This window comes from Bacillus thermozeamaize (genome assembly GCA_002159075.1).
In the GTDB taxonomy this organism is placed as follows: Bacteria; Bacillota; Bacilli; order ZCTH02-B2; family ZCTH02-B2; genus Bacillus_BB; species Bacillus_BB thermozeamaize.
Genome location: LZRT01000087.1, coordinates 1 through 57,671, shown reverse-complemented (window position 1 = coordinate 57,671; position 57,671 = coordinate 1). Strand labels below are relative to the sequence as shown.

Annotated in this window: 71 protein-coding genes and 1 pseudogene (1 of these 72 running past the window's edge); 68 read left to right on the top strand and 4 right to left on the bottom strand. The window is 54.6% G+C overall.

Annotated elements, in window-relative coordinates:
* From BAA01_11770 to BAA01_11570, 41 genes are all read left to right on the top strand, one after another.
* A protein-coding gene (locus tag BAA01_11770; GenBank protein OUM86675.1) for a hypothetical protein crosses the window boundary here: on the top strand, positions 1–123 show its 3' portion. Its footprint begins 93 nt before the window's first position; the window shows 123 of its 216 coding nt (coding positions 94–216); its start codon lies beyond the left edge, outside the window; its stop codon occupies positions 121–123.
* Positions 120–299, top strand: coding sequence for a hypothetical protein (locus BAA01_11765; GenBank protein OUM86674.1), 180 nt, complete (start codon positions 120–122; stop codon positions 297–299). The genes BAA01_11770 and BAA01_11765 overlap by 4 nt, the downstream gene beginning before the upstream one ends.
* 11 nt (positions 300–310) lie before the next feature.
* The gene (locus BAA01_11760; GenBank protein ID OUM86673.1) at positions 311–502 is read left to right on the top strand and encodes a hypothetical protein; all 192 of its coding nucleotides are present in this window, start codon (positions 311–313) and stop codon (positions 500–502) included.
* Positions 503–813: 311 nt separating this feature from the next.
* Entirely contained in the window at positions 814–1,296 is a 483-nt protein-coding gene (locus BAA01_11755) for a hypothetical protein (protein OUM86672.1), read from the top strand.
* A gap of 60 nt (positions 1,297–1,356) precedes the next feature.
* Positions 1,357–1,911: a hypothetical protein gene (locus tag BAA01_11750; GenBank protein OUM86671.1), complete on the top strand. Its 555-nt coding sequence runs from the start codon at positions 1,357–1,359 to the stop codon at positions 1,909–1,911.
* Complete coding sequence (locus tag BAA01_11745; GenBank protein ID OUM86670.1) at positions 1,908–3,089, top strand: hypothetical protein; 1,182 nt, start codon at positions 1,908–1,910, stop codon at positions 3,087–3,089. The genes BAA01_11750 and BAA01_11745 overlap by 4 nt, the downstream gene beginning before the upstream one ends.
* Positions 3,090–3,112: 23 nt before the next feature.
* A complete protein-coding gene (locus BAA01_11740) occupies positions 3,113–3,841 on the top strand; it encodes a hypothetical protein (GenBank protein ID OUM86669.1) in 729 nt (242 codons plus the stop codon).
* Complete coding sequence (locus BAA01_11735; protein ID OUM86668.1) at positions 3,838–5,805, top strand: XRE family transcriptional regulator; 1,968 nt, start codon at positions 3,838–3,840, stop codon at positions 5,803–5,805. Before BAA01_11740 ends, BAA01_11735 begins: the two co-directional genes overlap by 4 nt.
* Before the next feature lie 10 nt (positions 5,806–5,815).
* Positions 5,816–6,595 (top strand): hypothetical protein, encoded by a 780-nt coding sequence (locus tag BAA01_11730; GenBank protein OUM86667.1) that lies wholly within the window; start codon positions 5,816–5,818, stop codon positions 6,593–6,595.
* Positions 6,592–6,939 carry a hypothetical protein gene (locus BAA01_11725; GenBank protein ID OUM86666.1) on the top strand — a complete coding sequence of 116 codons (348 nt, stop codon included), beginning with the start codon at positions 6,592–6,594 and terminating at the stop codon, positions 6,937–6,939. The genes BAA01_11730 and BAA01_11725 overlap by 4 nt, the downstream gene beginning before the upstream one ends.
* A gap of 6 nt (positions 6,940–6,945) precedes the next feature.
* Complete coding sequence (locus BAA01_11720) at positions 6,946–7,575, top strand: hypothetical protein (GenBank protein ID OUM86665.1); 630 nt, start codon at positions 6,946–6,948, stop codon at positions 7,573–7,575.
* An 11-nt stretch (positions 7,576–7,586) separates the two neighbouring features.
* Complete coding sequence (locus BAA01_11715; GenBank protein OUM86664.1) at positions 7,587–10,007, top strand: virulence-associated protein E; 2,421 nt, start codon at positions 7,587–7,589, stop codon at positions 10,005–10,007.
* A gap of 314 nt (positions 10,008–10,321) precedes the next feature.
* Entirely contained in the window at positions 10,322–10,603 is a 282-nt protein-coding gene (locus BAA01_11710; protein OUM86663.1) for a nuclease, read from the top strand.
* A 5-nt stretch (positions 10,604–10,608) separates the two neighbouring features.
* A complete protein-coding gene (locus tag BAA01_11705) occupies positions 10,609–11,076 on the top strand; it encodes an HNH endonuclease (GenBank protein ID OUM86662.1) in 468 nt (155 codons plus the stop codon).
* A 141-nt stretch (positions 11,077–11,217) separates the two neighbouring features.
* Positions 11,218–12,462, top strand: coding sequence for a DEAD/DEAH box helicase (locus BAA01_11700; GenBank protein ID OUM86692.1), 1,245 nt, complete (start codon positions 11,218–11,220; stop codon positions 12,460–12,462).
* Positions 12,459–12,767, top strand: a complete 309-nt coding sequence (locus BAA01_11695; protein ID OUM86661.1) for a hypothetical protein — start codon at positions 12,459–12,461, stop codon at positions 12,765–12,767. The genes BAA01_11700 and BAA01_11695 overlap by 4 nt, the downstream gene beginning before the upstream one ends.
* A gap of 145 nt (positions 12,768–12,912) precedes the next feature.
* A complete protein-coding gene (locus BAA01_11690) occupies positions 12,913–13,338 on the top strand; it encodes a transcriptional regulator (GenBank protein ID OUM86660.1) in 426 nt (141 codons plus the stop codon).
* 236 nt (positions 13,339–13,574) lie between these two features.
* A complete protein-coding gene (locus BAA01_11685) occupies positions 13,575–13,766 on the top strand; it encodes a hypothetical protein (protein OUM86659.1) in 192 nt (63 codons plus the stop codon).
* Between the two features lie 44 nt (positions 13,767–13,810).
* Complete coding sequence (locus tag BAA01_11680) at positions 13,811–14,326, top strand: terminase (GenBank protein ID OUM86691.1); 516 nt, start codon at positions 13,811–13,813, stop codon at positions 14,324–14,326.
* A gap of 172 nt (positions 14,327–14,498) precedes the next feature.
* Positions 14,499–15,761: a terminase gene (locus BAA01_11675; protein OUM86658.1), complete on the top strand. Its 1,263-nt coding sequence runs from the start codon at positions 14,499–14,501 to the stop codon at positions 15,759–15,761.
* Positions 15,761–17,146: a phage portal protein gene (locus BAA01_11670; protein OUM86657.1), complete on the top strand. Its 1,386-nt coding sequence runs from the start codon at positions 15,761–15,763 to the stop codon at positions 17,144–17,146. Before BAA01_11675 ends, BAA01_11670 begins: the two co-directional genes overlap by 1 nt.
* Positions 17,133–18,179, top strand: coding sequence for a hypothetical protein (locus BAA01_11665; protein ID OUM86690.1), 1,047 nt, complete (start codon positions 17,133–17,135; stop codon positions 18,177–18,179). The genes BAA01_11670 and BAA01_11665 overlap by 14 nt, the downstream gene beginning before the upstream one ends.
* Positions 18,180–18,277: 98 nt before the next feature.
* The gene (locus tag BAA01_11660; protein ID OUM86656.1) at positions 18,278–18,913 is read left to right on the top strand and encodes a hypothetical protein; all 636 of its coding nucleotides are present in this window, start codon (positions 18,278–18,280) and stop codon (positions 18,911–18,913) included.
* Positions 18,914–18,921: 8 nt separating this feature from the next.
* Positions 18,922–19,839 carry a hypothetical protein gene (locus BAA01_11655; GenBank protein OUM86655.1) on the top strand — a complete coding sequence of 306 codons (918 nt, stop codon included), beginning with the start codon at positions 18,922–18,924 and terminating at the stop codon, positions 19,837–19,839.
* A gap of 224 nt (positions 19,840–20,063) precedes the next feature.
* Entirely contained in the window at positions 20,064–20,354 is a 291-nt protein-coding gene (locus BAA01_11650) for a hypothetical protein (GenBank protein OUM86689.1), read from the top strand.
* On the top strand, positions 20,335–20,667 hold the full coding sequence (locus BAA01_11645) for a hypothetical protein (protein OUM86654.1): 333 nt from the start codon (positions 20,335–20,337) through the stop codon (positions 20,665–20,667). Before BAA01_11650 ends, BAA01_11645 begins: the two co-directional genes overlap by 20 nt.
* The gene (locus BAA01_11640; protein OUM86653.1) at positions 20,664–21,107 is read left to right on the top strand and encodes a hypothetical protein; all 444 of its coding nucleotides are present in this window, start codon (positions 20,664–20,666) and stop codon (positions 21,105–21,107) included. Before BAA01_11645 ends, BAA01_11640 begins: the two co-directional genes overlap by 4 nt.
* Entirely contained in the window at positions 21,107–21,460 is a 354-nt protein-coding gene (locus BAA01_11635; protein OUM86652.1) for a hypothetical protein, read from the top strand. The genes BAA01_11640 and BAA01_11635 overlap by 1 nt, the downstream gene beginning before the upstream one ends.
* 20 nt (positions 21,461–21,480) lie before the next feature.
* Positions 21,481–21,894 carry a phage tail protein gene (locus BAA01_11630; protein ID OUM86688.1) on the top strand — a complete coding sequence of 138 codons (414 nt, stop codon included), beginning with the start codon at positions 21,481–21,483 and terminating at the stop codon, positions 21,892–21,894.
* Between the two features lie 87 nt (positions 21,895–21,981).
* The gene (locus tag BAA01_11625) at positions 21,982–22,173 is read left to right on the top strand and encodes a hypothetical protein (protein ID OUM86651.1); all 192 of its coding nucleotides are present in this window, start codon (positions 21,982–21,984) and stop codon (positions 22,171–22,173) included.
* A gap of 73 nt (positions 22,174–22,246) precedes the next feature.
* Positions 22,247–22,597: a hypothetical protein gene (locus BAA01_11620; protein ID OUM86650.1), complete on the top strand. Its 351-nt coding sequence runs from the start codon at positions 22,247–22,249 to the stop codon at positions 22,595–22,597.
* A 5-nt stretch (positions 22,598–22,602) separates the two neighbouring features.
* Positions 22,603–22,986 (top strand): hypothetical protein, encoded by a 384-nt coding sequence (locus BAA01_11615; protein OUM86649.1) that lies wholly within the window; start codon positions 22,603–22,605, stop codon positions 22,984–22,986.
* On the top strand, positions 22,943–25,654 hold the full coding sequence (locus BAA01_11610; GenBank protein ID OUM86648.1) for a hypothetical protein: 2,712 nt from the start codon (positions 22,943–22,945) through the stop codon (positions 25,652–25,654). The genes BAA01_11615 and BAA01_11610 overlap by 44 nt, the downstream gene beginning before the upstream one ends.
* A 16-nt stretch (positions 25,655–25,670) precedes the next feature.
* Complete coding sequence (locus BAA01_11605) at positions 25,671–26,015, top strand: hypothetical protein (GenBank protein ID OUM86647.1); 345 nt, start codon at positions 25,671–25,673, stop codon at positions 26,013–26,015.
* Positions 26,016–26,026: 11 nt separating this feature from the next.
* Entirely contained in the window at positions 26,027–27,661 is a 1,635-nt protein-coding gene (locus BAA01_11600) for a hypothetical protein (protein OUM86646.1), read from the top strand.
* A gap of 1 nt (position 27,662) precedes the next feature.
* Positions 27,663–28,046 (top strand): hypothetical protein, encoded by a 384-nt coding sequence (locus tag BAA01_11595; protein ID OUM86645.1) that lies wholly within the window; start codon positions 27,663–27,665, stop codon positions 28,044–28,046.
* Positions 28,047–29,528, top strand: a complete 1,482-nt coding sequence (locus tag BAA01_11590) for a hypothetical protein (protein OUM86644.1) — start codon at positions 28,047–28,049, stop codon at positions 29,526–29,528.
* 12 nt (positions 29,529–29,540) lie between these two features.
* Positions 29,541–29,909: a hypothetical protein gene (locus BAA01_11585; protein OUM86643.1), complete on the top strand. Its 369-nt coding sequence runs from the start codon at positions 29,541–29,543 to the stop codon at positions 29,907–29,909.
* A gap of 169 nt (positions 29,910–30,078) precedes the next feature.
* The gene (locus BAA01_11580) at positions 30,079–30,357 is read left to right on the top strand and encodes a hypothetical protein (protein OUM86687.1); all 279 of its coding nucleotides are present in this window, start codon (positions 30,079–30,081) and stop codon (positions 30,355–30,357) included.
* Between the two features lie 4 nt (positions 30,358–30,361).
* The gene (locus tag BAA01_11575; GenBank protein ID OUM86642.1) at positions 30,362–30,679 is read left to right on the top strand and encodes a hypothetical protein; all 318 of its coding nucleotides are present in this window, start codon (positions 30,362–30,364) and stop codon (positions 30,677–30,679) included.
* Complete coding sequence (locus tag BAA01_11570) at positions 30,676–31,392, top strand: hypothetical protein (GenBank protein OUM86641.1); 717 nt, start codon at positions 30,676–30,678, stop codon at positions 31,390–31,392. The genes BAA01_11575 and BAA01_11570 overlap by 4 nt, the downstream gene beginning before the upstream one ends.
* A gap of 92 nt (positions 31,393–31,484) precedes the next feature.
* Here the strand turns inward: BAA01_11570 and BAA01_11565 are convergent, their stop codons facing one another.
* The 3 genes from BAA01_11565 to BAA01_11555 are packed head-to-tail and all read right to left on the bottom strand — an operon-like array spanning position 31,485 to position 32,373.
* On the bottom strand, positions 31,485–31,736 hold the full coding sequence (locus BAA01_11565) for a hypothetical protein (protein ID OUM86640.1): 252 nt from the start codon (positions 31,734–31,736) through the stop codon (positions 31,485–31,487).
* Positions 31,718–32,044, bottom strand: a complete 327-nt coding sequence (locus BAA01_11560; protein ID OUM86639.1) for a hypothetical protein — start codon at positions 32,042–32,044, stop codon at positions 31,718–31,720. The genes BAA01_11565 and BAA01_11560 overlap by 19 nt, the downstream gene beginning before the upstream one ends.
* 38 nt (positions 32,045–32,082) lie before the next feature.
* Positions 32,083–32,373, bottom strand: coding sequence for a hypothetical protein (locus BAA01_11555; protein ID OUM86638.1), 291 nt, complete (start codon positions 32,371–32,373; stop codon positions 32,083–32,085).
* A gap of 152 nt (positions 32,374–32,525) precedes the next feature.
* On the opposite strand from BAA01_11555, the gene BAA01_11550 reads away from it, so the two are divergent.
* The 27 genes from BAA01_11550 to BAA01_11420 all read left to right on the top strand — a co-directional run bounded on the left by BAA01_11550 (position 32,526) and on the right by BAA01_11420 (position 56,719).
* Positions 32,526–32,786 (top strand): hypothetical protein, encoded by a 261-nt coding sequence (locus BAA01_11550; GenBank protein ID OUM86637.1) that lies wholly within the window; start codon positions 32,526–32,528, stop codon positions 32,784–32,786.
* Positions 32,787–33,137: 351 nt separating this feature from the next.
* Positions 33,138–33,587, top strand: coding sequence for a hypothetical protein (locus BAA01_11545; GenBank protein ID OUM86636.1), 450 nt, complete (start codon positions 33,138–33,140; stop codon positions 33,585–33,587).
* Positions 33,575–34,222 carry a hypothetical protein gene (locus BAA01_11540; protein ID OUM86635.1) on the top strand — a complete coding sequence of 216 codons (648 nt, stop codon included), beginning with the start codon at positions 33,575–33,577 and terminating at the stop codon, positions 34,220–34,222. Before BAA01_11545 ends, BAA01_11540 begins: the two co-directional genes overlap by 13 nt.
* A gap of 210 nt (positions 34,223–34,432) precedes the next feature.
* Positions 34,433–34,855, top strand: a complete 423-nt coding sequence (locus tag BAA01_11535; GenBank protein OUM86634.1) for a hypothetical protein — start codon at positions 34,433–34,435, stop codon at positions 34,853–34,855.
* Between the two features lie 333 nt (positions 34,856–35,188).
* Positions 35,189–35,473: a stage V sporulation protein S gene (locus tag BAA01_11530; GenBank protein OUM86633.1), complete on the top strand. Its 285-nt coding sequence runs from the start codon at positions 35,189–35,191 to the stop codon at positions 35,471–35,473.
* Positions 35,474–35,547: 74 nt separating this feature from the next.
* The gene (locus tag BAA01_11525; GenBank protein OUM86632.1) at positions 35,548–35,778 is read left to right on the top strand and encodes a hypothetical protein; all 231 of its coding nucleotides are present in this window, start codon (positions 35,548–35,550) and stop codon (positions 35,776–35,778) included.
* A 9-nt stretch (positions 35,779–35,787) separates the two neighbouring features.
* A complete protein-coding gene (locus BAA01_11520) occupies positions 35,788–36,042 on the top strand; it encodes a hypothetical protein (protein OUM86631.1) in 255 nt (84 codons plus the stop codon).
* A gap of 23 nt (positions 36,043–36,065) precedes the next feature.
* Positions 36,066–36,932, top strand: coding sequence for a hypothetical protein (locus BAA01_11515; protein OUM86630.1), 867 nt, complete (start codon positions 36,066–36,068; stop codon positions 36,930–36,932).
* A complete protein-coding gene (locus BAA01_11510) occupies positions 36,904–37,449 on the top strand; it encodes a hypothetical protein (GenBank protein ID OUM86629.1) in 546 nt (181 codons plus the stop codon). Before BAA01_11515 ends, BAA01_11510 begins: the two co-directional genes overlap by 29 nt.
* Positions 37,446–37,901, top strand: coding sequence for a hypothetical protein (locus tag BAA01_11505; GenBank protein OUM86628.1), 456 nt, complete (start codon positions 37,446–37,448; stop codon positions 37,899–37,901). The genes BAA01_11510 and BAA01_11505 overlap by 4 nt, the downstream gene beginning before the upstream one ends.
* A gap of 12 nt (positions 37,902–37,913) precedes the next feature.
* Complete coding sequence (locus tag BAA01_11500) at positions 37,914–38,300, top strand: hypothetical protein (protein OUM86627.1); 387 nt, start codon at positions 37,914–37,916, stop codon at positions 38,298–38,300.
* 9 nt (positions 38,301–38,309) lie between these two features.
* Entirely contained in the window at positions 38,310–38,645 is a 336-nt protein-coding gene (locus BAA01_11495) for a hypothetical protein (protein ID OUM86626.1), read from the top strand.
* 3 nt (positions 38,646–38,648) lie between these two features.
* Positions 38,649–39,428 carry a hypothetical protein gene (locus BAA01_11490; protein ID OUM86625.1) on the top strand — a complete coding sequence of 260 codons (780 nt, stop codon included), beginning with the start codon at positions 38,649–38,651 and terminating at the stop codon, positions 39,426–39,428.
* 164 nt (positions 39,429–39,592) lie between these two features.
* Positions 39,593–41,539, top strand: coding sequence for a hypothetical protein (locus BAA01_11485; protein ID OUM86624.1), 1,947 nt, complete (start codon positions 39,593–39,595; stop codon positions 41,537–41,539).
* Position 41,540: 1 nt separating this feature from the next.
* Positions 41,541–43,292, top strand: coding sequence for a hypothetical protein (locus BAA01_11480; protein OUM86623.1), 1,752 nt, complete (start codon positions 41,541–41,543; stop codon positions 43,290–43,292).
* Positions 43,293–43,307: 15 nt separating this feature from the next.
* Positions 43,308–44,570 carry a hypothetical protein gene (locus BAA01_11475; protein OUM86622.1) on the top strand — a complete coding sequence of 421 codons (1,263 nt, stop codon included), beginning with the start codon at positions 43,308–43,310 and terminating at the stop codon, positions 44,568–44,570.
* The gene (locus tag BAA01_11470; protein OUM86621.1) at positions 44,567–44,998 is read left to right on the top strand and encodes a hypothetical protein; all 432 of its coding nucleotides are present in this window, start codon (positions 44,567–44,569) and stop codon (positions 44,996–44,998) included. The genes BAA01_11475 and BAA01_11470 overlap by 4 nt, the downstream gene beginning before the upstream one ends.
* Positions 44,976–46,190, top strand: a complete 1,215-nt coding sequence (locus tag BAA01_11465) for a hypothetical protein (GenBank protein OUM86620.1) — start codon at positions 44,976–44,978, stop codon at positions 46,188–46,190. Before BAA01_11470 ends, BAA01_11465 begins: the two co-directional genes overlap by 23 nt.
* An 18-nt stretch (positions 46,191–46,208) precedes the next feature.
* The gene (locus BAA01_11460) at positions 46,209–46,898 is read left to right on the top strand and encodes a hypothetical protein (protein ID OUM86619.1); all 690 of its coding nucleotides are present in this window, start codon (positions 46,209–46,211) and stop codon (positions 46,896–46,898) included.
* Positions 46,882–48,225 (top strand): hypothetical protein, encoded by a 1,344-nt coding sequence (locus tag BAA01_11455; protein OUM86618.1) that lies wholly within the window; start codon positions 46,882–46,884, stop codon positions 48,223–48,225. The genes BAA01_11460 and BAA01_11455 overlap by 17 nt, the downstream gene beginning before the upstream one ends.
* Before the next feature lie 3 nt (positions 48,226–48,228).
* Positions 48,229–49,101, top strand: a complete 873-nt coding sequence (locus BAA01_11450) for a hypothetical protein (protein OUM86617.1) — start codon at positions 48,229–48,231, stop codon at positions 49,099–49,101.
* A gap of 15 nt (positions 49,102–49,116) precedes the next feature.
* Entirely contained in the window at positions 49,117–50,004 is an 888-nt protein-coding gene (locus BAA01_11445) for a hypothetical protein (GenBank protein ID OUM86616.1), read from the top strand.
* 20 nt (positions 50,005–50,024) lie between these two features.
* The gene (locus BAA01_11440; GenBank protein OUM86615.1) at positions 50,025–50,258 is read left to right on the top strand and encodes a hypothetical protein; all 234 of its coding nucleotides are present in this window, start codon (positions 50,025–50,027) and stop codon (positions 50,256–50,258) included.
* Positions 50,255–50,674 carry a hypothetical protein gene (locus BAA01_11435; GenBank protein OUM86614.1) on the top strand — a complete coding sequence of 140 codons (420 nt, stop codon included), beginning with the start codon at positions 50,255–50,257 and terminating at the stop codon, positions 50,672–50,674. Before BAA01_11440 ends, BAA01_11435 begins: the two co-directional genes overlap by 4 nt.
* 36 nt (positions 50,675–50,710) lie before the next feature.
* Positions 50,711–51,112 (top strand): hypothetical protein, encoded by a 402-nt coding sequence (locus BAA01_11430; protein ID OUM86613.1) that lies wholly within the window; start codon positions 50,711–50,713, stop codon positions 51,110–51,112.
* Between the two features lie 11 nt (positions 51,113–51,123).
* A complete protein-coding gene (locus BAA01_11425) occupies positions 51,124–51,840 on the top strand; it encodes a hypothetical protein (GenBank protein ID OUM86612.1) in 717 nt (238 codons plus the stop codon).
* 2,071 nt (positions 51,841–53,911) lie between these two features.
* The gene (locus BAA01_11420; protein OUM86611.1) at positions 53,912–56,719 is read left to right on the top strand and encodes a hypothetical protein; all 2,808 of its coding nucleotides are present in this window, start codon (positions 53,912–53,914) and stop codon (positions 56,717–56,719) included.
* Between the two features lie 216 nt (positions 56,720–56,935).
* On the opposite strand, the pseudogene BAA01_11415 reads toward BAA01_11420, so the two are convergent.
* A pseudogene (locus BAA01_11415) lies at positions 56,936–57,671 on the bottom strand (integrase).

The window sequence follows — 57,671 nt, the reverse complement described above, 5'->3', positions numbered from 1 at the left end:
GCCCGCCGCATGTATGAGCGGTATCGCGCCAGGTTGGAACGGGTGAAGGCCGGAGAGCCGGACGTGGCAGCCCGGTCGTACCGGCCGGCGCGGGGGATGGAGCCGCCGGGGGTGGCGCCGTGAACACGATTCTAATGGTGATAGCCGCCATAAATTTCGCCTGTGCAGCAGGTTGGCTCTATCTCCTGATCACCTACGCGCTGAAAAAGCGCGAACTTGACCGTTTCACGATTTACGTCTCGTTATTCCTCACGTTCTTGTTGTTCGTCGGTTACGGGCTCAGATTCATTGGACTGTAGGAGGTGATCCCATGACCAAACACATCCGCCGCATTCAGTTCTACACCCGGAAGGCCGCCGCATACGCGACGGACCGGCGGCCGCGGAATCAACGCAACAAATATCGGTTCGACCGGCTGATGCGCTACAAGGCGGCCATGCACCGCCGGATCGAGGCCGACGGGTACCGGTGGAGGCCGGCGATTGCGCTGGATGGGAGGTGACCAACACCATGCCCGACACCCTGCTCTGGATCACGGAGGCCTGTGACGGTGACCGCTACGATCCATGGCTCCGGGAGAATTGGACGCTTGAGGACGCCATCCACGGATACGCGGTCTTGCAGGTTGCAGTTGAGTCGTACGGGAAAGGACGGTCTTAAATGGACGACGATCGACTGGAGAAATTGGGCAACTACTTCGTCCACTTCCGCATCCGCGAGCGGTACGGCATCACGTTCGAGGAATTCGTCCGCCGCGTGGAGGCGGGGACGTGGGTGGCGTATCTGGCATCTTGAAAGGAGGTGAAAAACGGCATGCAAGTGATCGAATGCGGCCGCTGCGGACGCGCGCTGAAAAACCCGAAGGCTCGGGAGCTCGGATACGGTCTCATCTGCTGGCGGAAGATCCAAGGCGAGACGGCCCGGGACCAGCGTAACGCCGACGACTCGATCGTCATCACCCCGACCATCGCCGACGGCTATGCCGGCGCACGCGGACCGGACGGCACGGTGAAGGTCGTGCGGATCCGGAACGGGGTGCAAGAGCCGCTGCGGCATCTCGTCCATCACAGCCCGGACGGCTTCAATTGGGGCTACGGCGGCAGCGGCCCGGCGGATCTGGCACGCAGCATCATCGGCGACGTTCTCGGCACGACCGATCCGGAACCTGAAATTTACCAGGAGTTTAAACGCGATTTCATTGCCGGACTGTACCAGAACCAATGGGAAATTCCTTTGGTGAACATCGAGCTATGGTTGAAGTTTTTCCGGGTTGAAAGAGAAAAAGCCGCCCTGTGAGGACGGCCAAAAAGAAAACCACCTTATCGGCATTATACCACACTTTGAAGGAGGAGTTATATGCCGATCACTATCACTATTTCCGCCAACAATGCCATGGAGGCAAAGCAGCTGGTGCATGACCTCGCCTATGCGATTTTCCGGCTGCCTGCCGAGGAGATCACGGACACGGAAGTTTCGACAGTGGAGGCGTCTGGCGCTCCGGTAGCATCGGCGGAGCAGCCGGCTGCCCAGGTCGCCCCGGAGCCGGCTCAAACGGCTCCCACGGCGGCGCCGGTGGCCGCTCCGGCCAGCGTGCCGCAGATTTCTGCGCCGCAATCCGCTGCTCCGACTGCCCCCACAGCGGCACCGGCTGCTCAGCCGTCCAACTCGGCGGCTCCAACTGCTCCGGCCTCCGCACCGACGGCCGCGCCGACAACTCCGCCAACCGCACCCACGTCGGTGCCGCAATACGATTTCAACCAGCTGGCGGTCGCAACCATGCAGCTGCAGCAGGCTGGACATAACATCTTCGAAATCTTCCAGCAGTTCGGCATCACGGCGCTGAACCAGCTGCCGAAAGAGCGCTACGGTGAGTACGCGGCCGTGCTGCGGCAGAGGGGCGCGAAGATATGACGGTCGATTCCCACGCGGATCGGGAGCACGCGCTCCTCTCCGCCAGCTCCGCACACCGCTGGCTGCGCTGTACGCCGAGCGCACGGCTGGAAGAGACGCTGCCGGAGCGGCCTTCATCCTACGCCGACTCCGGCCGCCTGGCGCATGAGATGGCGGAGGCAAAGCTCAGGAAACATTTCATCGAGCCAATCGGACCGCAGAAGTTCGCCGGCATTATGCGAAAGTTCCGGCAGAACGAACTCTACACGCCCGAGCTGGAAAAGATCGTCGACACCTTCGTTGACTACTGCAAATCGGTTGAAATGCTGTTCAGCTCGCGGCCATACGTGATGATCGAAACGCGGGTCGACTACTCGCACGTGGCGCCGGGTGGTTTTGGGACCGCCGATTTCATTGCGGTGGGTGACGATCTGCTGGTCGTCGCCGACCTCAAAACCGGTCAGGGTAAGCCAGTGACCGCCCAGGGTAACGAGCAGATGCGCCTCTACGCCTTAGGTGCCCTGAAAGCCGTCGCCGGGATCTTCCCGGTCCGACGCATCCGCATGGCGATCATCCAGCCGCGAGTATACAACGAGCCGCAGGAAGAGGAAATCACGGTCGAAGAGCTGGAAGCCTGGGCAGCAGAGATCGCACCGATCGCTCAGAAGGCCTTTGCCGGCGAGGGCGCATTTGTCGTCGGCCCGCACTGTGAGTTCTGCCGAGCGAAAGAGCGCTGCCGGGCGCGGATCGAACAGTATTTCGCCGCGGCGGAGCTTATGCCGTTCAAACCGCCGATCATTAGCTGGGAAGAGGTGGGAGAGATCCTCCGGAAAGCGGAGGGAATCGTTAGCTGGTACAACGACCTGAAGGAGCTGGCGCTATCTCACATTCTGGACGGCGGTGACGTACCCGGCTGGAAGGCCGTAGAAGGGCGATCCTCCCGGATCTACGCCGACCTGGATAAAGCGTTCGAGGCCCTGAAAGCGGCCGGCATCGACGAAGCGATCCTCTACGAACGCCGGCCGCTCACGCCGGCGCAGCTGGAGAAAGCCCTGGGCAAAGAGCAGTACCGCGAGCTGCTCGAAGTTCCTGGGCACGTCATCAAAGAGCCGGGGAAACCCACCCTGGCGCCGATCGAGGACAAACGTCCCGCCTACACAAAAGCAGCAGCGGTTTTCTCAACCGCTGATGCCCAATAAAAACTTGCAAAGGAGAAGAGACGATGAGTCAAGCAACGAGTGTGGTAACGGGCGAAGTGCGACTGAGCTACGTGAATCTGCTGCAACCGAGAGCCAATCAGCAAGGTGGAGAACCGAGGTACAGCGTGACGATTCTGCTTCCGAAAAGCGATGTGGCGACCTACCAGCGGATTCAGCAGGCCATTCAGGCAGCCTATGAACTGGGTGTCACGACGAAATGGAACGGTGCCAGACCGCCGCTCAAAACACCTATTCACGACGGTGACGGTGTGCGGCCGAACGGTGAGCCATTTGGACCGGAGTGCAAAGGGCATTGGGTTTTCACCGCGTCGAGCAAACAGAAACCGGAGGTTGTTGACGCGCAACTCAATCCGATCCTCGATCCGACGAAGGTGTATTCGGGTGTCTACGGCAGAGTGCATGTGAACTTCTTCCCGTATTCGAACAGCGGCAACCGCGGGATCGGCGCAGGCCTCGGCCCGGTCCAGATCCTGCGCGACGGCGAACCGCTCGGCGGCCGCGTGACGGCGGAAGAGGCATTCGGCAGCGCGCCGGCTCCCAGTCCGGCGCCGGCCGGGTCGGCAGTGTATGGGCAACCTGGCGCATATGTGCCGCCTGCTGCACAGCAGGGCTACGGGCAATACACCAACCCGCAGCCGCCGGCGTATGGCCAGCCTGCCGCCCCGCAGGCGCAGCAACAAATTGACCCGATCACCGGGCAGCCGCTCGGCGGGGGCATCTATGGCATATGAGCCGGTTGAGCGTGGACATCGAAACATACAGCTCTGTCGACCTGTCGAAATCGGGCCTGTACAAATACGTGCAGGCCCCCGATTTCCAGGTGCTCCTGTTCGCTTATAGCCTTGATGGTCAACTGGTGCAAGTGGTGGATCTGGCGCAGGGGGAGCAAATTCCGCCGCACATTGTTCAGGCGCTGTTTGACCCGAGCGTGGAAAAGCGGGCATGGAATGCGGCATTTGAATGGTACGCGCTCGGTCGGCATTTCGGCCTCCCGCGGGATCAGCTCCTGGCGTGGCTGTGGCAGTGGAAGTGCAGCATGGTGCACTCCTACTATTGCGGTTATCCGGGCAGCCTGGCGGCGGCTGGGGAGGCGCTCGGCCTGCCGCAAGACAAGAAAAAGATGTCCGTCGGCGGCGCGCTGATCCGGACGTTCTGCGTCCCGCAGACGCCGACCAAATCCAATGGCTATCGCACGCGCACATTGCCGCACCACGAGCCGGAGAAGTGGCAGCTGTTCAAAGAGTACAACGCAAACGACGTGTACGCCGAAATGGCGATCGCCGAAAAGCTCGACGCCTTCCCGGTACCGGGGCAAGAATGGGTGCTCTGGCTAATTGACATGTGGATCAACGAGCGCGGCGTGCAATGTGACCGCCAGCTCGTTGAATCAGCGATACAAATGCTCGACACGGAAACGGCTGCACTGATCTCTGAAGCAGTACAGCTAACCGGCATCGAAAATCCAAAATCTGTTCAGCAACTTACCCAATGGCTCGAAGAAGAAACGGGCGAGGAAGTGGCCGACCTGCGGAAAGGGACCGTCGCCAAAATGATCAACCGCCTGGAGCCGGGAAAGGCTCGGCGCGTGTTGGAGATTCGGCAAGAGTTGTCAAAGAGCAGCACCAAAAAGTACGCCGCCATGCGTGAAACGGTATGTGACGACGGCCGAATCCGCGGACTGTTCCAGTTCTACGGCGCAAACCGTACCGGCAGATGGGCCGGCCGGCTGGTACAAGTTCAAAATCTGCCGCGGAACAGCCTGCCGGCGATTGAGCTGGCGCGCGGATATGCCGTCCGTGGAGACGCACAGGCGCTGAAATTGCTCTACGGCAGCCTGTCCGACACGCTCTCACAGCTCATCCGCACGGCGCTGATCGCGCGCCCCGGAGCAAAGCTTCATGTCGCAGACTTTTCGTCGATCGAGGCCCGCGTGCTGTCCTGGATCGCCGGCGAACAATGGCGTCTGGAAGTATTCCGGACGCACGGCAAAATCTACGAAGCAACAGCCAGTCAGATGTTCGGCATCCCGCTCGATACCATCACCAAAGAGCTCCGCCAAAAAGGCAAGATCGCGGAACTCGCGCTCGGCTACCAGGGCGGCGTCGGGGCGCTCATTGCAATGGGCGCGCTGGACATGGGGCTGTCCGAGGACGAGCTGCCAGACATCGTTGAACGTTGGCGCAATGCCAACCGCGCCATCGTGCAGTTTTGGCGGTCGATCGGGACGGCGGCGCTTCATGTCGTACAAACCGGCGAGGCGGTGGGGCTCCGAGGACTGGTGATCGCCCGGGAAATGGACTGGAAGACGGGGCAGGACTTCATGACGATTAGACTGCCCAGCGGGCGGAAACTCTTCTATCCGCGCCCGCACATCGTTGAAAACGACCTCGGCCGGCCGGCAGTGCACTACTATGGCACCGAGGGCGGGAAGTGGACAGTCCTGAGCACTTACGGTGGGAAGTTGACGGAGAACGTCGTGCAAGCGATCAGCCGGGATTGCCTCGCCAACGCCATGATGAAGCTGCACATGGCTGGCTTCGAGATCGTCATGCACGTGCACGACGAGATCGTGGCCGAGGTGGAAGGCGATCGACTGGAAGAGATGCTGGCCATCATGCGGGAGCCGATTCCCTGGGCGCCGGGGCTGCCGATGGATGCGGCTGGATTTATCAGCGATTTCTACATGAAGGATTGAGGTGGTTAAGGTGCTGCATCTTCGATCCGGAATGCATGGGACGCCAGTCCCGAAACGAGATGTCGAGCTCAAAGCGAGAAGCAGCGGGCCGGTCATCACATACAAATTGAGCCCCGAGGAGTTGGAACGGTATCGCCAGACCGGTCAGCTCAGCAAGGAGAAAAGACCAATCATTTTGCTTTCAAAATCGAAACGTGAAAAGGAGGATACCGAATTGGCGGAACTGACCAGGGAGCAATATTTACGGTTACGGCTTGAAGGTAAAAGCCGTTCCGAAATTCAAAAGAGATATTTTCCCACTAACACGACGAAATTTTACCGGAACCTGAAAGAGTGGGGCGTCCGGGAAAAGGAAGATGAGGATAAGGCGCTGGAGCAGTTGCGGGGCGAGCAACAGCCTGCTCCTGATTCGCGTGAAGAAGCAGATCAGTGCACATTTACCCAGGAGCTGCAACAGGACATGCAAAAGGACGCGATCGTTGAACGCCTCAACCAGCTGCTCGCTGAGAAAACGGTCCGGATCAGGGAGCTGGAGGAGGCTGTCACCCAGCTCCAGGCGGAACGGGACGCCCTGCTGCAGACGGTTGAGAAGGCCGTAGACACCGATCCGGGCCAAATCTCCGAAATCAAGCTCATCGACGTGATCAATTTCGCCACGGAAGGCCTAACCGGCGTTGCTGCCTACTGTACCGGAGCCGTGATTCAGCACCTGTGTGCGTGGAAAAGTGTCGAGGATCTGAAAAAGGCCCGCTGGCACCTAGACCAGCTCATTGAGGAAGCGGCAAAATGATCACCGTCCTTAAATGGGGCGCCATGTACGGAATGCTCGAGGAAGGAGAGAAGATCCGGCCGGAAGCCGTACAGCTCGGGGAGCAGCTGATTGTCCCTGGGGACAAAATCTCAAAAATCGGTCGCAAAGCCCGCAGCACTTTTGAGATGCAGGACGGCTTCTGGCTGGAATACGTCGGTCGGGTGGACCGCACGCTCCTGTTCGTCTCCAGGCCGACCGGAGCAAACGGAGACCCCTGGTATTACGCTTTCCATTATGTCGATCCGGAAACGCTGATCATCGGATCTGAGCATGGATGCAGAGACATTGTGCCGGATGAAATCCAATTTGCAGTTTTGAGGTGACCTCACATGTTCAAAGAAATCATCCTTAACAAACATATCAAAAAATTTGTTGGTTTGGGAGGCCTGACCCCTGTTCTGGCCGGCATCTTCTACGCCGCCGACGGCTGCGTCTACGCGACGAACCGGCATTATGCAATCCGGGTGAGAGACGCCCACAAGCTCAGCTCACCGGTCATCCTGCACGCCAAAACCGGCGCGCCGATCGAAGGCCAATATCCGGACGTGGAAAAAGTTTTTAACGACGTCCAGTATGCCGGTGAGTTCAGCTACACAGAGCCAAAAGAATTCAATCAGGCCCTCTTTGCCGCGGAATGCGCCCTCGCCGTCGCTCTCAAAATCGACAAAAGAGTCCCGCTCATCCGGCTTGCATACCTGGATGGACGCATTCATCTGTTCGCGAAGGACGAAGAAAACACGGTGAGCTTCAGAGGCTTCTTCGGGACCTACGACAAAGAGGACTTCCCGCTCATCATCCTGAACGCCAATTATCTCGCTAACGCGATGACCGTGTTTTCGGAGATCCCGTTCGAGGGGGTCAAAGTCCGATTCAGCAGCCCACATAACCCTATCCTGATCACGGATGAAGCCAACGTTGACGTGATCATTTTGCCCGTTCGCAGCTCAACGAACAGCTAAGGGGTGCAGCCATGTCTCTCGTCTATAACCGAGAGCTCACCATCTCCGTCGGCGGCCACCGAAAGTCGACGAGCTGGCAAGCACAAAAAATCTACTGGTCCGAGCTCATCGAACGCCTGCGCGTGGCCGTGCGGGGAACGGAGACGCTCGCCGAATACCTGAAACTGCCGAAGTCCCGCCAGGACGATCTCAAAGACGTTGGCGGCTTCGTCGGTGGTGAACTCTCCGGTCCCCGCCGAAAAAACAATGCCATCGTCGGCCGGGATCTCATCACGCTCGACCTGGACAACATCCCGCCGTTCATGACCGATGATGTGCTGCGCCGGATCGACAGCCTTGGCTGCGCCTACGTCGTCTACAGCACCCGCAAGCACTCCCCGGACCGGCCCCGGCTGCGTATCCTCGTCCCGACGGACCGCACCATGACGCCGGACGAGTATGAGCCGATCGCCCGCAAACTCGCGGAAATGATCGGCATCAGCATGTGCGATCCGACGACATTTGAGCTGGTCAGACTCATGTACTGGCCAAGCTGCTGCTCAGACGGCGAGTACGTCTACTGCTACGGAGACAAACCGTTTCTGTCCGCTGACGGCATGCTGGCGCTCTATGCGGACTGGCGCGACTGGACGAGCTGGCCGCAGATCCCAGGCGATGATAAAAAGCACGTCCGCTTGGCCGCGAAGCAAGGCGATCCGCTCACAAAGCCGGGCGTCGTCGGGGCGTTCTGCCGCCTGTACGACATCCACGCCGCGATCGAAAAGTTTCTGCCAGGCGTCTACGAGCCAGCGGACGACGCCGCCCCGCCCGGCCGCTACACGTACACGGCCGGCAGCACGACCGGCGGCGCCGTGGTGTATGACGACGGGAAATTCCTCTATTCCCACCACGCCACAGACCCGTGCAGTGGACGCCTCGTCAATGCCTTTGATCTAGTGCGCCTGCACAAGTTCGGCGACCTGGACGACGATGCGCTGCCGGACACGCCGACGAATCGCTTGCCGTCATACACCGCCATGGTGGCTTTTGCGCTGAAAGACGCCGGCGTGGCAGCGATCATGCAGCAGGAGCGGTACGAGCGCGCTGTCGAGGTGTTCCAGGGCGCCGAAGTGCAGCCAGTCGGCGACCCTGAGCAGGACGACTGGATCAAGCTGCTCGAGCTCACACCGACCGGCATGGCGGCGAAAACCATCGACAACATCGTGATCATCCTGGAACACGACCCGCTGCTCAAGGGCAAAATCGCCTACGACGAATTCGCCGTCCGCGGGATGGTGCTCGGACCCCTTCCCTGGGACCCGCGTCCGGAACGCCGGCAGTGGACCGACACTGACGACGCCGGCCTGCGCTATTACCTCGAACGCGCCTATCAGATCACCGGCAAAGAGAAAATCCTCGACGCCGTTGCGATCGTCGCCCACCGGCACAGGTACAACGAGGTGCAAGAGTATCTCACATCGCTTACCTGGGACGGCGTGCCGCGGCTCGATACGCTGCTCATCGATTACCTCGGCGCCGACGATAACGTCTACACCCGGGCGGTCGCCCGCAAAGCCATCGTCGCTGCCGTCGCCAGGGCGATGCAGCCAGGCTGCAAGTACGACTACATGCCGATCCTGGCCGGACCGCAGGGCATCGGAAAGTCGACGTTCCTCCGGGTCCTCGGGCGCAAATGGTACAGCGACAGCCTGACCACGTTCGAGGGCAAGGAGGCCAGCGAGCTCATCCAGGGCATCTGGATCATCGAGGTGGCTGAGCTGCAGGGCTTCAATAAATCCGAAACCAACGCCATCAAGCAGTTTCTCAGTCGCACAGAGGACATTTACCGGGAGCCTTACGGCCGGCGGACAACGGCCTTCCCTAGACGCTGCGTGTTCTGGGGCACGACGAACGACAGCGAGTTCCTCCGGGACGCGACCGGCAACAGGCGTTTTTGGCCGGTCGATGTTGGGCTGAATCCGCCGAAGAAATCAGTTTTCGAGGATCTGGAACGCGAGGTCGACCAGATCTATGCGGAAGCCTATGTCTACTGGCAGCGTGGTGAATCGCTGTACCTGACAGGCGAAGCGGCCGAGATCGCCGTGCGCCAACAAGAGGAGCACCTGATTGGTAGCGCAAAGGAAGGCCTGATCCGCGAATTCGTGGAACGGCCGGTACCAGTGGGATGGGAAAAACGCGATATTCCATCGAGGCGCCTGTATTGGTCGGCCGAGTTCGGCCGGGGTGAAAGCGAGACGGTGCCTCGGGATCGGATCTGTGCGGCCGAGGTGTGGGTCGAGTGCTTCGGCGGAGATCTGAAGAACCTGAAACGGACGGATGTACTGGAGATCAACAGCATTTTGGCAAGGATGCCCGGGTGGAGCAGCAAACCGGTGCCCATCCGGTGCGGACCTTATGGGGTGCAAAAAGGGTTTTACCGGGAGGTGTTATAGGTCGATGAAGCTGTTTCTTCAGCCTGTAACTTTGTAACTTTGACTTGTAACTTTGAATTGGAAAGTTACACCAATTGTAACCTTGTAACCTTGAAAGTTACGGTCAAAGTTACAGCCAGAAACCGCATAACAACAGGCATTTTAAGGATTTTGTAACTTTGTAACTTTGTTTCTATTATAAAAGGTTCAAATAGGCAGAATAGAGGGAATTGGGCGCGTATATATACCCTCTAATCTCTCTAACGCGCCTGTATAGAGGGTTTAATATATACGCGCGTTACAAGGTTACAAAGTAACAGCGGGAGGTTTGAACCGTGAGGGAACGGAGCGTCGAAATCTACCTCCGGGAGCAGGTACGCCAGGCTGGCGGGATCGCCTATAAGTGGGTGAGCCCGGGCAACAACGGCGTACCGGACCGGATTGTAATCATGCCCGGCGGGCGGGTGGTGTTCGTCGAGCTGAAAGCGACCGGTCGGAAGCCGACGCAACTGCAACAATATCAACACGAGCGCTTGCGCGCGCTGGGCTGTGACGTGCGGGTGATCGACAGTCGCGAAGGCGTAGACACGCTGATCCGGGAGCTGACGGGAGGTTGATGTGATTGCCCAAAGTTGAAGTCACTTGTCTATGGTGTGGGAAAAAGATTTACAGGTATCCCAGCCAGGTTAAGGAGCGGAATTTTTGCAGCAAGCAATGCAAAGATACTCACGTCACAAAGCGACTTAATCCGGAAGGCTACAAGCGCAATTTCAACGCATGGCATCTGCCCGAGCTGAATCGGAAATTGAACCCAACACGCATGACGCCTGAAGTCAGGCAGAAATTACGCGAAGCCAGACTGGGCACCGGTGAAGGGAAGTCATACGAGAAAACATATGGCCGACACACACATCGAATTGTCGCCGAGCAGATGCTGGGAAGACCGTTGAAGCCTGGCGAAGTGGTGCACCACATTAACGGTAACAAGCGGGACAATCGACCTGAAAATTTGCGAGTGTTCGCATCTCAGAAGGAACATGCCGCATGGCATGCTGCCGAGTACAGATTTTTCTTTGGTAAGAGGGGGTGATGCCGTGGAAAAGTTCATACCGCATCCGTACCAGAGGTACTGCATTCATCGGGTTGTGACGGAGCCGTATCTCGGATTGATGCTGGATATGGGCTTGGGTTAGGAAAAACCGTGATTTCCCTAACCGGCATCAACGACCTCATGTACAACCGTTTCACAGTGCGGAAGACGCTGGTGGTGGCACCGAAAAAGGTTGCTGAAGCTACGTGGACAGACGAGGCGGCGAGATGGGAGCACCTTCAACTGCTTCGCGTTCAAACAGTCTTGGGAACGGAAAGGCAGCGTTTAAGAGCTTTGGCGACACCAGCAGATATTTACGTCATCAACCGGGACAACGTCCAGTGGCTCGTTGACCATTACCGGCAGGCTTGGCCGTTCGACATGGTGGTTCTGGACGAGCTGTCCAGTTTCAAGAATCCGCAATCGATCCGGTTCAAGGCGATGAAGCGCGTCCGACCGAAGATCCAGCGGGTGCTGGGGCTGACTGGGACGCCGGCGCCGAATGGGCTGTTGGATCTTTGGGCGCAAGTTTACCTGTTGGATCAGGGACAGCGGCTTTATTCGCGGTTTGAACAGTTTCGGACTCGCTTCTTCGACCGCATCCCGATGGGCGATTTCAGCAAATACGAGTCTAAGATCGGCGCTGAGGAGGCAATCAAGGCCGCAATCGAGGACATTTGCATCAGCATGAAGGCGGAGGACTATCTGGAGCTGCCGGAGCTGGTTCAGAACAGGATTCCGGTTGAGCTGGACGCGAAGGCCCGGCAGGCGTACCGGCAGTTCGAGCGGCAGCAGGTGCTGGAGCTGGATGGCGAGACGATTACCGCCGCCCAGGCGGCCGCGGTGACAAACAAGTTGCTGCAGTTTTGCGCCGGTGCCGTGTATGACGAGAACCGGAACGTGCATGAGATCCACGACGCGAAGATCGAGGCGTTTCTGGAGCTGGTTGAAAGCATGCAGGGCAAGCCGCTTCTGGTGTTTTACGGCTACCAGCACGACCGGGACCGGATCTTGCGGGCGATGAGGCAGAAAATGCGGGGGCTGGAAGTTCGAGAGCTGAAGGGCCCGCAGGACTATGCGGATTGGAACGCCCGGAAAATCCACGTTGCCCTGGCGCACCCAGCGTCGACGGCTTACGGGCTCAACCTTCAGCGAGGCGGAAACCATATCTGCTGGTTCACGTTGCCCTGGTCGCTGGAGCTGTACGAGCAGGCACAGAAGCGGCTGCATCGGCAAGGGCAGGAGGAGAAGGTCATCGAGCATTTTCTCATGGTGCGGGACAGCATGGACGAAGAGGTGGCGAAGCGTCTGGAGAGCAAGGCGCGGACGCAGCAGGCGTTGATCGATGCACTGAAAGTGCGCATGGAAAGGGTGAGGACAGCTTGAGCCGCGAGGAAAAGCGGGCCTTCTACCAGCGGGTCCGCAAACTCGGCTACCGCGATTTCTGGCAGGCCATGGACGAGCTGCACACCCGGGCGTACCAGATGGCCGCAAAGCATTACCAGGAAGCGATGGATATCGTGCTGACGCCGAAACAAAAGGCCGCCGTGGTGGCGAAGGCGGAGGAGATCCGGGAGCTGTGGGATGGAGTTTCTGAGGTGAGCGTTGATACCACGGATGTTGACGGGCATCTGGTGGATGAGTCGGCTGTTTACGGAGTTGATTGCCGGAACGGGAGGTGCGAGTTTTGAAGCGATGCAGATGTGGCCGACTGCTTTGTGATCTGTGCGAACGGCGCCGGGCGAAATTCGTCATGAAAAACCGGCATAACGGCAACAAGCTGAACGTCTGTGAAACGTGTTACCGGCAGATTTGGGGAAAGGAGGCGGCGAGAGGATGATCCAAATCAAATTGCGCCGTGGCACATTCCAGCATGTCGAATCCGAGTTGTACGCCTATCACGACACCAGGAAGGAAATTGTCCGTCTGAAAAACGAGATCCTGCACGCATCCGCGCCGCCTGATGAGAATGCCGGCGGCAGCCGCGGGAACATGCCGGGCGATCCGACCGGGCGGACTGCGGTGCTGATGGTGACGCATCGCCGGATCGAGCAGTTGGAGAGGATCGTCGAGGCGATTGAGAGCGTCGTCGAACGGCTGCCGGAAAAGAAAAAGCAGCTGGTGCAGCTGCGGTACTGGGACAAGCCGAGGACATTGACGTGGGATGGGATTGCGTTGCGGCTGGATGTGAGTCGTGCGACTGCGATACGCTGGCGTGACGAGATTGTTTATGCCATCGCCGAAAAACTTGGATGGCGATGAAATGATACTTTTATGAGACTTTTGGCCTCGCAAATCATGATAAACTGATACCATCGGAGAAGCATATTTCCGGAGCCCGGCCAGATCGGCCTGGGCTCTTTTCGTCCAGCCGCCTCGCTGGCGAGTAGCGGGCCTCGCCTCCTCCGCCGGGACCGGACCGGTGCGGGGCGGCTGTCCGGGGTTTGTGCAGGAAAATCCTCCCATGTGTCGAAGTATGACACCTGGGAGGGATGAAAATGTCAAAAGCTTGGGATGAAATTGCCAGTGAAATTGTGCAGGAAGTGGTGAAAGCGAGAGGTCAAGCAATTAGTGGCGCAAATGGACAGGCGGTTGAAATCTTGATGAAGAAATATCTCTCCGATGAAGCGATTACGCAATTATTAAAAACTGTCGCTAAAGCGATGGAGGAAGCTTATAATCCACAATAGCGCCTTTGGCGCTTTTTCTTTTGTCTTTTTTCGAGGTGGTGATCATGAGCCTGACGCCGAAACAGCAGCGCTTCGCAGACGAATACCTGATCGACCTGAACGCTACGCAGGCGGCGATTCGGGCGGGGTATAGTCCGAGGACGGCAAACGAGCAGGCAGCTCGATTGTTAGCGAAAGTTAGCGTCCGTTCGTACATCGACCAGCGGATGGCTGAGCTCAGCCGACGGACTGGCGTCACCCAGGAGCGCATCATCCGCGAGCTGGCGAGGATCGCTTTTTTGGATCCGACGAGAGTGATTAATATGGGAACAGCCGAGCTGGCCGACGACGCCTCCGAGGACGACCGCGCGGCGATTGCTGCCGTGAAGGTGAAGAGGTTTCCGACGGAAGCCGGGGAAGGCGTTGAGCGCGAAATCAAGCTGCATGACAAGATTCGCGCTCTTGAGCTTCTCGGCAAGCGTTTCGGCATGTTCATCGACCGTCAGCAGGTCGAGGTCCAGGGCGCTGTGCAGATCGTGGATGATGTTCCGAATGAAAAACCGAGAAAAACGGAGCAATAACGAGAAAAACGGAGATCGTGTTTCTCGATTTTGAGCCGTTTTTCTCGATGTTTCACGGAAGCGAAATCGCCGAAAACGGCCGATTTTGGTCTTTTTTGAAGATTGGACATTCGGACATGTTCACAAAATCCCGAATTTTGTGCAGATGTCTGTTGGTGGTGGTTGACTTGAAATGCAAATTCGGCTAACCGATCTCATCGCACCTTCGTTCTACGAGGTTCATCACGCAGTCAAATCTGGCGCCGCCACACATTTTCTGCTCAGTGGTGGCCGGGGCAGCACGAAATCGTCGTTTGCGGCGATCGAGATTATCCTTGGCATGATGCGCGATCCCCAGGCGAACGCGGTCGCGCTGCGGAAAGTCAAGGACACGATCCGTGAAAGCGTGTTTGAACAGCTTCTCTGGGCGATCGAGAAACTTGGCGTCAGGCACCTGTGGCACGCGAGCGTATCGCCAATGCGGTTGACATACATTTCGACAGGACAAACGATCATCTTCCGCGGGGCGGACAACCCGCGAAAGGTCAAGTCCGGGAAGCTGCGCAATGGTTACGTGAAGTTCATCTGGTACGAAGAGGCTGACGAGTTCTCGTTAGAAGACATTCGGACAATCAACCAGACATTCATGCGCGGCGGCGACAGCTTCCGCGTTTTTTATACCTTCAACCCGCCGAAAAGCCGTAAGTCATGGGTGCATGAGCACAAAAACAACCCGCCGCCTGGCTGGTTTGTGCATCATAGCACCTACTTGGACGTGCCGCGGGAATGGCTTGGGGAGCAGTTTTTCATTGAGGCCGAGACGCTCAAGGCGCGAAACGAGTTGGCCTACCGGCACGAGTACCTGGGCGAGGACGTCGGTACCGGGGGAGAGGTGTTCCGGAACCTAACCATCCGTCGGATCAGTGACGAAGAGATTGCCGCGTTTGACCGTATCCGGCGCGGGCTGGACTTCGGCTTCGCGGCCCACCCGACGCATTACGCGGTCATGCACTACGACGCCACGCGGCGCCGGCTGTTCATCTTCTTCGAGATCCACAAGGTCGGTATGAGCAATCGCGCGCTTGCCGAGGCGATCAAGGCCGAGAACAAGTCCAACTCCCGGGTGACGGCTGACAGTGCCGAACCGCGGACTATCGCGGAACTGCGCAACCTCGGCGTCAACGTCGTCGGGGCGAAGAAGGGGCCGGACAGCGTGGACCACGGCATCAAGTTCCTTCAGGACCTGGACGAGATCGTCATCGACCCGGAGCGCTGCCCGAACACCGCCCGGGAGTTCCAAAGCTATGAGCTGGAGCCGGACGGCAACGGTGGGTGGAAGGACGGTTTTCCGGACAAGGACAATCACAGCATCGACGCCGTGCGGTACGCGCTGGAGGATGATATGAAGCACGTGAAAGTGCGGGTTGGCAATAAGGCGAAGATTGGGGTGAGATGATGCCCATTGTTCGAGATCGATCGTTGCTTCCGGACTGGAACAATATCCCGCCGGAGATGATTCGAAATTGCATTCAGGAGCACCTGACGAGCATTCCGCGGCTCAACAAGCTGGAAGCGTACTATCTGGGCAATCACCCGATCTTGGATCGGCAGATGACGAAGGGTTTGCCGAACAACCGGATCGTTGCCAACCATGCGAAATACATCACGGATGTGGCCGTGGGGTACGTGCTGGGTGACCCGGTGAAGTACGAGGGCGACGGAATCGAGCCGATTCTTGACGTTTTCAGCCGGGTGGACGTTCACTCGCACGACGCGGAGCTGGCGAAGGACTTGTCGATCTTCGGTGTCGGCCGGGAGCTCTACTACATGACCGACGACGAAAACCCGATCCCGAAGCCGGCCGTGATCGACCCGCGGAAAATTTTCCTGGTCGTGGACGACACGGTCGAGCAGCGACCGCTGTTTGGCTGTCACTATTACGAGAAGCGCGACATTAACAATCAGGTGATCGGATACAACGTCAACGTCTACACGGCGCAAGAAGTGATTCGCTACTTCGTGAAGGACCTGGACAGTCAGGCGTATGAGGAGCTCGGCCGGGAGCCGCATTACTTCGGCGGTGTGCCGATCGTGGAATTCTCAAACAATGAGGAACAGCAGGGTGACTTCGAGCAGGTCATCAGCCTGATCGACGCCTACAACGTGCTCATGAGCGATCGCGTCAACGACAAAGAGCAGCTGGTGGACGCGATATTGAAGCTCAAGGGTGTGTCGATCGGGGATGATGAGGAAGAGGCCAGCAGGACGATCAACCTGCTCAAGCAGTACAAGGTTCTGGAGCTTCCGGCCGACCAAGGCGCCGATGCGCAGTGGCTGGTCAAAAACCTGAACGAGTCCGACGTCGAGGTGCTCCGGAATGCGATCCGTGATGATATTCACCAGTTTGCCATGGTGCCGAACCTGACGGATAAAAACTTCGCGGCCAATGCTTCCGGCGTCGCCATGAAGTACAAACTGCTCGGCCTGGAGCAGCTGGCTGTCATCAAGGAGCGATACTTCAAGAAGGGCCTGCGTAAGCGGCTGCAGTTGTTTGCCAACGTCCTCCGTGTCAAAGGCAAAGCGGTGGACGTGTCCAACGTCACCATCACCATTACGCGAAATCTGCCGGCGAACGACCTGGAAGCGGCGCAAATGATCGCCCAGCTGCAAGACTTGGTGTCGCACAAGACACTTGTCAGCCAGTTGTCCTTTGTGAATGATCCGCAGGCTGAGGTCGACGCCAAGAACGCTGAGAAGGAAGAAAACCTGCGGAGGCAGCAGGCGGCGTTCGGTTTCCCGGTGGAGCGTGAGGGCGATGTAGATGGCGATGCGGAACAATGATTACTGGGAGCGCCGGGCGCGGCAGCGGATGGCCGAATATCACCGGCGAAATGATGAGGTGATTCGGCATATCGTCGCAGCGTACAACCGCGGTCAGCAGAACGTCCTGGAAGAGATCGAGCGCATTTTTGGAACTTACGTCAAGAACCACGACCTGACGCCGGAGGAGGCGCGACGACTTCTTTCCGAACCCATCAGCCGTCGGGAATGGGAACGAATCCGGGAGCAGTACCGGAAGGTCAAAGATCCCGAAATTCGACGCCGGCTTCTCGCCATTCTGAATGCACCGGCGTATGCGGCCCGAATCACGAAGCGGCTTGCGCTCCAGGCTGACATGCTCATCCAGTCGAAGCTGATCGCGGATGTGGAGCTGGAGCTGCTCACCCGGGCGCTCATGAGCACGATTAACGAGGCGTATTACCGGACCATATTCGACCTGCAGCGTGGCACCGGGTACGTCTTTGATTTTGCCGCGATGCCGCGACGGACGATCGAGGCGATTTTGAAGCGCCCCTGGAGCGGCGAGCATTTCAGCAAGCGGATCTGGGGAAACACGGATGTTCTGGCCAAGACGCTCACCGAAGTCATCACCGGCGGGCTCATGAGTGGCGCCAGCATTCGGCAGATGCGGGAGCAGATCGAGGAGCGTTTCGCCGTCAGCAAACACGCCGCGAACCGGTTGCTCAGGACCGAGACGACCTATATGGCTAACGCCGCGGAGATGGAAGCATACGAGGAAGCCGGCATCGAGCGATACCGCTTCGTGGCGACGCTTGATTTGCGGACGTCAGAGAAGTGCCGGCAACAGGATGGCAAGGTGTACCTGGTCAAGGACGCCAGCCCCGGCGTGAACATGCCGCCCATGCACCCGAATTGCCGCAGCACAACGGTCGCGGTGATCGATGTCGGCGAAGAGATGAACCTGCAGCGCCGGGCCAGGGACCCGGTGACGGGAAAAACGATGCTCGTCCCGGCCAGCATGAATTATCAGCAGTGGTATGACACATACGTGAAGGGCAAGAAAACAGCCTGATTTCCGGGCTGTTTTTCTTTACGTCCAGCACGTGCGGCATGACGTTAAACTGCTGTCACGGGAAAAAGCCGACGGGCGTTAAACGGGAGGTATCAATCATGATGAACCAATTCGAAAATGCCAGGACGCGGCTTCTGCCGCTCAATCTTCAGCTTTTTGCCGAGGGGGACAGCTCGGCGGGCGGCGAGGCCGCTGTCGACGCCGGAGGTGGTTCAGCCGGCAGCCAAGAGACGACCGACAAGGGCAAGGGCGAAAAGATCACCTTCACGCCAGAACAGCAGGAGTACATCAACAAGCTGATCGGCCAGACCATCGCTAAAGAGCGCTCCAGGTGGGAGAAAGAATTCCAGACGAAGCTCGACGAGGCCAAAACGGAGGCGGAGAAGCTCGCCAAAATGACCGCAGAACAAAAGGCCGAGTACGAGCGCCAGAAGCGCGAGGAAGAGCTGGCGAAGCGCGAACGGGAGATCACGCGCCGTGAGCTTCGGGCGACCGCGCTGGAGACGCTCGCGGAGAAAGGGCTGCCGAAACAGTTGGCCGAAATCCTCGACTACACTGACGCGGAAAGCACCAATAAGTCCATCGAAGCGGTGGAAAAGGTGTTCCGCGAAGCGGTCGAGCAGGCCGTCAATGAGCGCCTCAAAGGCGGAGGTGCGCCGAAAGGCGGGACGGGAGGCGGAGGCAACAAGCTTCCCGATGAGGACCGCATCAAACAAATCTTTGCGCAGAGGTGATTTGAAAAATGCCGATCAACACGCTGGAGTATGCAAAGCTTTTCCAGACGCAGCTGGACCTGCAAGCCGAACAACAATCCACGTCCGGCTGGATGGAAGCGAACGCCGTCGATGTCATCTACAACGGCGGCGACGAAATTAAAATCCCGGACATCGTGGTGCAGGGCCTGGCGGACTATGACCGCGACACGGGCTTCGTGCAGGGTTCTGTGACTTACAAATACCAAACGCACAAGCTGACCATGGACCGCGGCCGGACGTTCCAGCTGGATGCCATGGATGTGAACGAAACGAACTTCGGCGCCAGTGCCGCGAACGTCATGAGCGAGTTCCAGCGCACGAAGGTGATCCCAGAAATCGATGCCTACCGGTACTCTAAGATTGCCACGAAAGCCATCGCGGCCGGAAACCAGGAAACCTATACGCCCGACAAATCGACGATTCTTGAGAAGCTCTACAGCCACATCTACACCCTGGCGGATCGCGGGCTGGACACAGAACAACTGGTCATCACGATCAGGTGGCCGGTGTATCAAATTCTGATCAACAGCGAAGAAATCAAAAAGCAAATCGATGTCGGCAACTTCCGCCAGGGCGGCATTGACCTGCGTATCCGTTTCCTCGACGGCATCCCGCTGATCCCGGTGGCCTCGAACCGCATGCGGACGGCCTTCGTCTTCTACGACGGGAAAACGTCCGGCCAGGAAGAAGGCGGCTTCGTGCCTGCGGTGGGCTCCAAGGTTGTCCACTGGATCGTGTCGTCCCGCCGGGCGCCGATCGGGATTCAGAAGACGGATGTGGTCCGCATCTTCGACCCGATGACGAACCAAAACGCCAACGCCTGGAAGATCGACTACCGCAAGTATCACGATCTGATCATCCCCGAAAACAAGGTCCGCGAAATCTACGTGGCCACGGAGGAATGATCCATGATCGTGCTGCAGCGTGAAAACGTCGTGAAGCTGGCTGCGACGGAACACCAGGCGCAGAAGTATGAGCGGCAGGGGTTCGTTCGGATCGCCCAGTCGGATAAGCCTGACGCGGCTGCGGAAGGCGCAGCAAAGAACAAGAAGACGGAGGGTGGCAAATAAGCTGCCCTCCGTTTTCATGGAGGTGACAGCCCGTGACCACCCTCGAAAAGCTGAAAATCATGCTCGGAATTACCGGCTCGGATCAGGATGAAGCGCTGAGCCTGCTGCTTGAAGACGTGAAGAACGATTTGCTCACATGGACTAACCGGACAGAGCTTCCGCCCGCCCTGGAACCGATCCAGCGGCAGATAGCAGTGATCCGATACAACCGCCAGGGCGTGGAAGGGCAGACGTCGCACAGCGAGGGCGGCGTCAGCCGGTCATTCGAGGACTTGCCGGAATCCATCCGGGCGGCGATCAACCAGTATCGCTTGCTGAAGGTGGTGCGGTATGCGGCTCCGTCGGCGTGACCAGCGGGCTGTCGTTTTCCGGCCGCGCATCACCGAAAAGGAGCCGGATGCAACGACCTACGAAACTTGGGGCGATCCGGTGACGATCTTCGGGCACGTTCAGCCGGCCGGCGGCCGTGTCACGGCGGAGATGTACGGCGAGCGTGCCGCCTACATGCTGACGATGTACGTCGAGGGTAGGCCGGCCGTCACCGAAAGCGCTGGTGCATGGGTGGACGTTCCTCCGGAAATCCCAAACCCGGATTACCGGGTCGTCGCCATCCGTCCATGGTCTGGGCACACTGTCATCGACCTGGAGAAGGTGAGATCGTGAGCCTGCAAGGATTGGATCGCCTCTTGAAAAAGTTGGATCAGCTAGGTGGAAACAACCGGAAGGTCCTCCGGACTGGCGTCCTTCAGGCGGCGATGAAGGTTCAGGCCGACGCAAAGATGCTTGCACCGGTAGCTGAGATCGACGGTGGGACGCTTCGTGGCAGCATTCAGGCCACAGTGGAAGAGCGCGGCGGGACGGTCGTCGGCAAGGTTTCGACGAATGTCTATTACGCCCCATACGTCGAATTCGGCACCGGTCAGCGCGGCGAGGCGTCGCCGTCTCCGCCGAAGTACGACGGCGATCTTTCTTACCGTCAGGACTGGGCAGGAATGGCAGCTCAACCGTTCCTCTTCCCAGCGGCGGAGCAGAATAGGAAGGTCGTGCCGCAGATCGTCGCGCGGCATCTGCGGAACGAAATCCGGAAGCTGGTGAGAGGTTGATGTATGACGTCAAGGCCGAGATCAACGCGTTGCTGGAGTCCATCCCGGGCGTTACCGTGTCGTATGCGTATCCAAATGATTTTTCAAAGCTGCCGCACATTTCGTTCTACGAGCTCGCCAACAGCGACCCGCTCCGGATTGCAAACGGCCCGCTGAGCGACATCAGCATCCAGATCGATATCTGGCATAACCGCTCGACCGGACAGATCGCGCAGCAGGTGGACGAAAAAATGAACAGCATCGGCTTCCGCCGGCAATTCGCAGCTGACGTGCCGGACCCGAGCGGAATCATCCACAAAACCATGCGTTACCGCGGCGTCGTTGACGTGCGGTCGAATCTTGTATACCAGTGAGGTGAGCGCAATTGTCCGGAATTCTTTCGAAAGACACGACGCTTTCGTACAAGAAAAGCGGGATGACGGATTTCGAGGAGATCCCGTTGCTCATGGAAGTGCCGGAAATCGGTGGAGATCCGGAAAGGGTTGAGGTCACGACCTTGGCGGACAGTGTGCGGAAATACATTTCCGGCGTTCGTGACTTGGGTGACCTGCAATTCAAATTCCTGTACGACAACAGCGGACCTACAAGCAACTACCGCATCTTGCGCGGGTTGCAGGAAAACAATGAGGTGGCAACGTTCAAGGTCGAGTACCCGGACGGCACGGCGCATCAGTTCGACGCATACGTGTCGGTTAAGATGGACGCTGCCGCCGTGAACGCGGCGCTGACCTTCACGGCCACCATGTTCCTGCAGTCGGACATTGTGGTGACGAATCCGACGCCGTAAGGGCTTGGTGATTGAAACGGTTTACTTCTCCCCTCCGTCCTATGGTAAAATAATTCAAAAGTACCATACGGACGGAGGGGCATTATCATGCGTTACTTTTTGTGCTTTTTGCCACCCTTGGCGGTTTTGTCTACTGGTTACGTCGGGTCGTTTTTGCTGAACATCATATTGACCATTTTGGGTTACGTTCCAGGTGTCATTCACGCATTTCTCATCGTAAACAAATATTACGCCGACAGACGGCACAAAGAACTGGTTCAGGCCATCAAAAGCAAGTGAAACGGAATATCGCATTCAAAGCACTCTCGCATATGAGGGTGCTTTTTATATTGCCAAAAAGGGGTTGAGCAAATTGCTTTACACCACGTTCACGGTTGGTGAAAAGGAATACAAATTGCGTTTGCCCGCCAAAATCGCGGTCGATGTGGAACGGAAAATCGGCAAATCGCTGTTGGCGGTTTTTGGCGAGGGGAAGATGAGCGATCTTCCGAGCATTGAAACGATTGTCACGGTCCTGCACGGCAGTTTGCAAACCTATCAGCACGGCATCACGATGGATGATGCTTTCGAGATTTATGACCGGTATATCGAAAATGGCGGTTCCTATGCCGGAATGATTCAAGTTCTCGTTGAAGTACTGAAGGTATCCGGTTTTTTCAGAGCGGCTCCGACGACGGGGGCCGGCAAGAAGGCGAAGCAGTAAACAGTTTGACCGAACTTTTTGAGAAACTGCATCCTATCGCTGTACAGCACGGCGTGGATGCAGTTTCTTTTTGGGACATGACATTCAGGGAAATTTTGGTCGCGATTGAGGGGGTGCAAAAAAGAAGGCGGGAAGAGTTGCAGATTCAGGCGCTGATCGCTTATCAGCAAAGTTATCTAATTGCAGACCTGGTTGGAATCGTGTTTGGGAGCAAACAAAAGCCGCCGCGGCTTCATGAAGCTTTCCCGGGGATCTTTCCGGAGGTACCGCGACAACAAGACTGGCGGCTTATGAAAGCGCGGATCGAAGAATACGCCGCTGAGCGCCGGAAGCGAGGTGAGAAGCATGGCCATGACGCTGGAAGAGCTCCAGATCCTGATCACGTCTGAAACGTCGGGGTTAAGAAAAGAACTGGCCAATGTCAAGCGCGAGCTGAACAGCGTGAATAAGGAAGTAAAGTCCGTCACGGACAGAATCAAAAGCGCGTTCAAAGGTGTTGCTGCGATTCTTTCTGCCATAGGTATCGGTGCTACCATCCGCTCCGCAACCCGTGAGGCCATGCAGTTCGAAGCTGCTGTCCAGCAGCTCCGGCGTCTCATGGGAAGCAGTGTCGGCGTCTTCCAGCAGTGGGCGAATGAGCAGGCCATCGCTTTCGGCATGGCGCGGTCTGAAGCCATGCGATACGGCGCCGTCTTTGCCAACCTGGTAAGTTCTTTTGCGACGAACACTGCCCAGGTCGCGCAGTACACGCAGGATCTGTTGCAGGCTTCCGCAGTCGTTGCCAGCTACACCGGCCGGACTATGGAGGACGTCATGGAGCGCATCCGGTCCGGTCTTCTCGGTAATACCGAAGCGATCGAGGACCTCGGCATAAACGTCAACGTCGCCATGATCGAGGCGACCGATGCGTTTCGTCGGTTTGCCGGCGATCGGTCCTGGAACCAGCTCGATTTTCGGACGCAGCAGACGATCCGGTATTTTGCGATTCTGGAGCAGGCGGCGCAGAAATACGGGACGGAGATTGCGCAAAATACCACGACCCGGCAGGCCATGTTCACGGCGCAGCTCAAGGAAGTGCAGCTCGCGCTCGGACAGGCCTTTCTCCCGATTTACAACACCGTCCTCCCGGCGCTGACAAACCTGGCTGCGTCCCTGGCCAATGTGATGCGGTACGTCGCCGCGTTCATGCAGGCACTTTTCGGTACCAACCAAAGCGTTGCGCAGCAGGCGGCATCCGCAGCTCAAGCGCAGGCCGCTGTCGGGGACGCAATCGCAAAGTCCGGTGAGCAGGCCGAAAAGGCCGGAAAGCAGGCGCAAAACGCGGTCGCCAGCTTCGATGAAGTCCATCAGGTCGCCGATGAAACAGCGGGTGCCGGCTTATCCCCCGATGGGATTGCAGCCGGCGCTTTTGATTTGCAGGGGGCGTTTGACGGAGACCAAATCGATACTGAAGCCATTCCCTCGAAGGTCCAGGAAATCGCGGATCGCGTGAGGGGGATATTCTCCGGCCTGTGGGAGGAGCTGGGCAGAATCGGGCAGACGATCGGCGTGGCGTTTGCCGGGGTGGTTCCGGCTCTTCAACCCATTGCCGAAGCCAAGGGTCCGATTGTTGCGGCGTTTACGGAGATCGGACAGACTGCCCAGCAACTCATGAACAGCTTCATGGTTCCGCTGGCGGCCTATTTGCTCACGGACTTCATTCCGTCGATCGTGACGGGGTTCACGCAATCTTTCGCGCCGGTCTTTGCGGACGTGTTGGTGTGGTCTTGGCAAGAGTTCGCGGCCACCTTCCAAAACGTCACGGCAACGGTGGTGGACCTACTCAACAACACCTGGATTCCAGCCGCCGATCAAATCAAAACCGCATTCCTCGACGCCTTTCCGACCATCGCAAGTGCGATTCAGTCGGTCCTGGACGGAACTATCAAACCGTTTGTGCATTATGTCCTGAATGACTTCATTATTCCGATCACAGCTGAGATGAACCGCACGTTCGCGCCCATCTTTGCGGATGTCGGAGCGTGGGCAATTCGGCAATTCGCGGAAACTTTTCGCTGGGCGGCCGATATGATAAACCGGGTTTATAACACGGCCATAAAGCCGGTTTTTGATTTTATCAAGGGAATCGTGCTGGACACGCTGCGGGTCGTGACAAATCTGTGGCAGCAGTACGGTCAGGTGCTCTTGGACAATCTTTCGCAGCTTTTCGAAAACATCCGTGGCACCTTCCAGCTGCTGTGGGACGAAATCTTGGAGCCTATAATCCAGCCGTTCCTCGAAACGATGAGCTGGCTGTGGGAGAAGCACCTGAAAAACCTGGTTGATCAGGTCGGCCAGTTCGTTATGAAGTTGATAAACGGCGCGCTGGAGATTTACAACAAGTTCATTTCGCCAATCGTGAACTGGCTGATCAAGACATTTGGACCGGTGTTCGTGGACACGTTCAACTTTGTGGTCAGCATAGTCAGCGACGCAATTGCTATGATTTCCGATGTACTGTCCGGTCTGTTCAAAATACTTGGCGGCGTCATAGATTTCATCGTCGGCGTGTTCACAGGGAACTGGCGGAAGGCATGGGAAGGCGTTCGTGAGATTTTCCGGGGGATCGTTGATAGCCTCTGGGGCATCATCAAGTTCCCGCTCAACCTAATTATCGATGGCATTAATAGACTGATCGACGGACTGAACAGCATCAATATTGACATTCCTGATTGGGTGCCGGGTCTTGGTGGGAAAAGTTTCGGCATCAGCATTCCCAAAATCCCGAAACTTGCCCGCGGCGCTATTATCGACCAACCAACGCTGGCGCTCGTCGGGGAGTCCGGAAAAGAGGCTGTCGTTCCTCTCGAAAACACTGGATTCGTGAACGCCATCGCCAGCGCCGTAGGAACTGCGGTTTTGAGCGCCTTCCAGGTGGCATCAGCCGGTGGCCAGAACAACGGCGATGGCAGGGACATCGTCATCCAGATCGACGGCACGACGTTGGCCCGGATCTTAAGCCCGTTGCTCGAACGAGAACAACAACGACTCGGCACAGCCATTTTACAGCCGATCTAAGGAGGGGTGGGGCACCATGATCAAAATTAACGGGGTGGAAATCCCCACCCCATCTGAGTATCGGGTGGGGATTCAGGACCTTTCCAAAGCCGAACGGAATGCGCGCGGCACTATGATCATCGAGCGAATCGCGACGAAACGAAAACTTGAATTGGCCTGGAACTATCTCTCTGAAGCGGATTTGCGTATGGTGTTGAGCGCCGTCTCTCCCGTCTTTTTCACTGTCGAGTACCCGGACCCGCAGGAAGGAACTCGAAAAACGGGAACCTTTTATGCCGGTGACCGGTCTGTTGGTGCGCTCGATTACATCAACGGGAAAATTCGCTGGAAGGACATCAAGTTTAATCTGATCGAAAGGTAGGTGCGTGCGGCGTGATAAGTGTTAGTCCCCAATACAGACAGGCCATATACGCACCGATCCGTAAGACATCGGCCAAAGTGACGTTCGAGGTTCTGGACAATGAAGCGTATGAGGATGTCAGCACCCAGGTTACGTCTGAGGCTGAGATTAGCCGCAAGGACCAGCTGACGAACAAAATTCGCGTGATGTCGCGCCGATATGCGACGTTTGAAAAGGATTACTGGCGCCTGGATGGGAGCTTCCACATTCCGCCGAGGGCCGATGAAGGGAATAGCGAACTCGGTTGGTGGAGCGACGAGATATGCGCGGAGGACGGCACATTTTCGACACCACAGGTGGTGGAATTCACCTTCGCCGAAGAGCACAACAGCATGGGTGTTACCGTCCACTTTGATGCGGCAGCCGGGGAATATGCATCGGACTTTGACATCGACGTGTACCGTGCAGATGGGATGCTCGTCACTCATGAGGCTGTCCGCGAGAACCAAAAGCCGATATATACACTGATACGCGGCTTGGACAACTACGGAAAAATCGTTATCACAATTAGGAAATGGGCGAAACCATACCGGCGGGCTCGGATTGTTGAAGTTGACTTTGGTGTCGTAAAGGAGTACGAGGGCGACAAGCTGATCAAAGTCAACCTGATCGAGCAAATGAATGTCGTGGGCGACAAGTTGCCGGCAAACGAGTTGAAATTTACCGTCGACAACTCGGATCGTGAATTCAATATTCTGAACCCTGAAGGTTTTTACCGGTTCCTGCGCGAACGACAGGAAGTTCGGCTTACATTGGGCGTTGAGGTGTCTGACGGGGTTTTTGAATACATCAATTTTTTGGGGTACTACTTAACCGACTGGCAAAGCGACGAGGGGGCTCTGACGACGACGTTCACGGCCAGGAATATTTTTGAGCTTCTGGAGGCCAAGGAGTATAACAAGGCATTTTCCGGAACGCTCTATGACCTCGCCGTAGACGTGCTGACCGAAGCCGGGATAACGAAATACGAAATTGACAAAGGATTGCAGGGCATCCCCACCAACGGATTTCCCGAAAAAATAAACGCCCGCAAAGCCCTGCAATGTATTGGGATCGCCGGAAAAGCAGCCGTGTACCAAAACAGACAGGGCGTAATCACCATTCAGCGCTTTTCGATTTTGGACGATCGCACCTCCTATGTTTATTACTGTGGCGATGACGGTCTATATGCCGGTCCAGCGACATACCCGATCGTTGACAGCGGTTGGGACATGAAAAATATCACTCTCGACAATGTCTACAGGGAGCCGCAGATCAAACTAGATAATCTCGTTCGGACGTTGGTCATGGTTGCCTATATTAATGGGCAGAAGATGGAAATCCCGTTTGTGAACGCCGCGTTCAAGGAAGGCGCAACGGTGAAGTGCGACAATCCGCTGATCCAGTCCGCGGAACACGCTGCGGACGTGGCCGCTTGGATATTGGCTGAGAGTAATTTACGCGCTATTTATACGGTTAATTGGCGCCAAAACCCTGCGTTAGAACCCGGCGACATTGTTCTCATTGAGGACGGTTTCGAGACCCGAAAACAAAGCAGAATCATCAAAAACGAATTTGAGTTCGCTGGGTACCTGAGCGGAAAGACGGAAACGAAAGGCGGTGTGTGACGTGTGGCTCGAACCGAAAACGAATTGGGGTCCAGACGATTATTACAACTTCTATGATTTGAATCGGGTCGAGGCTAATACGGAATACATCGCTGAACTGATCTCGTATTTCGGCACACCACCCGTAATTGTGACGATCACGGATCGCACCATGAAGCGAATCGAATTTCAGGACAGCCTGGATCGTGTTGATGAAAACATAAGATTGTTGGCACAAAGGTATAAACCTCCAGGCTGGAATGATGCTGAACTAAATACACCGATAGATTGGCGGGACGTAAACAGATGGGAGCAGAATTTAAAACTGCTCTATGTCTACTATCAAGGCAATATTGATGCTTTTCGATATTGCGGAATGTACACATGCGGAGAGGAAGGGGTCTAAATGGCATATACGCCTACAGTGTGGAAAAACCGGGAAGTGGAGCGGCCGCGGACATACCAACTCCAGGATAATGGAGACGGAACGACGACGCTTATTCCTGCGGAAGGAAATGTAATTGAAGCGGGGACGCCGATCATCGCTGATAACATGAATAAGATCGAGCAAGGGATTAAAGAGGCGCACGATCAACTGGATAGTATCGCCAGCGACATCTCCGACATCCGCGCCGATATCGGCGACAAATCCCAGCTCCAAACCAATGACAAGAGCAACCTCGTCGCCGCGGTGAACGAGCTTTTTACCTCTGTCGGTAGTGGAAAAGCATTGATCGCCGCCGCCATTACCGACAAAGGTGTACCCACGTCGCCGACAGACACGTTCGCGACAATGGCGGCGAATATTGGGGCAATTGAGACGGGGCTGGATTCTTTCTTCGGTGACGGCTCGGACGGCGATTTCAACAGCACGGGGAATGTCACCTTTCCCGTCACCGCTCATTCCGGGCTGGTCGTGAAACAATATCGCAGTTTCCGGCTGAACGCCGGGCACACGATGACAGTCGATAATCCATGTCGTGGGTTGATCATTTATGTGCAAGAGGACTGCATCATCGACGGAATCATCGACATGAGCCAAAAAGCCTGTCTCGCGCCGAACGGGGAACCGCTTCCGATGGTCATTACGAAGGACTTGGACAAATACTATCGCCTGACCACGGTGTTGCAATCTCTTAGAGGTGGCGCAGGTGGGAATGGCGGATATGGCGGAGGGTACAACAACGCCTTTAGACAAACATCTGTTGGAATTGGTGGTCAAGGCCGCCAATGTCTTGGTGGTTTCGGTGGCGGAGGCAGTGGAGGATCGGCCGTTCGCGGTTCGGGCGATAGCGGTTATTTTGGCGGTATTGGCGGATCTATTGAATACGCCGAGCTTGGCGGAGGAGATGGGACGAATACAATAATAAACGCAAATGCAACTTCGGGCGTTCAAGCGCAAGGAATAAATGCGTATAACGGGGCAGGCGGAAGCGGTGCCATAAATATGGATGGTGGGGCTGGTAATCTTTTCAGAAAAGGCGGGAAGTGTAACGGGGGTGGCGGTGGAGGCGGTGGAGGAAGCGGTAAAACATTGGGCGCACAAGGCGGAGACGGTCAATTTGCAGGGGGGTTTATTTGTTTAATTGTTGGTGGAAATTTGTCAATTAGTGGGTCTCTGAAAGCAAACGGTGGAAACGGTGGAAATGGTGGTGCTGGGGGAGCCATAAACGCCACATGGCCTACCGGAGGCGGAGGTGGCGGAGGTGGATCTGGGGGCGGCGTCATTGCCATCTTCCACCGTGGAACATACACAAATTACGGTTCTATTCAAGTGAACGGCGGAAATGGTGGTGCTGGAGGAAGTGGTGCCTGGGAAGTTGGGGAACCCGGCGGCCCCGGCCAATCCGGCTCCGTCGGCAGTATCCACATCGAACAAATCGCATAGGAGGCGGTCTTTTTGAAGGCACTTTTCATATACAACCCGCACAGTACTCCTGAACGGAACATCATCGAACGGGCGCAAAACGAAATGCCAGGATACCTCGAAATTGTGTCCGTCTTCGACCTGCCTGCCCCCCTGAAACGCCTCGTCCGCGCCACACCTGCGCTGATCCCGGTCACGGACGACCTGCAGGGCGAAGGATTGCTTGGAGAAGGCGTTGACGGGAAGCTGCTGGCAACAGCGATGTTGTATAAGCGGCTCGAAGAGGAAGAGGCGGCCATTCACCAGGCGGAGACACACCGGTTGGACAACTTCGTGAACGGGGAGAAGGCCGCCGCGCAGGATGAGCTTCTTATGGACCTTCTCAATCGGGAGGTGCTGTGACGTGTCGCCGTTCATCGAATCGCTCCGGCGCCTGTACTTGGCAGGAAAGGTGGCACCGGAAAAGGTGCAGGCGCTTCGGGATGACGGGAAGATCACGCAGGAAGAGTACGAATATATCACCGGTTCGGGCTCCGCATAAGCGGGGCCTTTTCATTTGGAGGTGATCCCCCTGGACTGGGCAATTCTCATTTCAGCGGCTGCGGCCATATCCGGCATCATCCTGGGATGGCTCGGCCGGTCCCGGACTGTACGACAGGATGGGGCTGAGGATGGCGAACTGCGGGCCTCAGTAAATTACATCCGCCAGGGCGTCGATGACCTGCGGGTGGAACTCCGAGCGCAAGGACAGCGATATGACATGCTGGCCGAGCGCGTGACGCGGGTGGAGGAGTCGGCGAAGCAGGCGCATAGGCGGATTGATCGAATCGAATCCGAGGGGAGAGTGTGATACCGTGGAAACCGGACAGCTTTTCACCTGGGAGGCGCTCTCCGCGATGGGGGGCGCCTCTTTGCTGACCTATTTCGTCGTGCAGTACACGAAGAGCCTCATCGACCGTTTCGCGGCCAGATGGCTGCCGACGGATCTGTACGCCGTCATCGTGGCCAGCCTCATCCTGCTCACCGCCCAGCTCGCGCTCGGCGCTAATCCGGCCGACTGGCGCGTGTACGTGCTGGCGGTGGCGAACGGGTTTCTCGTGGCGGCCGCGGCCGGCCAGATGCAGCGGAAGGCGGTCGAGCCGCCGGGGCAGAAGGGAGATGACGAACCGTGAGGATAGCAATCGACGCCGGCCACGGGCCGGACACGCCGGGGAAACGGTCCCCGGACGGATCGCTTCGGGAGTATCAGTTTAACAGCGCCGTTGCCCGTTACGTGGCGGACGAGCTGCTGCATGGTTATGAAGACGTGGAAATCCTGTTCACACACGACGACAGCCGCGATGTGCCGCTGAAAGAACGCACTGACAAGGCGAACGCCTGGGGCGCTGACCTGTTCGTCAGCATCCACGCCAACGCCGCCGGAATTGGCGGATGGAGCGATGCCCAGGGAATCGAAACCTACGTGTACAAGACGCTCCCACAAAAGGCCGTTGCGGTTGCCGCAGCGGTGCAGAACCATTTGGTCAAGACCACCGGCCGCCGCGACCGCGGTGTGAAGACGGCCGACTTCCACGTGCTCCGCGAGACACGTATGCCGGCCATCCTCGTCGAATGCGGCTTCATGACGAACCGGGAGGAATGCGAGCTGCTGAAGTCGGATGCCTACCGCCGGAAATGTGCGGAGGCCATCGTCGCCGGGATCGTGGAAGTGTACGGACTGAAACCGAAACAGCCCGTGCAGGAGCCGGCGACCGATGGGGTGTCTGTCTGGGCTCGCGAAGCCCGCGACTGGGCTGTCAGCCGCGGCATCTCGGACGGCACTCGCCCCAAAGACCCGGTGACGCGGGAAGAAGTATGGACGATGCTGTACAGGGCGCTGAAATAAACGAACCCCGCCTGGCCGTGTGGCTGGGCGGGGTTTTTATTTTTGGTAGAGGGCGCCGCCATGGCGGCCGGCCGGCATTCTCGGCCTCGTCCCTAGCCCTGGTCCTTTTCCCGGTATATGCCCAGCTTCTTCCGCCGGGCGTATTCGTGAATTTCATCCAGATTCCACATCGGCCCGCTCGACGTCACCGTGACGGGGCGGGGGAAATCGGATCGTTTATGCTTGGTTGTGGCCGGCTTCTGCATTCGCTTCCACCGGCCCATCACTGCCTGTCTGGTTGTTCCCAAGATGTCCGCCACCGCCTGGTACCCGCCGAGGGGCGGGATCAGTTTCCCGGCTCCCAACCTTTCGACTCGGCGAAGCGGACAAACCACTCGTCCACAGGTTCGAGATCCTGCTCGTGCAGGTCGTGGCTAAGGCGTTCGAACGAGAATGGTTTCCGACCAAAGCTGTCCGTGCTGTACGTTTCGTTGAACACGCACTGGCGGCCGATCGGCTGCAGGTCGCCGTCGCGTTCGGTCCGCTCGTAATCGACCGTGACGCGGATCTCGTCACCTTCGTCCTGGATGTCCAGGACGTAATAGCCGCCGTCCACGTCAATTCGCGTTTCACCCAGCAGGAACTGGAGGATTTCGTTTTCCTTCGGGGTCATGTCTATCATCCTTTCGTTTCGTTTTTAGTTGGGAGGCCTCACGCCTCCCGGATCGCATCCAGCAGCGTTTCGACCACTTCTTCCGCCGCTTCTTCCAGCGCCGGATCGCCGCACCAGCGGTACGACCCGACGCAGTTTTCCACCTCCCAGATCAGTTTTTCTTTCGGCCCCACCATCGCGCCGTGTTCAGCGGTGGGGCGGGCAAGCATGGCGTCCAGGTCGTCATCGTCGATTTCGGAGCGCCACGTCCAGATGTATGCGAGACCGCGAGATGTGCGGGCGATCATGTAGTTCGTTCCCATCGCTTCGACCAGCGCCAGGATTTCCATCGTCGTTTCCTCCGTTCCTCGTTTTCTGGTTTCAGTATATCATATAGCATTGACGATGTAAACGAGAACATATGTTCTATTTTGCTGGACAATTATACCGTTCCGTCGTATAATACAGGAACAAACGTTCGTATATCCGGGGTGAAATGTGCGTGAACAAGCTGACCGACGGAAGCAATTTGTTGTGGGAATCCAGCCGCGTGATCCTGCCCGAACACAAGGAGCGGATTCGCATCAGCCGGGAGGAAGCGCGCCGGGGCGGCAGACGGGAACGGCCGGTGCTGGATGAGCAGGAATGGGAGCGGATCAACGAGGCGATCACGCGGTCGCTGCACGATCGCGCAGAAAAATTATACACGATCGCGAAAGGACGGGACACGCATGGCAGCATTTTTCTTCCGCTCTCAGAATGATTTTGGCCGGATTCGTGTCGGTGACGTCGTACTCGTTGATCCCGAACGTTTTCCTGCTCCAGGCAGCGCCGTGTTGGTCTGGCCGTCATTGCGGATAGCTGCCGCCGAAGGCGTCCCGCCAGATTCTATTATTGGTACAATTGCAAGCCTTTACATAAATGGACGATCCCCGGCCTTGGCCGGGTTTTTTACCCGTGACCACATTTTGACCACAGACGCAAAGGAATTTTTGGGACCATATCGCTTTATTCGAAAAAACAAAGAAGCCTGAAAAACCGCGCAACCATGCGGTTTTTCAGGACTTAGGGTTGCATAAAGAAGTCTAAAGGAATCAAGGAAAAAACGGCGTCAGTGATGATGCACATGACCGTCATCGCTATGCCGACGGATGAAGAGCCGCAAGTCACAAATATAGCCATCGAAAACATTCGATACATCACGGAAAATAGGATTCTCACTTCAGCCGAAGCCAGCTTTCTGATGGAACTCATTGTTCTGGCCGAGCCCGGAAACCGGATGAAAACAACGTCAGTCCGGGAGATCGCGAAGAAACTGAAAAGGTCGGAGCGAAGAACCCGCGACCTCCTGCGTTCTCTTTTGCGAAAATCGATTTTGTTTGAAGGGGAAATCCAGAAAGGGATCTTCATCCACCCCGAAATCATGGTGGTGGGCGATCCCGAAAACGTGCCCCTGTGGCTGGTCGAGGAAGTCATGAAGCTGCGCCGGCGAAAAGAAGGACCCGCGTGGCCTATGGTGCTCATGCCGGGCAAACGGCGGGGGGTGTGGCGATGGAGAAATTGAAAGCCCTCCGACGAAGAATGCAGGAAGCGGAAGTTCGCGCCAGAAATCAAGATCATTCGTGGGCAGACACTTTGCTGGAGGACGTCGAACGGGTCGAACGCCGCGCGAACGAGCGGGGTTTCATGCTGATTCGCAGGCGTCAAAAAAATAACGCCAGGTTCTCGCAAGTTATCAGCGAGAACTTCTTTTGTTTAACCCAGCACGAATACATGACGGGCGCGGAAAAGGCGCTGCTGATCGATCTTCTGTCGCTGTTGGAACTTGGGACAAACGCCATCGTCCATCCAAAGCATGGACGGTTTTGCACGGTCACCGAAATTGCCGAACTCCTAAAGCGAGAAACCCGGAGCGTACGAAGGCTCATCAGTCCGATGATCGAAAAGGGTGTCATCTATGAGCTGGTCGATCCTTCGGAAATTAAAGAATACGGCCGCGTGATCACGGAACGGCCGCTGTACGTCAACCCGGAAATCGCCTATGCCGGTGACCGGGATAAAGTCAATGCTGTGTTAGCTCGGCAAGTTCTTCAGTACGATCATATCAAGCGTAACAAGATCGATTTGCCGTGGAAGCTGGAGTACGAAGCGCACGCGGAATACGCGCGGCTCGTGCGCCGGAAAAAGAGGCGGAAATAAAAAACTCCGCATTTTTACCGGGAGACGTGTCGGCAGGGGGTAGGACAATTTTGTCCTACCTGTAGGGCAATTTTGTCCTACCCCCTACGCCGGCTTTCCGCTTCCCGCAAGGGATTTCGGGTTCCGGCGAACGGCGTTCCTATCTCACTCTATATATATTCCGGCGGTGTACAGCGCGCACGCGCATGCGCCGGAAAGGGGGGCAGAATCATGATCTATTTTGCCAATGACGACCATAAACGAAACTTCGGGAGATTGATCGAAAGATTCCCGGAAGCATATTCAAATGGGGAGTACCTTTCAGCGTGTTATCTGGCGGCGTATCCGGGAATCTACAAATGCTTCACGCTTGTTGAACAGGAGCACGGACCGTTTGATTGGTTTATCCGGTCGTTGGACGAAACGGCCGCAGATGAAACGGCGGCATTGACCGGACAAACCTGGCGGCTGGCCGAACTCGCCGTCAACCTTTGGAACGGCCGGCCGGTGAATCTGGCGGACGGAATTGATGTTTGGGATGAAGTCATCTTCCAGACAGCCTTGCAAGCCATATGTTTGCGCCGGTCGCCGTCGCTTGTTTTCACGGCGGCGGATGAAGCGGTCTGTAGCGATGAGAAATCATGCAGCGCATGAGGGGCTGGAGAGAAGGAAATCCTCCACAAGCCCATAAGGAGGGAAGCCGGAGGTGAAAAAGATCCCTGACAATCGCCCGCCCAACAGATGCGTGCGCTGCGGCCGACCGATTAGTAAAGCGCCAATCGGTCCTGTATGCCGCCGAATACAAACTAAGGAAATATTGGCCGAAGCACGCGCGATGGGGTATGACGGGAAAGTAATGAAAGACGGAGTGCAGTTACTTATTGCTTCAGATTAGCCTCTGCTTTATGGCAGGGGCTTTTCTTTTTCCACAAAAGGTGGAGGGCCCTCTCTCCATACATCACACATCCATCATAGGAGGAATGAAACATGGCAACAGTGCAAACGAAAGAAAAAATCCCTTCAGTCTTGCGGGTGTCGGCAAAATCGAAGCCGAACGCCGTCGCAGGCGCGCTCGTCGCCGCGATGCGCGAGCACGGTGTGGTCGAGCTCCAAGCAGTCGGTGCGGCTGCAACGAATCAAGCTACCAAGGCCGTGGCGATTGCCCGGGGGTTTTTCGCCCAGGAAGGCAGGAATATCACGTGCGTCCCGGCCTTCACCGAAGTTCAGATCGACGGTGAAGCCAAGACGGGTATAAAGCTGATCGTTAGCTGATTCCGATGCGGCACACGTCAACTTGGCGTGTGCTTATCTTTTTTTTTATAGAGCGAGTGAAGGGAGGGAATGGTGTGGTAGAGAAGCTGGAAGAACTTTTGGGCAGAAAGCTCACCCCGAAAGAACGCAGGTATGCGCAGTGGATCGACGGATGGGATCGGGAGGCGGTTGCGGTTTTCACCAACTTTTTCAACGAACTGCATGCGGCGGGGTTGGTACGCGGGCTGACGGGAAGGGCAGGCGGGAAAATGGTGGGAGAACGCGGCTGGGTGCCGCTGAGCGAAACCGTTGCAAAAGGGGTGTGATGTCGCCTCTTGTGCGAGGCGTGGATTGAAACCGGAAGAAATGGAGGGAGGGCGCCTGGAAAAGGCGCCGGCCGGATGAACTTCATGATCCTTCGAGACGAGATGAAACAAGCGAGTGAGTATGTGGACAGGATTTTGCAGATGGCGGATTACGAGGGGTGGGATCCAGATGTCTTTGAGCGCACAATTCAGATGATTTACGAACGCCTGCGGGCAAACCGTTTGCCCAGTGTGCAGGTCCGGTCAACTTTCAGGGCTGAATGAGGTTTGAGCAGGGGTGAAAGAACGTGCTTTCAAAACCCGTTCGTGTTCGAAGCGCCACAACCATCCAGGCGATCCGAAAGGAAGCCGAGCATCGGTGTCAGTACGAGGATCCCGACACTGGTGAAGTCTGCGGCCGGTCGGCGGAAGGTGAACCGCATCACATCCGCACGCGCGGGGCGGGCGGAAGCGACGTCCGCGAGAACCTGATCCAGCTTTGCGGGCTGCATCACAGAATGGTCCACGACGGAAAGATTGAGCGGTCCGATCTTATCCGAATCGTGGCGAAACGGGAGGGGAAAACGCCGGAGGAGGTTGCGGCAATTATACAATTGCCCTACCAGGAACCGGAGCCTCCAGCTCCCCAGCCCCCGAAGCTTGAAGAATTGATACAGGCATACATCCAGGTGGATGAGCAGGAACAGGAGAGCCGGTTCGTCAAAGGACAACTGCTTGACGTCATGCTGGCCGCAGGCGCAACGCAAAAATATTTGTCGCGGGAACTCGGCGTCAGCCCGTCGCAAATTCGGGAACTGGTGCATGTGTATCGCACTTTCTCTGATCCGTCCAGCCGCGTCCCAACACTTTCATGGTATCACCATCGGATAGCCGCCCGTTCAAGTGATCCGGCAAAGTTTATCGCCGCAGCTGCTGATCGTTCACTTAGTGTGCGAGAACTTCGGAAGGAAATCTTGGTCGAGGAAGGTTCGGGCCACTTGGCTGAACAGGATGAAGCGGAAGAACGGAAGAAGGCAGAAAAGTGCCTGAACGCTGTCCGTGAGATCCTGATCGCAGGTGGGCCGGCTGCGGAATGGCTGACCCAGGAGCTGATAAATCTTTTGAAAGGTGGTGACACCCCTGATTTTGAAAAACATTTTGAGCGCGCTGGATGACGGCGGGCATTCGGAAAGAGTCAGCCAATTGGTCCACGCCTTGTCCAACGAAATCGGTTTGGACCCAAGCACAAGCGCCCTTTTCGCCCTGACCAGCCGGTATCACGACATCGGAAAGCTGATGATTCCAAAACGCTTGCTGGATAGCGTCCAGCCCATGACGGAAAGCGAACGGAAAATCATTCAGAAACATATCGTCTATGGGTTAAACCTCATGGCCAAGTACCGAAATGAGGAAGCGGATGTTGCGCGAACGATAATTGCGACCCATCACGAGCATTGGGATGGAAACGGGTATCCCAAGGGCTTGAAGGGCGAGGAAATCCCGCTGTGCGGGCGGATCACCGCCATTTGCGACGTATATGACGCGCTGACATCGGACAGGCCGTATCGGTCGGCATGGCCGCCTGAAATGGCCACAGCGTATATTCGCGAGCGATCCGGTACACAGTTCGATCCGAATCTGGTGAAGCCGTTCCTTCGCGTCGTGATGCAGCCGGTGGGTGACGGTGTATGAACGGCGCATCGCATCTGATCGGCGGCGTGACGGCGGGTGTTCTTCTTGGGTATCATCGTCCGGCGGAGCTGGCGATCATTGCAGTTGCATCTCTTCTGCCAGACATTGACCGACAGAACAGTTTGCTCGGGCGGTTTATCCCGGTGTTGCCGGGGGTATTGGAGCGAGTGCCGGGGAAGCGTACCCTCACGCACTCGTTTTTGTTTGGCGGGTTTCTTGCGGCGTTGCTTTACATGTGGTCGGAATCTGCTATGACGGCTTTCCTGGTCGGTTATCTGTCTCACATATTGCTGGACATTGTGACTGGACAGGTAGCGCTCCTTTGGCCCCTTCCAGCCAGATTCGGCGTATCGCTAGGTGTCCCGTCGGTGTTCATAGAGACAGCTTCGCTCGTGATATGGGGTGTATGGCTGGCGTTGGGCGGATACCGGATTTTTTTAAATCTCTTTTAAGGGGATGGGCAAATGAAAAGGGTTTTGGGATTCCTTGTTTTATTGACCGTGTGTTCGATACTCGTTGGATCGTTTGCACCTGAAGCATCCGCCGAAACGATCATGGATCGGATTCGGCAAAATCAAGGCACCGGCGGAATCACGGCTTTGGAACAACAGGTGGATGAATCCACCACCACATTCGTGCGCACAGCACGTCGGATTTTTGTGACCCTCACGGTTATTTTTGGATTGTGGCTGGCAATCACCTATCTAAAGGGCGGTTTTTCACCGGATACGCTGCGTGACACCAAGGGCAGGATCGGTTTTTTCTTCCTTTTCCTGGCTCTTTCCTACTGGACGGAGCAAATTCTTGGATTCGTGTTTAATCTATTCGGCATCGATTTGTCCACGTTGTGAGGGGTGGATATGGGCCGGTACCATCCGATTCCTTACCAGTCCAAGATAAGGGAGAAGTTTATTTCTCTCTTTGGCATTGGACTGTCACTCAGCCAAACGATTTGGTGGGCAATTGGCTTAATGCTTTCATACCGGATGTCGAAGGTTGTCCCCCGTATCGGATCTGACTGGTTTTATTCCCGGCTTCATTACGTGATTCCGTTTGCCGTATGTGTGTTCCTTTGCCATACCAAGCATGGGCCGACGGGACTCCCGGTTTGGAAGTATGTGCTGGATGTCGTACGTTTGAGGCTCAGGCAGCGAAAGTTCTTGTACCGGAGACAGTCCATCCCGGAGGAGGGTTGAGGCGTGTTTTACATCCTTCTAGCGGCCGCCGTCTTGGCGGTCGTCTTGTTTTACGCCAAGACAACGAAGAGAAGAACGGCACAAGATGTTGTCGGTGACACAGAAATTGCTCAGGACGGTCTGATACGGTCGGGCAACAACTTCCGGCTTGTCATCGAGGTCGAACCCAAAAATCTGGACACCGCGTCGGAAGCCGAGCAAAAAAGCTTATGGGTCAACTTTTTGTCAATGGTAAACACCATAAACATCCCGTACACACTTCTTGTGCAGTCCCGGTTGTTTGAGATGAAAGATTACGCGGACGATCTGGCAAAACGGATTTCAAGTTTGGACTTGCCTGCGGAGTTAAAGGAATCTGGAGAGCAGGTTCTTGCGCACCTTCGCCAGTCAACAGAAGAAGCGCAAATTCGCGATATTTCTGGATACGTTATTTTGGGGTACGATCCCGTTGCCGCGTCACAAACGACCAACGTACAAACGGGCGTCCGGCAGCTAGACTCCTTGATCGGAAAAAGTGGCACCAAAAGCAAGATGACTGACGCCGAAAAAGCGGATTTGGCCAGACAAATATTGACCGATGCCGCTGAGATCGTGTTCAGCTTCTGCGAGCAGGTCGGGATGCGGTACCAACTGCTAAATCGTGCAGGAGTGTTAAACGTAACGTACCAGCTTCTGCAACGCGAAATGGCGCCGCAGGCACGCATGATAGACGCGATGCATGCGGACGCGTTTCATCCGATCAAACGTTCCCTTACTGTCGAAACGGTGATGGAACATGGTTAAATGGGCGTCTATCACAAAGGATCAGTCAAAGAAACCGGAGCAAGTGCCGGGACGATGCGAATGCGGCAAATCCATATTTCGTCTGAAGTACCGTGAAGGCAAACTGATTCGCACGTGTGTATCGTGTGGGGCGGAAATGGTGGTCTGAAAGGGGATGAGGCTTGATGTTCGGCATCAAAAAAGCAAAAAACGAAAAACCGCATGCGCATGCGTATCCGGGAAAAGCAAACGGCGTGGACTTTGCCGCACCGTCCTTGATCAAGGAAATGATTCCTGGTGACAAGACGCAAGGCGAAAAGGTAACGGACTATGCGGTTGAAGTCGGCGGAACAATCACACCCGCCCGGTACTTCCGGTCTTTTTTCGCAGAAATCATGAGCGGCAACACATGGGCGGGAATGCTGGATTCCTTAATTGACGGCAAATATGGAAATGGCGATATCGATCTGGCTATCCATGTACTGCCGAGCAGTAACGACAAAGAGCTGGATGCTATCGGCAGACGGATTGCGGGTTTGATTAGTGATTTGGCGGACGAGAAGGACGTACGAAAAATTGACGCCATGCGAGATGAAATCGCTGACCTGAAAGAAAGGCAGAAACGTATCCGGCTCAACGTCGAACGCAGCTTTCGCGTCGCCATCCAGGTAATTGCAAGCGCACCGGAATACAAAGGCTTGGTTCAATTGTGCCGGTCGCTCGTTCAGCGGTTTGCAGGAAAGTCGATCTTCCTGCGCGCGGCGGACGGCCGGCAACTTGAAGCCTTGCAAGCAATTCTGCCGACCGCACCGGCGGTCAGGATTCAAAAAGAACGCTTTTTTTCACTGGAAAGCTCCAATGTGGCCGATTTGTTCCCGTTCGGCGGCGGTAGCCTCTCGCATCGAAGCGGCGTGGTGATCGGGAAAGATCGGTTTGGTCGACCAGTGTGGCTAGACAACTGGCATCCCGATCTTTCCAACTACCACATGTGCATTATTGGCCGTTCAGGAGCAGGAAAGACTTTTTCGATCATGCTCATCATTCACCGCTCTGCCTTATATGGCCGGAAAATCGGGATCATTGACTGGAAGGGGGAGTACGGGGATTTTCTTGCGGCGATCGGCTGCCCGCATCTGGAACTTCACGAACGATCCCGGCACAGGATCAATCCTTACGATGTGGAGATAACCGAACTATCCGACGGGACGCGATATGTGGACATCGAAGAGGCTGCGAACTCGGTGCAGGCGGTGGTGTTCAAAATGATTCGCGTTTACGACTCATCGGCGCTCACGGGAGAAGTGAAGGTATTTATCGGCAACGCAATACGGGAGCAGTACAAGGAATGCGGCATCACAGAAGACCCAGCCAGCTTGTTTGAATCGGAAACAAGAGAAGGCCGGTTTGGACGCAGGCGTAAAAAAATGCCGGAACTGATCGGGTTGTACGAGCGAATGGCCGCTTCTGAAAGCGAGACGATCCGCAAGGCGGCTGAAATGCTGAAGCCTTTTACGCGCGCCGGGAACATGCCGTCGTATGCCATCTTCGACAGTCAGACGAATGTGGAACTGGGAAGCACTCCTATCTTCGGATTCGCAATCAATCGCCTTGATCAAGAGATTATGCGGCCAATCGGGCTGTTCATCGCAACGCGCTGGATGATGGAGCGCTGGGCCAAACGAAATCCGCAGGCTCAAAAGCTTTTGGTCATTGAAGAGTGCCAAAACATTTTCAATGACGAAGATGTTGGAGCCGTATGGGCGGAGGCGGCATATCGGGAAGGACGCAGCACCAACACTGGTGTTGTGGCCGTCACGCAAGGGCTTGAGGTGTTTACACGCAGTCATGCGGGAATGGCCGCGATTAAGAACAGCCCCGTAAAACTCATCGGTATCCAGGAACCGCTGGACATCGACGCGGTGCAAGGGAAACTGGCACTGACCGAAGGGGAGGCCCACTTCCTGGTCCATCAGGCGCGAAAAGGAGACATGGTTGTAAAGGTCGACGACCAATCGGTCATTGTGCGTATCGACGCCTCTCCTTTTGAACACATGCTCTTCACAACCGATCCCAACGACCCCCGGTACGCTGAGCGGAAACGATATATCCGGGATCGGATGCAAGGTGGTTAATATGCATCGTTTTTTCATATTGGTATTGGCGTTTTGTTTGCTGTTTCCTATTGATGCCGCCGCAGCAGAGAATGAAAATTCAAAAGGAATTTTGGGAGAACAAATCGACAAGCAAACCGATAAACCCGGTATTGCGGAACGCACGATGGCCGAACTTTTTATTAGCCCGGTAACTTGGTTACTAAATATGCTCGGTATGCAAGACCCGGTAATCCTCGTTTTCCAAAAAAATCCCGCAGCGGGTTCTAATGATGCTTTTATGCAGGGAGATTGCGTAGGAAAACAAGAATGCGCTGATTCCCTAGTACTGGGCGTGTTCGATTTCGGGACTTCGGACGCGATAGATGCGTTATACGGTGTGTTTGAACATTTCATACCACTTCCCCTTGTAATCGCATTGCTGCTGACGGGGATATTAGTTTTGTTTCATGGCATGTCAGCGGAAGGAAGAAGCAGGACTAAGGATTATGCCACCGCGTTTATTGTTGCGCTCCTCTCGCTGAGGTTCGGGTATTATTTATGGAGCTTCGTGTCATATCTAGTTAAATTCTTCACCGATCTTATCTGGGCTGCGCTTATTGACTTCGGTGTTCAGCCCAATCTATTCCTTAACATGCTTTGGGGAAACGGAGCCGGATATGAGAACGCGGTGGCTACAAAAAGTCTGGCTGTGGCTTTCATTGTGGTCGCAGCAGCACTGATGATTATCATTTTGAATTATCAGTATATCGTTCGTAAAATCATGCTTATGGTACTAATCGTTTTGTTTCCCATCACATGCGTGTTATCCGTCTTTCCGAGGTTTCGTCACTCCTTACAAATATGGTGGGATGAATTCGTTTCGAACATGATCCTTCCGGCAGCTCATGCGCTTGCGCTTGGGCTGTTCTTTTTACTGCTTCGTTTTTCCGACGCAAGCGCTTCACTGTGGCTTATCATTGTTTACTTCTTCGCCTTACCGATGATCGCGAATATGGTGCGAAAGTTGGTTGGTGCACAGGAAAGCGGGGGCGGCGTTTGGGGGAACATCGCAGGGTTTGCCGGTCTTGCGGGGATTACTTCGATTACGAAAATGCTCAAGCCGCGGAATGTAACTGGAAAAATGGAAGCCGGTTCAAAGGGATATGCTTCGGTGGATGGGCGAGCGCCCTTAGCCGGACAGGTTTCATCTGAATCGTCCACTGGACAAGTGGCTATGCCCATTGAGAAATCAATGCCCAAGACATCAGTGAATTGGCGGAGTGTCGCAACAAGAGCAACATCTTACGGTGGAAGGGTCGCGGGATATGGACTCAGGGCGGTTGGCGTGACGGCTGGAGCAATGGCAGGTTTTACGTTGGGAACGATGACAGGCAACCCGGTGGCCGGGACAATGATTGGCGGCGCAGTTGCCGGTGCGGCAGGACGAGCGGTCGGGAAAAGCGCTTCTTGGACAGCGGTAAAAGCTGTTCCGACTATCAATAAAAGTGTTCATGGCGTTTCTCGCTTCGTCAATACAGCCTTGGAGAAACTGCCTGTCATGCCGACTAAGGATGCTCCTGCACCGCAAGCCAAGGGCCCTGACGCACATTTTCCTGCGGGATACCGGCCCGCAGGTGAGGAATTTTGGTCATCGGTGGATTTAAAAAATCGACATCAACGCGATTATGTGGTTCACCTGAACAACACCGGCAAACTTGATCGGCACAATGAACTGGAACAAACCTTTTCTCAGAAGAAAAAGCGGTCAATCATCCGGGACTACTATGTTTGATGGGGGAAGGAGAGGATGCAGGGTTCCCGATGGGTGAATAAGGCATTCATGAAAGCTGGTCGCTCTCTGCTCAAAATGCTTCTCATAAAGACTTCCCCGATTTGGGGGACAATGCTGGCGATGTTTGCGGTTGCTTGGATATGTTATTACATGATCTTCGAGTTGCCGAAGCAAGCGATTTTGGGTTTGTTTACAGGAAATGATCGGGAGTCGGCATATGAGTACGGTCGAAGCGATCCTGACGAGCAAATTTTTGAAAGGTACCGGTCTATTGCCGCTCAGTGGAATGAGGGACTGACACCAGAACAACTTGCCCAGGTTGAATCATTCGCTCTGGACTGGGAGTGGCTTGCGGCGGTGGATCGGACGTTAGGAGACCCTCAGCAGGCAGGCATCCGGGATGTGAAGGAACTGAAGCTGGACCCTGAGGCGACGTTTGAACTGGTTCGTCCGAAGTTCGAGTGGGAAGAAGCCGAGAAGGAAATTGTTCAACAATCATGCGTAGAGATCAAAGAAAAGGACGAAAATGGGAATGAGATAACTCGATACGAGATTCATTCGTCAAACACTCGCCAGCCCCAAATACTCTTAAAGAGAGCACAAACGATGCAAGGGGTGTATGTTTACAGCTACCGGACTGAAACCAGTGTAACTTCGTCAACTTCCGCTTGCGGGGAGCTTACGACGACCATAACGTTTCAAGCATTGTCAAACATAGCAGCGACGCAGAATGAATGGCAACCGCTTAAGAAAATCTTGAGCGATCACGGAATTTCACAGGAAGAAGATCAGGAGTTTTTGCTGGAATACTGGCTTTCATTCCTTCAAGATCCCGATGGAAAGGAGCATGATCCGCTTCCCGAGGATTGGGTACCGGTTGAAGGCGAACTGCTGTGGCCAGCCCAAGGAAGGGTATCGTCGCGCTTTGGTGAACGAGTGCACCCGATTACCGGAGATCGTAAGATGCATAACGGCGTGGACATTGCCGCAAAAAAAGGAACGGAAGTGTATGCGGCAGAGGATGGGAAAGTGGTTCACGCTGGATTTCTTGGCAATGCGGGGCTTGCGGTCATTTTGGATCATGGCGACTTGGAGACGAGATACTATCATTTGAGTCAGATCGAGGTACAAAAAGGCAACAACGTTCGCCAAGGGGACTTGATTGGATTGGTCGGATCAACCGGCGCATCCACCGGCCCGCATCTGCATTTTGAAACGAGGGTCGGTGGGCAAGCGGTCGATCCGTTGTCATTTTTCGGGGGAGGGACGAGGGAGTGATAAAGCTTTCAGGCCTGTGTTTCATCTTGTTTTTGCTCGTATTCGCTTTCGCAGCGCCTGCGATGGCGGAAGAACCCGATGAGGCGACCAACGGCAATTCGACCCTGGAACGGATCAAAGGGGAAGTTGGTCAGTTTAATCCGGAGTCAGTCGGCAAGCGGATGGAAAGCAAAGCACAAGAACTGATGGGGCTTGCCAAGTCGGGAAGTTCCTTGTACGGCGCAGCGGCTCTCGTCGTTTTTTTGTGCCTTCTGGTTGGCGGGCTTGTTTTCAGGCGGCTGATCCGGCTGGCGTTTTATTTTCTGGGGGTTGCTGTTGTCGGGTATTTGATACTTAATTTTTGGCCGGAAATACGGGATGCGATTCTGGCGTTTATCGACTGGCTTTTCGAGGGAGGAAGTTCCGATGCAGATTCACTTGGTGTTTGATTCATTGACAGCTCGGGAATTGTCCAGGGTGCTTCAGGAACGTGGGTTTGAGGTCTCAGGTTCGGATGCAACGCTCGAACAATTCCGTATCGCGGCTGAGGCCAGACAAGTGGAAGCCGGTCTGGCTATCGTAGACGCGACGACCGGAGTCGTAAACAAGCAGGATAGCGTTCAAATTCTTAGGGAAATTCGGGGGTTTATTCCGGACACGCGCCTTATCGTCATTTTGCCTGTTCAGGCGGACAGGGAATGGATCAAAGAAATTGGGGCGCTCGGGATATACGACGTATATCCCGTTGAACAATTCACCATCGACGATGTGGTGAATTGGATTCAGACCCGGAAAACGATCCGTGACTTGGGAGAAAGCGAAATCGATCTGACTGGTCAAGTACCTAAAAGTCAAAAGAAACTCGTTTCAACCGATTCCAAAGATTCAAAAGACGTGATCATCGGGAGTATTCGGGGCAGGCTTCAAAAAATCAAACAATCCGTTTCGAAGCTGAAAGAACGCCAGGAAAGCGTCGCAGAGCCGATCATGGAGGAAGATTTTGAACCAGGGATACCTAAGGTGGTGTATCGCACAAAAATCATCGGCAACAGCGTTGTCGCGGTCGGAGGATTGCATCGGCGCGCGGGCACGACCCATACTGCGATCCAACTGGCCGTTTTGCTTGCCCAAAACGGACTGAAAACGGCGTTTGTCGAGTACCGGGCGGAAGAACGTCCGTCCGATATTGTCTGGTTTATGCCGGAAGGTGCGAATGGGATGAGGTTTTCATATGAAGGCATTGATTTTTTCCCGAATCGGACGCCGGATACGTCGACGGAAGTTCTGTCCCTTGGTTATGAAGCGGTTGTGCTGGATGTCGGGATCATTGCGGACGGCTCTTATGCCCTTCACGAATGGCGGCGGGCGTCCGTTCAGGTGGCGACTGTTGGGGCCGCACCCTGGGACATGGGGCGTTTGGCCGGTTCCGCTTCGGCTCTTTCGGGTGACCGGACAAGCATCGTTGTCAACTTTGCTTCGCAACAGATGTTTGAAGAAGCGTTCGAAATCTTGAAGGCTCTGGAGAAGCCCATCATCCACAACATGGGCGGGTATGATCCGTTCAAACCAAACTTGTCTTTGGTTCCGGTTATAAAATCGCTGCTTCCCGAGAAAGAGAAGCGGCGGTTTTTCGCATTTTGACGGAAGGAGGAAGTGAGCTTGTTCAAAAAGACGGAAGCCAAAACCACAAAGAGCCCGAAAGGTTGCATGGTGGTCCTTAATAATCCGGCCGGCGGAGACACGTTGAAAGTGCTTGAGAAACTGCTTTTGATTGCGAAAAAGCGCAGTGAAACATGCGCTGTAGCGGAACTGCCCTGTTTGGGAATCCCCCGCATTGCGTACCGATTCGGAATTGAACCTGAAGCGGCGCAAACGGTCGATCAGCTGATCATCGACTATGATCGAGGGTTCGTTCAGGATATACACCGATACCTTTATACTCATGATGGATGGGATGGTTTGCTTATTCAGCCGGGCAGCAGGCCGGATATGCCGACAATTCTCAAGTTGCAAAACGAACAGACGCTGATGGAGATTCCGGGGTATTTGAAATCGCTCCTTGCCGGATACAACTGGATTTTCGTAGTGACTCAGGGACAAATGATCCATCCGATGACGTTCTTTTCGCTTCGGGAAGCTGATCACGTTGTGCTTGTTATTGACAATCCAATTGACCTGATTCGTACCTATGCAACCTTCAAGACGCTGAAACAAGATTACTCGATAAATGAAAACCGAATGACGATGTTCAGCTTCACGAAAAACAGCGACTTCAAGGAACACAAAATTGTCAGCCGGCCGGAAGAACTTTTTCAGACGTGGAGGGATCAATTTGATCGGCATAATTAACCCGAGGGAGTACGTCCAATACCAGCGGCAGGAACAAAAAGGCGCGGCGCGGAGCAAATCGGACCAAGAGAACCTAAAAGCCCTTTTGGAACGTGTTCAAAGGCATTTGATCGAACATTACAACGACGAATTTGTCCAGGCGATTATTGACGAGCAGGCACGTAACCGAGTGAAGTTCCATATTTCGGACTTCATCAAGGAGCAACGGGAGTTTAAATTCTCGATGGAATTACAGGATGTGATCAGCCATATTCAGACCGAAATCACGGAAATGGGCGTGCTGCAACCGGCGCTGGACGATCCGAGCATATCCAGCATCGAAATTAACAGCCCGACGGAAGTGATCGTGGAGAAAGACGGGTTCCCGGTTCACATGAAGGAGATTCGCTTTCGGGATGTTGATCATTTGTATCGGACCATCGACAAGATGCTGGCCCCGGTTGGAAAAACGCTGACGGCAAACGAGCCGATCATCGACGCCAATTACCGGGGTTTTCGGATCAACGTTACGATGGACGTGACGCGCGGCGGAGTGTCCACCGGCAGCCCGGTCATCTCAATCCGAAAATTTCCGCCGGACGTTTATTCGGATGAAGAGTGCATCAAATACGGTAACATCTCACAGGAAATCTCAAATTTCTTTCGTGATGTGATTCCTTATGGAGTCAACGTCATCATCGCTGGCGGCACCAACAGCGGCAAGACTACGCAACTCATTCGTCTTCCAAAATACTACGATCCGTTGACTCGAATCCTGACCATCGAGGACAGCGAAGAGATGATGCTCAAGGCCAAGACGACGTATAAGGACTATCCCAATATAGCTTCTTTCGTGGTGAAGGATCATGAGGACGAGCGCAAGGCGTATCCGATCGCAAAACTCATCAAAATGAGCCTGCGGCAAAATCCGGACATAATCATCATAGGGGAGGTTCGCGACGAGTACGCCGCCCAGCAGGCGCTGGTGGCGGCTAACACCGGACATACGGTACACCTTACCATTCATGCGAACGGCCCGGAGGAAGCCGCAGTTCGGCTTGTACAGCTCGCCGGAAACAACCGCACCGCCGCGTCGCAGGTAGCCATGACATTTGATCTGATCGTGTTCCAAAAGTATGAGTCGGCAACCGGAAAGCGCGTGGTGTTTGAGATCGCGGAACTGATGGATTTTGAAGGAGCTGAGAAGCCAGTTCTGAACGCCATTTTTCGGTATGACCCCGAAAATCGTCAATTCCGGCGAACAGGTCGGTTGAAAAAAGCGGCGAAAAAACTTGTGGTAGAAGGTGCGCCGCCGGAAATTACGCAGCGTTGGTGCGGGGAGGGCTGAAAGATGCCGGATTGGATCTTTTACCTTTACTACACCGCCGTTTCGGCAGTGCTGCTTTCCGTGTGGATACCGGGTGCGGCAAGGAATTCGATCCGGTATGGTTCACTCGCCAAAGTATTGGGGTACGAAAAAATCAGACAAGAAGCGATTGACGCGGGATGGTCGCTGACTCGGAAAGAGTTTGCGGCCATTTTGGTTTCATCTGTCGTTGTGGTTGGTTTAATCGCGCTTTTCATTGGCAACTATTTCTTTGTTACGCTTGGGATCGCGCTCATGTTCACACTGCCGCGAGCTATTGTTTTGAGGATCAAGCGAGCAAACCGCAGAAGAACGCTTTTTGATCTTCCGCCGAATCTTCGCTTGTTTATTGCAAAGTTGTCCGATTTCGGGAACGTGCAAAAAGGTCTGGAGAACGCCCTGCCGGAAATGGAGGGCGTTACAAAACCGGCCTTTGAAGCGGCGTGCAATAAACTGCGCGTTGGGATGCCGCTCGATCGGGTGCTGGATGAGTGGCTGCGGGATTTGAAAATACGAAAACTGGAAGACTTTGCGGAACGTTTGAAGCTGGCCGCTGTGGAAGGGTTTCATCGCAGAAGCCTGGATTCGCTCAAGGAAACAGTCGCTGAAATCGACGAAGACATTACGGCGATCAAGACACTTGATATCGAGGCAAGGAGTAAAAAGAAACAGCTGTTTCTCATTTCGGTCATGAGCTGGGCGATGCCATTGCTGATGTCGTTTATGAACAACAACAACGGCAACGTTTATCTGAACACTGTTTATGGACAAATATTCATTGTTTCCTTCGCCGCCTCCACGCTTTACGCGATCATGAAGGGCGGCGATTATTTATCTCTCAATCTTGATGAACTTTGAAAGGAGGTGATGCCATTGATTGTCTCCATGACACTTACGTTTATTGGTATCGCATTGTTTGTAGGGGTGGTATTGCAAACGGTTTTGCCGGGGTTTTCCTGGCAGAAACGGTACGCCGTAGCTGCAGCTCGACTGCTGAAGTCCCATGCTGAACTGAGACGAATGGGTAAGGATCCAATTTCGCTTTATGTAGCGGATCGGCTGATCCCTCAGCTTTCCGCCCGCTTTTCCGGGTTTGAGAATATGCGAAAAATGTATGAAGCCTTAGGGCGGGATAAAACATTTGAAGAAGCCTTGGCTGACATGGCGGTCAAGTCGCTGATTGGAGCGGTTCCGTTTCTGGTGTTGCCGATCATTACCAAAGCACCTATTACCATTTTGGCAATGCCTCTATTTTCCATACTGGCCTTCTTTGTGATGCTTGGCGGCATCAAGAAGTCGTATCAGAAAAGGCAGCGCGAGATCGTCAAGGATTTGCCCAAGCTCATTTCCAAGCTGATGGTCACTTTGGAGACAGGCCGGCCATTTATCGGGGCGCTGCAACGTCTGGAAGAGACAAGCGGCCCAAGGATGCGAAAGATGCTGGGCAGACTCAATGCCAATATTCAGGTGATGGGAATTGGACGAGCAATTGATCAGTTTGCTTATGAGACAGGCGTTCCTGTCATGCGAGAATTTGCGGCCGCCGTAAAGGTTGGCGTGCACAACGGATACAGCGAAGCAAAGGAGCATTTTGACAGCATCAAAAATGAACTTCGGGAACTACGGCTTGCCGCATTACGGGAGACAACCCGGAGCAACCCTGAGAAAGTCAAGTTTTTGTATATGCTTTTGGCCCTTCACGCATTCGGGGCTGTACTGATCGCTTTTTACGCGATCTTTACACAAATACAATTTCTCTAATTTAAAAGGAGGAATATTCCATGCTGGCGGTGTTGAAAAGAAAGGCAAGAATGCGCTCGGCAGACATGGTCATGAAGTTTGTGGACAGGCTCATTAAGCCCTTCCAGAACGAAATGGGCGGTGCGTCCATGGTCTCCGTGGTCGGTTGGGCTCTTGTGGCTGTTCTGGTCATCGTTTTGGTGTGGGGGCTGGTCAGCGGATGGCTCCCCAGTTTCGTAAACTCCATCTTCGCAAGGTTGGAGAATCTGGGATGAGGCATCGACTGAAGCGATTTTTGATGGATGAAAGAGGGGTGGGGGCGATCCCCCCTCTCTTTCTTTTCCTTCTGATCGCGTGCATCTTGCTTTACATCGGAGTTGACGTATACGGGTACAGTAGTCAAAAACAAAAACTGTTGATTGCGGCCAATGAAATCATCGAGGTTGTTAAGGCCGAAAACGGGTTTGACGCACAAACCAAACAGCAGTTTGACGCGCTTTTACAAAAGCTCGGTATTGATCCGGGAAAAGTAACCGTCTACGGTACCCCTAAGCTGGTGCAACGTGGTTCGCTGGTCGAGGTTGTGGCGCGGATGGAGTACGAGACAATTGGACTCAAACCGCTCGGGAAGTCGCTGCGTGTTCCAATTGAAGTGACAGTTCAAGGGCTTGCTCGTACCTACATTCGGTGAGGGGGGAGGTAATTGTTTCGTGTCCTCGCACTAATAATGTTTGGCGGTTTTGCGCTGGTCTTTTTCACAGATTACTACGTGGTGTATCAATCGCAGATTAAATTGGAGCGCGCAGTTGAGCAGGCTCTCGACGGCGCTATTATTGCCGCGACACAGGAGACGGAACACCAAAGGGGTATCGTTCGACTCGACCCAGCCCAAGCTACACAGGCCACGCTTCAACTGCTCATGGAGAATCTGAAACTGGACGGAAATATGGAAAACGATTTTTACACCGGAAGTTCGTTGCAAGTGGACGTGGAATACCTGGGGGACAAGCCGCGGATTGTGTGCCGGTTTGACACGCATGTGCGCTTAAAAGCCGGGAGAGTGTTTGGTCTGGACGAATGGCCGGTGAAGGTGAAGAAACATACGCCATATTTCGCGGAATTCATCTAGGAGGGATTCGGTTGAAACGGCTTTGGAACAAAACCACCCGTCGGATTCTGATTCTGACACTTTCTCTGATACTTGGATATGCGGGGGTCGCGTTGCAACAGTCCATCGTGAAAAAACAAACCACCACGGAGAGAGTCGTCGTGGCCGCCGAAACAATTCTCCCTTACGGGACGTTGGCAGGAAAACTGACAACAAGAGCCGTGGTCAAAAGCGAAGTGCCGGACGACGCGATCCGTGATCTGGCTGAACTTGACGGGCAGGAGTGGTTTGCGGGAGAGATCGGATTTGTTGAAGGCATGCCGCTTCGAAAATCACTTCTGGTCACCGCCAAGGATAGCAAGTTCGGGCAAGCGCTTGCTTTGAAAGACGGGCGTATGCTCATTGGTCTTCAAACCGACCAGGTACGGTCTGCTGGGGATTCTATTAAACCTGGCACGGTTGCTGATGCCTACGTATACATTCCGGGGACACCGGAGACCCCTGCACGGACGATTACGCCGGCTGATGATCCCAATTTGAAGGGGCTCCTAGTTGTGGATCGACAAAACCATAACGGATATGAGCCGCAGAAGGACGGATCGAACAATCAGAACCCAATCCCTGCCATTGCGATCATCGAAACGGATAAACCGTCCGTAGCAGCCGCCCTTATCCGGTACCAGGAGGAAGGAAAGGTTTATCTGGTGCCCACTGGTGTTCAAACTGACCGAAAGGAGGAAGCGGCGTAAGCCGCGAAGCGAAGTGAGAAGTTCGGTTCGGGGAATTTTAAAAGTATTGCTCTGCGCAATGATTCTTCTGAATGGTTTTGGTTTTATTTTTTCTATTGAAAAAGCGAGTGCAGCTATCAAAACATTTTCTTTTCTTTCGAAAGAACCTTCCCAATCACAGACAGTGACATACAACCTACCGCCCGATTTTGGTGGAATCGTTGATATAAGCGTTAGTCCTTCTGGTGAAGTTTCCAGTTATTCGATATCAAACAATGTACTGACTGTTCACTTGTCGGGCGGAATTCATACTCAAAATGATTATGTATATTCTGAGCAAAGCCGTATCTTAACTGCATATAATTCCTGTTCAAATGCCTGCAGTGGTTTTTATACCTATTTTGACGAATCCGGCAACCCATTAATTAAAGATACTCCCGGGGTATATAAAGTAATGAATCGTATTCGTCAAAGATATTATGGTTCAGGAGTAGAAACACCTTGGACCGACTGGTATCCAGCTTCCTACCAAAGTTTTACTTATGAAAATGGGTTTCCTAAACCTCCTTTTTATTACGGAGTTTCATTTAATTTTCCTGACGGAGGCTTTATTGAGGCGCAATATGTCTACTATAAAAAAGCAGACCTTGTTCCGCACTATTATTACAATGTCACCGTAACGTACTCTACGGGAAAGCCTCCGTTAAGTCCGACTATTACGGCGCCGACTGGAGGCTCAGTAGTAGCAGGAACTTCGACAATCTCATGGGTTGCAGCAACTGATCCTGATACACCTCAGTCGCAACTTCGTTATGAAATTGAATTATCGACAGACGGCGGGGTGAATTGGAAGAAGATCGTACCGCTTACATCGCCGGGGGTTACGAGCTTCAATTATAACTTTGCAAATGAACCTCAAACTGATCAAGCTAAAATTAGGATTCGTGCATATGACGGAGAACTCTATGGAGATTACGCAGTTTCGGGAGATTTTTCAATAAAGAAGCAGTATTATTACGACAAGTATCTTGTCTCGTCAGAATGGCAAGATACTGCTTCTTGGACTTTTGTAGATGAAATTGTTAACCCAATGGCTATCGGAGGAGCAACAAATTATACATTTTCCAAATCCACCAATAAATATAACACAAGTCAGAGTAACGAAAGGACTTTTGCAAGCGGTTATTTCGGGTCTCTTTATCAGACTTGGGACGGTAGTTCTCCGTACAGTCCGTCTTCAACTTTGATTAGGTTTGATTATTATCAAGGCTGGTCCGCGGCCAAAAAATATGTGAAAATTGCTGCTAATAATGATCAGGCAAATGTCAAAGGGGCTCTGCTTCAGCAAAATATTATAGCTATCGATGGTGCGTATCCTGATAACGGGATCCATTTAGATGGTTACTGGTACGTAAAAAAAGGAATCGTTAATAATTCGCCGGTCATTTCTTTAGATAATGTAAACAGCGATCATTATTTCTCTAGAAATGTAGGTACGACCCAGATCACCTTCTCAGGCACTGTCTCCGATCCAAACGGTGATCCTGTTACTGTGTCAGCTACAATTGGTGGGGTTACTAAGCAGGCGGTTGTTACTGGAACAAGCGCTGCTAAGCCATGGTCGCTGACCTGGGATGTAGTCGCGGACAATCTTCCGGATGGAGATTATTCAGGTACGATATTTAACGCTTCTGACGGAACAAACACAACGACAAGACCGCATCTTGGTAAACTTTTTGTGGACAACATCGGTCCGACAGGAAGTTTCCTCATAAACAATGGCGAACAAACAACGGACAACAAAACGGTTACTCTTACAATTGATGCTAGCGACGGAAATGGCTCAGGTGTCAAAGAAATGCGTTTTTCTACAAACCATAATGACTGGACAGACTGGGAGCCGTTTTCCCCTATTAAGTCTTTTGTGCTTCCTGGTCGCGGTCATCAAACGGTGTGGGTTCAGCTTCGAGACTTTGCCGGCAACACAAACGAAACAGAAATTAAACAGAGCATTGTGGTTAATAGCGCGCCGTTAATTACTCTTACTACGTCCGACGATCTGCGGCGATCCGAACATGAAGGATTCAACATCGTGCGGCTGGAAGGCACGGTACAAGATCCAGACGCGAGTGATGAGTTGACCCTCAAGTACACCATTGAAGGGCTGGACGGGCATACCGGCGTTTCGTTTGGCACCATAACAGCTGATAGGACAGAGCAAACCTTCTCGTACGATCTGATGGTTGACCAAACGATCCCGGAAGGAACATACACGTTGAGCGTGTGGGCAGAGGATGACAAAGGCGGGAAATCGGCTGCCGTACAGCGCAACCTTGTTGTCGATAAAACGCCTCCTACCGGATCACTTGAACTGAACAATGGCGAGTCACAACTTATGGCTCTGAACCATCCGCTTAGTGTCATCCCGTACAAAGTGACGTTCGACGATGCGTTGGGAGTGCGATATGTCCGGGTCAGCACATCTGGGGACTTTACGATACCGGGAACTTATATTGAACATGACCTGGATGGTACAACGTCCACCGTCGAAGCCAATATTCAAATGCCTTTGGATGAAACGGTTGGTCGGACAAAACAGGTAATTGTTCAGTTGGTCGATGAAGTTGGCAACACGTCCGAGATCACGGGGGACATTTTTCGTAACCTGATGCCGACACTTGAAGCAAACGTGCTCCCAAAGCTTTCTGCTGTATATCCGACGTTTACGTTTGTTGCCAACGACAACGACGGAGATTCAATGGCCAAGGTCGAAGCAGAGATTGTAGGGCCGACGGAGCTTAACTTCGCAGTGGAGCCGCTTGCGACTGAATGGCAATATGACCCGGATGTTTACGGTGCTCTGGCTGACGGCTCGTACGTCGCGCGATTCCGGGTTGTGGACGAATATGGACTGGCATCGGAATGGAAAACAGTTACATTTGTTATAAACAGCGGAACCAACAGCGACGACTTCATTGTTATTCCGCCGCAAGATGGCCAGGATGGCAGCAATCCGCCGGATGACATGTTCCTGAAACCGACGCTGAAATTCAATTACGTAACCGGAAAAACGATGGATAACACGCTGGTCGTGCTAAATACGGCTGGTAAGCAAGTACGGTCGCTTCCGCAAGGTGTTCAGGGACCGGGCGTGTACACCGTCGAATGGGATGGGCGCGATGACAGCGGAAATCCCGTACCGACCGGGTCTTATAGGGCAATTCTTCGGAGCTTTGACGGGGTCAACGAATTTGAAAAGGATGTTGCTTCAGTCAAAGTGGACATGACGGCACCGCAGATTGCATTCAATATGAAGCCGCATTATAACAGTGAAATTCCGGTCAACGTTTCGTTCAGGGACGATGTGAGCGAAATGGTGACCGGATCGGTAAAGGTGCTTGATGAAAACGGCGTAGAAGTGGCTACATGGTCAGCTGAAAATGTTCTGCAAGAAACGTTCTCTCCGCCGGCTGAAGGCAAGTATCGAATCGTTGCGACCGCGCGGGATGATCTTGGAAACGAAGTGGAAGAAAGCTTTGAAATCGTCTATGACGTTACCGCGCCTGAGGTAACGGTTATCTTCCCCGAATTCGTTTCGGCTCCTACGGCAATGGTGAGGATCACAGCCAACGACCCGAGTGGCATTGAATCGATCCAACTCAACGGTGCCGATCTTACTTTCACCGACGTTGAAGGTGGCGTTCGTGCTGAAAGGACGCTCTCGCTCAATGACGGAATGAATGAAATTACGGTCAATGTTCGAGACGGCGCAGGGAACATCAAGACACAAAATGGTCGGATCACGTACACGTCGCCTACACCGCCGTCTTCAGGGTCGCAAGGAACAACAGGAGATGGAAACGAACCCGAGGAAAAAACGTGGGAAGAAATTGTAGAAGAGATTATTGGTCTGCCGAAGGATACGGTTGTTATCGACCTTCGCAACCCTCCGTCGGAAGCTGTTATCGTGGATTCGGGTCAGAACGATGGTACCAACGTGAAGGTTATCGCTGATCCAGACACGATCCGCAACGTCGATTTGGACAAGGCGCTCAATGCTGAGGAGCTGCGAGAGCTTTTGGAGGATGCCGAAAGCAGAATTGAGCTGCAATTCAAGCGGTTTGAAGACGCAATCGGGCTTGAAATCATAGTCATCGGCAAAGACGGCAGTGTGAACATCCTCCGAATTGATATTCCATTTACAGCCCGTTACACCATCCCCGAAGGCGAAGACGTGAACGAATGGGGCGTGTTCCGGCTGGATCAAGAAACCCGAGACTGGGTGCTGGTGCCGTTTGCTATTATCGACGAACGCACGCTGGAAGCTCAGGTGCGGACCGGCAATATCTACAAAGCAATGCGTCTTGCTGATATTAATGTGAAGTCATGGGCCAAGCGGGAAATCCGGCTCCTTTACAACATGAAAGGGATTCGGGTGGACGAGAACTTCAATCCGAAGGACTACATGAACACAAATGAGATCGTCAACGCTCTGTCCAGGATCGCTACGGAACAGCAGTTTGAGGGAATTGTTGAGGCTCTGGACGTGCTCAACCTGAACAAACCGTTTCTCACGAAGCAGGAACTGGTGATGCTGGCCAACTACGTATTGACGACCGAACTTGAATTGACGATCCAGAACTACGCTTCCAAAGTATCCATCAGCGTCCTCCGGGAGTTTGAACGAAACACGGACGAATCGAGTCTCAAAAAATTCGCCGACGAAGAGGATATTTTCCCCGTTTACCGACCAAACCTGGCGGTGGCCGTAAATTACAAACTGCTTCGCGGCGAGCCGGATTATAGGATTCACCCGAACAAGATTGCTTCCAAGGAGGAAGCGGCTGCACTGCTCGTTCGGTACGCGCACTTCTACTGGATTGTGAAGCACGGCAAGTGAACTTAATGCCCGCTCTAACCGGCGGGCTTTTTTTCTTATTATGAAAGGAATTGCGATGCCAATGAAATATTTTGAACGACATAGACAAATTGATAAAAAAGTTTTTTATATTTCTGGATGAAATTCATGTCAAGCGTCTGTGAAAATGTCAGGTTAACTGTTCTATGAAAATGTCAGGGATGATAGCTGATTAAACAGCCCCCGTCCTCTTGCAGACTAGCCGGATGCTGTGCTACGCTGTAACTGCTTGCTGGAGAATGATTTTCTCCAGGGATGGTTTTCAGCGGGCTTGCGCGGGGGCGTAGGTGCCGCTTCTTTTTTGGCCGGAGCTGTCGAAGGGACCTCAGCGGCCTGCGTCTCCACACAAGGCCAGGCGCGTCCCTGATCCCATAGCCACACTTGCCCATCCATGCCGACACGCACTTCGACGACGGTCTTCGCTTCCCAACGCGGTACACCGGGGCCGGGCTTTGGCATGTAGCATTTTCCTTTCCAGGAGAAGGTCTGCCCGCCGCTGATTCTCCGGTGTTCCCGTCGGGTAAAAATGTGCTCCAAAGGGGTTTCGGGCAGCGGTCGGTAGGCCGGTTCCGCTTCTTGCGGCTCGACGGCAAACAGGCGGTTGTGCTTTTCGATCAACTCCGGCAGGACCCGGTTGGCTTCCTCCATCGTGCAGACGTTGCGCAGCCGAAGTTCGACCACCAGACGGTCCTGCATGGTTTGCCAGAGCCGTTCGATCCGTCCTTTGGCCTGGGGGGACAGCGCCTCGATATGGGTGATCCCCAGATCGGCGATGGCCTGTCCGAAGGTGGAAAGCGCCTGCGGCTGACCGGCCAGTTCCTGCTCGAGGGTTGGCTTGCCCTTGGGCGGGTGAAAGATGGAGTGTTGGTCGCTGTAGAGCGCAAGCGGTACGCCTTTGCGCCTAAGTCCCTCCATCATGACGGCTACGTAGCCT

Excerpts from the sequence above, each read along its gene's own strand:
- BAA01_11635 (OUM86652.1), top strand. The coding sequence starts at position 21,107 with ATGTATGACGTCAAGGCCGAGATCAACGCGTTGCTGGAGTCCATCCCG.
- BAA01_11440 (OUM86615.1), top strand. The coding sequence starts at position 50,025 with ATGCTGGCGGTGTTGAAAAGAAAGGCAAGAATGCGCTCGGCAGACATG.
- BAA01_11670 (OUM86657.1), top strand. The coding sequence starts at position 15,761 with ATGCCCATTGTTCGAGATCGATCGTTGCTTCCGGACTGGAACAATATC.
- BAA01_11505 (OUM86628.1), top strand. The coding sequence starts at position 37,446 with ATGAACGGCGCATCGCATCTGATCGGCGGCGTGACGGCGGGTGTTCTT.
- BAA01_11495 (OUM86626.1), top strand. The coding sequence starts at position 38,310 with ATGGGCCGGTACCATCCGATTCCTTACCAGTCCAAGATAAGGGAGAAG.
- BAA01_11450 (OUM86617.1), top strand. The coding sequence starts at position 48,229 with ATGCCGGATTGGATCTTTTACCTTTACTACACCGCCGTTTCGGCAGTG.
- BAA01_11480 (OUM86623.1), top strand. The coding sequence starts at position 41,541 with ATGCATCGTTTTTTCATATTGGTATTGGCGTTTTGTTTGCTGTTTCCT.
- BAA01_11555 (OUM86638.1), bottom strand. The coding sequence starts at position 32,373 with ATGGAAATCCTGGCGCTGGTCGAAGCGATGGGAACGAACTACATGATC.
- BAA01_11755 (OUM86672.1), top strand. The coding sequence starts at position 814 with ATGCAAGTGATCGAATGCGGCCGCTGCGGACGCGCGCTGAAAAACCCG.
- BAA01_11435 (OUM86614.1), top strand. The coding sequence starts at position 50,255 with ATGAGGCATCGACTGAAGCGATTTTTGATGGATGAAAGAGGGGTGGGG.
- BAA01_11685 (OUM86659.1), top strand. The coding sequence starts at position 13,575 with ATGTCAAAAGCTTGGGATGAAATTGCCAGTGAAATTGTGCAGGAAGTG.
- BAA01_11715 (OUM86664.1), top strand. The coding sequence starts at position 7,587 with ATGTCTCTCGTCTATAACCGAGAGCTCACCATCTCCGTCGGCGGCCAC.
- BAA01_11690 (OUM86660.1), top strand. The coding sequence starts at position 12,913 with ATGATCCAAATCAAATTGCGCCGTGGCACATTCCAGCATGTCGAATCC.
- BAA01_11725 (OUM86666.1), top strand. The coding sequence starts at position 6,592 with ATGATCACCGTCCTTAAATGGGGCGCCATGTACGGAATGCTCGAGGAA.
- BAA01_11475 (OUM86622.1), top strand. The coding sequence starts at position 43,308 with ATGCAGGGTTCCCGATGGGTGAATAAGGCATTCATGAAAGCTGGTCGC.
- BAA01_11540 (OUM86635.1), top strand. The coding sequence starts at position 33,575 with ATGGAGAAATTGAAAGCCCTCCGACGAAGAATGCAGGAAGCGGAAGTT.
- BAA01_11680 (OUM86691.1), top strand. The coding sequence starts at position 13,811 with ATGAGCCTGACGCCGAAACAGCAGCGCTTCGCAGACGAATACCTGATC.
- BAA01_11645 (OUM86654.1), top strand. The coding sequence starts at position 20,335 with ATGCGGCTCCGTCGGCGTGACCAGCGGGCTGTCGTTTTCCGGCCGCGC.
- BAA01_11740 (OUM86669.1), top strand. The coding sequence starts at position 3,113 with ATGAGTCAAGCAACGAGTGTGGTAACGGGCGAAGTGCGACTGAGCTAC.
- BAA01_11590 (OUM86644.1), top strand. The coding sequence starts at position 28,047 with ATGGCATATACGCCTACAGTGTGGAAAAACCGGGAAGTGGAGCGGCCG.
- BAA01_11430 (OUM86613.1), top strand. The coding sequence starts at position 50,711 with ATGTTTGGCGGTTTTGCGCTGGTCTTTTTCACAGATTACTACGTGGTG.
- BAA01_11625 (OUM86651.1), top strand. The coding sequence starts at position 21,982 with ATGCGTTACTTTTTGTGCTTTTTGCCACCCTTGGCGGTTTTGTCTACT.
- BAA01_11465 (OUM86620.1), top strand. The coding sequence starts at position 44,976 with ATGCAGATTCACTTGGTGTTTGATTCATTGACAGCTCGGGAATTGTCC.
- BAA01_11735 (OUM86668.1), top strand. The coding sequence starts at position 3,838 with ATGAGCCGGTTGAGCGTGGACATCGAAACATACAGCTCTGTCGACCTG.
- BAA01_11660 (OUM86656.1), top strand. The coding sequence starts at position 18,278 with ATGATGAACCAATTCGAAAATGCCAGGACGCGGCTTCTGCCGCTCAAT.
- BAA01_11655 (OUM86655.1), top strand. The coding sequence starts at position 18,922 with ATGCCGATCAACACGCTGGAGTATGCAAAGCTTTTCCAGACGCAGCTG.
- BAA01_11760 (OUM86673.1), top strand. The coding sequence starts at position 311 with ATGACCAAACACATCCGCCGCATTCAGTTCTACACCCGGAAGGCCGCC.
- BAA01_11485 (OUM86624.1), top strand. The coding sequence starts at position 39,593 with ATGTTCGGCATCAAAAAAGCAAAAAACGAAAAACCGCATGCGCATGCG.
- BAA01_11675 (OUM86658.1), top strand. The coding sequence starts at position 14,499 with ATGCAAATTCGGCTAACCGATCTCATCGCACCTTCGTTCTACGAGGTT.
- BAA01_11500 (OUM86627.1), top strand. The coding sequence starts at position 37,914 with ATGAAAAGGGTTTTGGGATTCCTTGTTTTATTGACCGTGTGTTCGATA.
- BAA01_11750 (OUM86671.1), top strand. The coding sequence starts at position 1,357 with ATGCCGATCACTATCACTATTTCCGCCAACAATGCCATGGAGGCAAAG.
- BAA01_11650 (OUM86689.1), top strand. The coding sequence starts at position 20,064 with ATGCTCGGAATTACCGGCTCGGATCAGGATGAAGCGCTGAGCCTGCTG.
- BAA01_11560 (OUM86639.1), bottom strand. The coding sequence starts at position 32,044 with ATGACCCCGAAGGAAAACGAAATCCTCCAGTTCCTGCTGGGTGAAACG.
- BAA01_11605 (OUM86647.1), top strand. The coding sequence starts at position 25,671 with ATGATCAAAATTAACGGGGTGGAAATCCCCACCCCATCTGAGTATCGG.
- BAA01_11720 (OUM86665.1), top strand. The coding sequence starts at position 6,946 with ATGTTCAAAGAAATCATCCTTAACAAACATATCAAAAAATTTGTTGGT.
- BAA01_11700 (OUM86692.1), top strand. The coding sequence starts at position 11,218 with ATGTACAACCGTTTCACAGTGCGGAAGACGCTGGTGGTGGCACCGAAA.
- BAA01_11745 (OUM86670.1), top strand. The coding sequence starts at position 1,908 with ATGACGGTCGATTCCCACGCGGATCGGGAGCACGCGCTCCTCTCCGCC.
- BAA01_11665 (OUM86690.1), top strand. The coding sequence starts at position 17,133 with ATGCGGAACAATGATTACTGGGAGCGCCGGGCGCGGCAGCGGATGGCC.
- BAA01_11535 (OUM86634.1), top strand. The coding sequence starts at position 34,433 with ATGATCTATTTTGCCAATGACGACCATAAACGAAACTTCGGGAGATTG.
- BAA01_11610 (OUM86648.1), top strand. The coding sequence starts at position 22,943 with ATGGCCATGACGCTGGAAGAGCTCCAGATCCTGATCACGTCTGAAACG.
- BAA01_11530 (OUM86633.1), top strand. The coding sequence starts at position 35,189 with ATGGCAACAGTGCAAACGAAAGAAAAAATCCCTTCAGTCTTGCGGGTG.